The organism is Pseudomonas sp. GW822-FHT01E03 (assembly GCF_058802985.1).
This window is the reverse complement of the sequence record NZ_JBXAOQ010000003.1, coordinates 287,494-344,743: the sequence shown is the minus strand read 5'-3', so window position 1 is coordinate 344,743 and position 57,250 is coordinate 287,494. Positions and strand designations below refer to the sequence as shown.

At 61.5% G+C, this 57,250-nt stretch carries 53 protein-coding genes and 2 pseudogenes (2 of these 55 running past the window's edge); 29 read left to right on the top strand and 26 right to left on the bottom strand.

Annotated features, from left to right (window positions below):
• On the top strand, positions 1-163 hold the 3' end of the coding sequence (gene putA / locus AC1RP7_RS07690; protein WP_493181560.1) for a trifunctional transcriptional regulator/proline dehydrogenase/L-glutamate gamma-semialdehyde dehydrogenase. It extends 3,788 nt beyond the left edge of the window; only the last 163 of its 3,951 coding nucleotides appear in the window; its start codon lies off the left edge, out of view; its stop codon occupies positions 161-163.
• A 257-nt stretch (positions 164-420) separates the two neighbouring features.
• Positions 421-2,223 (top strand): acyl-CoA dehydrogenase, encoded by a 1,803-nt coding sequence (locus tag AC1RP7_RS07685; RefSeq protein ID WP_493181559.1) that lies wholly within the window; start codon positions 421-423, stop codon positions 2,221-2,223.
• 142 nt (positions 2,224-2,365) lie between these two features.
• On the opposite strand, the gene AC1RP7_RS07680 is transcribed toward AC1RP7_RS07685, so the two are convergent.
• From AC1RP7_RS07680 to AC1RP7_RS07665, 4 genes and pseudogenes are all read right to left on the bottom strand, one after another.
• Positions 2,366-3,097, bottom strand: a complete 732-nt coding sequence (locus AC1RP7_RS07680; protein ID WP_493183970.1) for a methyl-accepting chemotaxis protein — start codon at positions 3,095-3,097, stop codon at positions 2,366-2,368.
• Positions 3,098-3,229: 132 nt separating this feature from the next.
• A pseudogene (locus AC1RP7_RS07675) lies at positions 3,230-4,258 on the bottom strand (HAMP domain-containing protein); the annotation flags it as partial.
• A 145-nt stretch (positions 4,259-4,403) separates the two neighbouring features.
• Complete coding sequence (locus AC1RP7_RS07670) at positions 4,404-4,706, bottom strand: cell division protein ZapA (RefSeq protein ID WP_057712304.1); 303 nt, start codon at positions 4,704-4,706, stop codon at positions 4,404-4,406.
• Positions 4,703-4,933: a hypothetical protein gene (locus tag AC1RP7_RS07665; protein ID WP_218495216.1), complete on the bottom strand. Its 231-nt coding sequence runs from the start codon at positions 4,931-4,933 to the stop codon at positions 4,703-4,705. Before AC1RP7_RS07665 ends, AC1RP7_RS07670 begins: the two co-directional genes overlap by 4 nt.
• Positions 4,934-5,319: 386 nt before the next feature.
• On the opposite strand from AC1RP7_RS07665, the pseudogene AC1RP7_RS07660 reads away from it, so the two are divergent.
• From AC1RP7_RS07660 to trxC, 6 genes and pseudogenes are all read left to right on the top strand, one after another.
• Positions 5,320-6,090 (top strand): annotated as a pseudogene (locus AC1RP7_RS07660) (MCP four helix bundle domain-containing protein); the annotation flags it as partial.
• Positions 6,073-6,945, top strand: a complete 873-nt coding sequence (locus tag AC1RP7_RS07655; RefSeq protein ID WP_371319461.1) for a methyl-accepting chemotaxis protein — start codon at positions 6,073-6,075, stop codon at positions 6,943-6,945. The pseudogene AC1RP7_RS07660 and the gene AC1RP7_RS07655, both read left to right, overlap by 18 nt.
• Positions 6,946-7,227: 282 nt before the next feature.
• Positions 7,228-8,970, top strand: coding sequence for a potassium/proton antiporter (locus AC1RP7_RS07650; RefSeq protein WP_057712307.1), 1,743 nt, complete (start codon positions 7,228-7,230; stop codon positions 8,968-8,970).
• 34 nt (positions 8,971-9,004) lie between these two features.
• Complete coding sequence (gene mscK, locus AC1RP7_RS07645) at positions 9,005-12,373, top strand: mechanosensitive channel MscK (protein WP_493181557.1); 3,369 nt, start codon at positions 9,005-9,007, stop codon at positions 12,371-12,373.
• A 48-nt stretch (positions 12,374-12,421) separates the two neighbouring features.
• Positions 12,422-13,885, top strand: a complete 1,464-nt coding sequence (gene selO / locus AC1RP7_RS07640; RefSeq protein WP_493181556.1) for a protein adenylyltransferase SelO — start codon at positions 12,422-12,424, stop codon at positions 13,883-13,885.
• Positions 13,886-13,958: 73 nt separating this feature from the next.
• Positions 13,959-14,393, top strand: coding sequence for a thioredoxin TrxC (trxC, locus tag AC1RP7_RS07635; protein ID WP_489339624.1), 435 nt, complete (start codon positions 13,959-13,961; stop codon positions 14,391-14,393).
• A gap of 129 nt (positions 14,394-14,522) precedes the next feature.
• Here trxC and AC1RP7_RS07630 read toward each other — a convergent pair whose 3' ends face one another.
• Positions 14,523-15,293, bottom strand: coding sequence for a ParA family protein (locus tag AC1RP7_RS07630; protein ID WP_015093167.1), 771 nt, complete (start codon positions 15,291-15,293; stop codon positions 14,523-14,525).
• 355 nt (positions 15,294-15,648) lie between these two features.
• Between AC1RP7_RS07630 and AC1RP7_RS07625 the strand changes: the two genes are divergently transcribed.
• The 20 genes from AC1RP7_RS07625 to AC1RP7_RS07530 are packed head-to-tail and all read left to right on the top strand — an operon-like array spanning position 15,649 to position 33,861.
• A complete protein-coding gene (locus AC1RP7_RS07625) occupies positions 15,649-16,374 on the top strand; it encodes a beta-ketoacyl synthase chain length factor (RefSeq protein ID WP_090452742.1) in 726 nt (241 codons plus the stop codon).
• Positions 16,350-17,162 (top strand): lysophospholipid acyltransferase family protein, encoded by an 813-nt coding sequence (locus AC1RP7_RS07620; protein ID WP_057712312.1) that lies wholly within the window; start codon positions 16,350-16,352, stop codon positions 17,160-17,162. Before AC1RP7_RS07625 ends, AC1RP7_RS07620 begins: the two co-directional genes overlap by 25 nt.
• Entirely contained in the window at positions 17,140-17,415 is a 276-nt protein-coding gene (locus tag AC1RP7_RS07615) for a phosphopantetheine-binding protein (protein ID WP_057712313.1), read from the top strand. The genes AC1RP7_RS07620 and AC1RP7_RS07615 overlap by 23 nt, the downstream gene beginning before the upstream one ends.
• A 9-nt stretch (positions 17,416-17,424) precedes the next feature.
• The gene (locus tag AC1RP7_RS07610) at positions 17,425-17,679 is read left to right on the top strand and encodes an acyl carrier protein (protein ID WP_007992314.1); all 255 of its coding nucleotides are present in this window, start codon (positions 17,425-17,427) and stop codon (positions 17,677-17,679) included.
• A complete protein-coding gene (locus AC1RP7_RS07605; protein WP_057712314.1) occupies positions 17,676-18,221 on the top strand; it encodes a COG4648 family protein in 546 nt (181 codons plus the stop codon). The genes AC1RP7_RS07610 and AC1RP7_RS07605 overlap by 4 nt, the downstream gene beginning before the upstream one ends.
• Positions 18,218-19,897: an ApeI family dehydratase gene (locus tag AC1RP7_RS07600; RefSeq protein WP_493181555.1), complete on the top strand. Its 1,680-nt coding sequence runs from the start codon at positions 18,218-18,220 to the stop codon at positions 19,895-19,897. The genes AC1RP7_RS07605 and AC1RP7_RS07600 overlap by 4 nt, the downstream gene beginning before the upstream one ends.
• Positions 19,890-20,624 (top strand): glycosyltransferase family 2 protein, encoded by a 735-nt coding sequence (locus AC1RP7_RS07595; protein ID WP_349734608.1) that lies wholly within the window; start codon positions 19,890-19,892, stop codon positions 20,622-20,624. The genes AC1RP7_RS07600 and AC1RP7_RS07595 overlap by 8 nt, the downstream gene beginning before the upstream one ends.
• Positions 20,621-21,562, top strand: a complete 942-nt coding sequence (locus AC1RP7_RS07590; protein ID WP_493181554.1) for a lysophospholipid acyltransferase family protein — start codon at positions 20,621-20,623, stop codon at positions 21,560-21,562. Before AC1RP7_RS07595 ends, AC1RP7_RS07590 begins: the two co-directional genes overlap by 4 nt.
• The gene (locus AC1RP7_RS07585; protein WP_493181553.1) at positions 21,543-23,087 is read left to right on the top strand and encodes an HAL/PAL/TAL family ammonia-lyase; all 1,545 of its coding nucleotides are present in this window, start codon (positions 21,543-21,545) and stop codon (positions 23,085-23,087) included. Before AC1RP7_RS07590 ends, AC1RP7_RS07585 begins: the two co-directional genes overlap by 20 nt.
• The gene (locus AC1RP7_RS07580; protein WP_057712319.1) at positions 23,080-23,505 is read left to right on the top strand and encodes an acyl-CoA thioesterase; all 426 of its coding nucleotides are present in this window, start codon (positions 23,080-23,082) and stop codon (positions 23,503-23,505) included. Before AC1RP7_RS07585 ends, AC1RP7_RS07580 begins: the two co-directional genes overlap by 8 nt.
• On the top strand, positions 23,502-24,206 hold the full coding sequence (locus AC1RP7_RS07575) for an outer membrane lipoprotein carrier protein LolA (RefSeq protein WP_493181552.1): 705 nt from the start codon (positions 23,502-23,504) through the stop codon (positions 24,204-24,206). Before AC1RP7_RS07580 ends, AC1RP7_RS07575 begins: the two co-directional genes overlap by 4 nt.
• Complete coding sequence (locus tag AC1RP7_RS07570; protein ID WP_057712321.1) at positions 24,190-26,529, top strand: MMPL family transporter; 2,340 nt, start codon at positions 24,190-24,192, stop codon at positions 26,527-26,529. Before AC1RP7_RS07575 ends, AC1RP7_RS07570 begins: the two co-directional genes overlap by 17 nt.
• Positions 26,526-27,686 (top strand): sodium:proton antiporter, encoded by a 1,161-nt coding sequence (locus tag AC1RP7_RS07565; RefSeq protein WP_493181551.1) that lies wholly within the window; start codon positions 26,526-26,528, stop codon positions 27,684-27,686. The genes AC1RP7_RS07570 and AC1RP7_RS07565 overlap by 4 nt, the downstream gene beginning before the upstream one ends.
• On the top strand, positions 27,673-28,920 hold the full coding sequence (locus AC1RP7_RS07560; RefSeq protein WP_493181550.1) for an NAD(P)/FAD-dependent oxidoreductase: 1,248 nt from the start codon (positions 27,673-27,675) through the stop codon (positions 28,918-28,920). Before AC1RP7_RS07565 ends, AC1RP7_RS07560 begins: the two co-directional genes overlap by 14 nt.
• Positions 28,917-29,642, top strand: coding sequence for a class I SAM-dependent methyltransferase (locus tag AC1RP7_RS07555; protein WP_493181549.1), 726 nt, complete (start codon positions 28,917-28,919; stop codon positions 29,640-29,642). The genes AC1RP7_RS07560 and AC1RP7_RS07555 overlap by 4 nt, the downstream gene beginning before the upstream one ends.
• A complete protein-coding gene (locus tag AC1RP7_RS07550; RefSeq protein WP_493181548.1) occupies positions 29,642-30,259 on the top strand; it encodes a hypothetical protein in 618 nt (205 codons plus the stop codon). The genes AC1RP7_RS07555 and AC1RP7_RS07550 overlap by 1 nt, the downstream gene beginning before the upstream one ends.
• Positions 30,256-31,452 (top strand): beta-ketoacyl-[acyl-carrier-protein] synthase family protein, encoded by a 1,197-nt coding sequence (locus AC1RP7_RS07545; protein ID WP_493181547.1) that lies wholly within the window; start codon positions 30,256-30,258, stop codon positions 31,450-31,452. The genes AC1RP7_RS07550 and AC1RP7_RS07545 overlap by 4 nt, the downstream gene beginning before the upstream one ends.
• A complete protein-coding gene (locus AC1RP7_RS07540) occupies positions 31,449-31,907 on the top strand; it encodes a hotdog family protein (protein ID WP_057712326.1) in 459 nt (152 codons plus the stop codon). Before AC1RP7_RS07545 ends, AC1RP7_RS07540 begins: the two co-directional genes overlap by 4 nt.
• Positions 31,907-32,635 carry a 3-oxoacyl-ACP reductase FabG gene (fabG, locus tag AC1RP7_RS07535; RefSeq protein ID WP_102671137.1) on the top strand — a complete coding sequence of 243 codons (729 nt, stop codon included), beginning with the start codon at positions 31,907-31,909 and terminating at the stop codon, positions 32,633-32,635. The genes AC1RP7_RS07540 and fabG overlap by 1 nt, the downstream gene beginning before the upstream one ends.
• On the top strand, positions 32,635-33,861 hold the full coding sequence (locus tag AC1RP7_RS07530) for a beta-ketoacyl-ACP synthase (RefSeq protein WP_150811943.1): 1,227 nt from the start codon (positions 32,635-32,637) through the stop codon (positions 33,859-33,861). Before fabG ends, AC1RP7_RS07530 begins: the two co-directional genes overlap by 1 nt.
• Before the next feature lie 121 nt (positions 33,862-33,982).
• On the opposite strand, the gene AC1RP7_RS07525 is transcribed toward AC1RP7_RS07530, so the two are convergent.
• The 4 genes from AC1RP7_RS07525 to AC1RP7_RS07510 all read right to left on the bottom strand — a co-directional run bounded on the left by AC1RP7_RS07525 (position 33,983) and on the right by AC1RP7_RS07510 (position 36,418).
• Entirely contained in the window at positions 33,983-34,246 is a 264-nt protein-coding gene (locus AC1RP7_RS07525; RefSeq protein WP_090452716.1) for a DUF6124 family protein, read from the bottom strand.
• A gap of 589 nt (positions 34,247-34,835) precedes the next feature.
• On the bottom strand, positions 34,836-35,123 hold the full coding sequence (locus AC1RP7_RS07520) for an addiction module antidote protein (protein WP_007943750.1): 288 nt from the start codon (positions 35,121-35,123) through the stop codon (positions 34,836-34,838).
• On the bottom strand, positions 35,120-35,425 hold the full coding sequence (locus tag AC1RP7_RS07515) for a type II toxin-antitoxin system RelE/ParE family toxin (RefSeq protein ID WP_090452714.1): 306 nt from the start codon (positions 35,423-35,425) through the stop codon (positions 35,120-35,122). Before AC1RP7_RS07515 ends, AC1RP7_RS07520 begins: the two co-directional genes overlap by 4 nt.
• A 90-nt stretch (positions 35,426-35,515) precedes the next feature.
• Entirely contained in the window at positions 35,516-36,418 is a 903-nt protein-coding gene (locus AC1RP7_RS07510) for a LysR family transcriptional regulator (protein WP_090452712.1), read from the bottom strand.
• A gap of 118 nt (positions 36,419-36,536) precedes the next feature.
• Between AC1RP7_RS07510 and AC1RP7_RS07505 the strand changes: the two genes are divergently transcribed.
• The gene (locus AC1RP7_RS07505; protein WP_057712332.1) at positions 36,537-37,817 is read left to right on the top strand and encodes an MFS transporter; all 1,281 of its coding nucleotides are present in this window, start codon (positions 36,537-36,539) and stop codon (positions 37,815-37,817) included.
• Here the strand turns inward: AC1RP7_RS07505 and AC1RP7_RS07500 are convergent.
• The 17 genes from AC1RP7_RS07500 to AC1RP7_RS07420 all read right to left on the bottom strand — a co-directional run.
• Complete coding sequence (locus tag AC1RP7_RS07500) at positions 37,810-38,241, bottom strand: type II secretion system protein M (RefSeq protein ID WP_493181546.1); 432 nt, start codon at positions 38,239-38,241, stop codon at positions 37,810-37,812. The two genes, AC1RP7_RS07505 and AC1RP7_RS07500, sit on opposite strands and share 8 nt — an antisense overlap.
• Positions 38,238-39,344 (bottom strand): type II secretion system protein GspL, encoded by a 1,107-nt coding sequence (gspL, locus tag AC1RP7_RS07495; RefSeq protein WP_493181545.1) that lies wholly within the window; start codon positions 39,342-39,344, stop codon positions 38,238-38,240. Before gspL ends, AC1RP7_RS07500 begins: the two co-directional genes overlap by 4 nt.
• Positions 39,341-40,192, bottom strand: a complete 852-nt coding sequence (locus tag AC1RP7_RS07490) for a type II secretion system protein GspK (RefSeq protein WP_493181544.1) — start codon at positions 40,190-40,192, stop codon at positions 39,341-39,343. Before AC1RP7_RS07490 ends, gspL begins: the two co-directional genes overlap by 4 nt.
• Positions 40,189-40,731: a type II secretion system protein GspJ gene (locus tag AC1RP7_RS07485; RefSeq protein WP_493181543.1), complete on the bottom strand. Its 543-nt coding sequence runs from the start codon at positions 40,729-40,731 to the stop codon at positions 40,189-40,191. Before AC1RP7_RS07485 ends, AC1RP7_RS07490 begins: the two co-directional genes overlap by 4 nt.
• On the bottom strand, positions 40,724-41,107 hold the full coding sequence (gene gspI / locus AC1RP7_RS07480; protein WP_493181542.1) for a type II secretion system minor pseudopilin GspI: 384 nt from the start codon (positions 41,105-41,107) through the stop codon (positions 40,724-40,726). The genes AC1RP7_RS07485 and gspI overlap by 8 nt, the downstream gene beginning before the upstream one ends.
• Positions 41,100-41,567: a type II secretion system minor pseudopilin GspH gene (gspH, locus tag AC1RP7_RS07475; RefSeq protein WP_340312405.1), complete on the bottom strand. Its 468-nt coding sequence runs from the start codon at positions 41,565-41,567 to the stop codon at positions 41,100-41,102. Before gspH ends, gspI begins: the two co-directional genes overlap by 8 nt.
• Before the next feature lie 3 nt (positions 41,568-41,570).
• The gene (gene gspG / locus AC1RP7_RS07470; protein ID WP_493181541.1) at positions 41,571-42,026 is read right to left on the bottom strand and encodes a type II secretion system major pseudopilin GspG; all 456 of its coding nucleotides are present in this window, start codon (positions 42,024-42,026) and stop codon (positions 41,571-41,573) included.
• Positions 42,027-42,029: 3 nt separating this feature from the next.
• Entirely contained in the window at positions 42,030-43,235 is a 1,206-nt protein-coding gene (gene gspF, locus AC1RP7_RS07465) for a type II secretion system inner membrane protein GspF (RefSeq protein ID WP_493181540.1), read from the bottom strand.
• Positions 43,236-43,238: 3 nt separating this feature from the next.
• Positions 43,239-44,711 carry a type II secretion system ATPase GspE gene (gspE, locus tag AC1RP7_RS07460; RefSeq protein ID WP_492587309.1) on the bottom strand — a complete coding sequence of 491 codons (1,473 nt, stop codon included), beginning with the start codon at positions 44,709-44,711 and terminating at the stop codon, positions 43,239-43,241.
• Between the two features lie 4 nt (positions 44,712-44,715).
• A complete protein-coding gene (gene gspD / locus AC1RP7_RS07455; protein WP_493181539.1) occupies positions 44,716-46,635 on the bottom strand; it encodes a type II secretion system secretin GspD in 1,920 nt (639 codons plus the stop codon).
• A gap of 8 nt (positions 46,636-46,643) precedes the next feature.
• On the bottom strand, positions 46,644-47,186 hold the full coding sequence (locus tag AC1RP7_RS07450; RefSeq protein WP_090452688.1) for a hypothetical protein: 543 nt from the start codon (positions 47,184-47,186) through the stop codon (positions 46,644-46,646).
• Between the two features lie 4 nt (positions 47,187-47,190).
• Positions 47,191-47,739, bottom strand: coding sequence for a cytochrome b (locus AC1RP7_RS07445; protein WP_493181538.1), 549 nt, complete (start codon positions 47,737-47,739; stop codon positions 47,191-47,193).
• Between the two features lie 77 nt (positions 47,740-47,816).
• A complete protein-coding gene (gene gbpA, locus AC1RP7_RS07440; protein WP_057712345.1) occupies positions 47,817-49,283 on the bottom strand; it encodes an N-acetylglucosamine-binding protein GbpA in 1,467 nt (488 codons plus the stop codon).
• A gap of 290 nt (positions 49,284-49,573) precedes the next feature.
• Complete coding sequence (gene hemE, locus AC1RP7_RS07435; protein WP_057712346.1) at positions 49,574-50,641, bottom strand: uroporphyrinogen decarboxylase; 1,068 nt, start codon at positions 50,639-50,641, stop codon at positions 49,574-49,576.
• A gap of 253 nt (positions 50,642-50,894) precedes the next feature.
• A complete protein-coding gene (locus AC1RP7_RS07430) occupies positions 50,895-52,313 on the bottom strand; it encodes an FAD-dependent oxidoreductase (protein WP_007997363.1) in 1,419 nt (472 codons plus the stop codon).
• Between the two features lie 32 nt (positions 52,314-52,345).
• The gene (gltB, locus tag AC1RP7_RS07425; protein ID WP_493181537.1) at positions 52,346-56,791 is read right to left on the bottom strand and encodes a glutamate synthase large subunit; all 4,446 of its coding nucleotides are present in this window, start codon (positions 56,789-56,791) and stop codon (positions 52,346-52,348) included.
• Between the two features lie 349 nt (positions 56,792-57,140).
• Positions 57,141-57,250, bottom strand: partial view of an AAA family ATPase gene (locus tag AC1RP7_RS07420; protein WP_493181536.1) — the 3' portion only. 1,492 nt of this gene lie beyond the right edge of the window; 110 of the gene's 1,602 nt are visible here — the last part of the coding sequence; its start codon lies off the right edge, out of view; its stop codon occupies positions 57,141-57,143.

The window sequence follows — 57,250 nt, the reverse complement described above, 5'->3', positions numbered from 1 at the left end:
GGTGTGCCAGCAGATTGCCAAGCGTGCCGGCGCCATCGTCGGTGTGCAGGGTCTGTCCCAAGGCGAAACCAACATTGCGCTGGAGCGCCTGGTGATTGAGCGTGCATTGAGCGTCAACACCGCTGCGGCGGGTGGTAATGCCAGTTTGATGACCATCGGCTAAAACCGATAAGCCGGGCTGCCGCATTGGCCGCCCGGTATGCAATCCCCCTGTGGGAGCGAGCTTGCTCGCGATAGCGATCCATCAGTCACCTTCCATATTGACTGATCTGCCGCCATCGCGAGCAAGCTCGCTCCCACAGTTGTTTTGTAGCTCCTGCTAAGGCTCTGCTCTGCCCCACCATCACGCTCATCAATCATGCTATTCAGCATAAATTCACAAGCCTAGACTCGGCCCATTCCAATAAAAGGTAGGCCGCCATGTCCGAGACGTTGCTCAGTTCCCGTAATCTGGCTTTCGAGCTGTATGAAGTCCTTGATGCCGAGGGCCTGACCCAGCGTGAGCGTTTCGCCGAGCACAACCGCGAAACCTTCGATGCCGCCATTGGCACCGCCCGCAACATCGCCGAGAAGTTCTTCGCCCCGCACAACCGCAAGGGCGACGAGAACGAGCCACGCTACGAGAACGGTCAGGCGATTCTGATTCCGGAAGTGAAACCGGCGGTAGATGCCTTCCTCGAAGCCGGTTTCCTCAACGCCGCGCGCAGTTTCGACGCTGGCGGCATGCAGCTTCCTACGCTGCTGTCCCAGGCCTGCTTCGCGCACTTTCAATCGGCCAACGCGGCTTCGACGTCGTACCCGTTCCTGACCATGGGCGCGGCGAACCTGATCGAGAGCTTCGGCACTGAAGAGCAGAAGCGCCGCTTCCTGCAACCAATGATCGATGGCCGCTTCTTCGGCACCATGGCCCTGACCGAACCCCACGCAGGCTCGTCGCTGTCGGATATTCGTACCCGCGCAGAACCTGCGTCTGACGGCACCTATCGCCTCAAGGGCAACAAGATTTTCATCTCTGGTGGCGATCATCCGCTGTCGGAAAACATCGTGCACATGGTGCTGGCCAAGCTGCCGGACGCACCGGCCGGGGTGAAGGGCATTTCGCTGTTTATCGTGCCCAAGTTCCTGGTCAACGACGATGGCAGCCTCGGCCAACGCAACGACGTGTTGCTGGCCGGGCTGTTCCACAAGATGGGCTGGCGCGGCACCACCTCTACCGCGCTGAATTTCGGCGATAACGGCGAGTGCGTCGGCTATCTGGTGGGCAAGCCGCACCATGGCTTGAGCTACATGTTCCAGATGATGAACGAGGCGCGGATCGGCGTCGGCATGGGTGCGGTGATGCTTGGCTACGCCGGTTATCTGTACTCGCTGGAATACGCCCGCGAGCGTCCGCAGGGACGCGTGCCAGACAGCAAGGACCCGAACACTGCACCAGTGGCGATCATTCAGCATGCCGACGTGAAACGCATGCTGTTGACGCAGAAGGCTTACGTCGAAGGCTCGTTTGACTTGGGTCTTTATGCGGCGCGACTGTTCGATGACACCACCACGCTTGCGACCGAAGCCGAACGCAAACAGGCCCATGAACTGCTGGATTTACTGACACCGATCGTCAAATCCTGGCCATCGGAGTTCTGCCTGAAGGCCAACGAACTGGCGATCCAGATCCTCGGCGGCCACGGCTATACCCGTGAGTATCCGGTGGAGCAGTACTACCGCGACAACCGCCTGAACCCGATCCACGAAGGCACCCACGGTATTCAGTCGCTGGACCTTTTGGGCCGCAAACTGGCGCAGAACGGCGGCGCGGGGCTCAAGCAACTGATCCGCCTGATCGCCGACACTGGCGAGCGAGCACAGGCGTTTGATTCATTGACGCCGCTGCGCGAGCCCTTGGAGAAACTGGTGGCACGCCTCCAAGCCGTGACCATCGGTCTGCTGACTGATCTGGCCCAAGGCAAGGTCAACAGCGGCCTGGCGAACTCGGCGCTGTACCTGAAAGTGTTTGGTCACACGGTGATCGGCTGGCGCTGGCTGGAACAGGCGATCCGCGCAGAAGAAGGCCTGGTGAAGGGGAATGCGGCGGATGTCAGCTTCTATAAAGGCAAGCTGCAGGCGGCGCGCTACTTCCTGACGTGGGAAGTGCCGGGTTGCCATCATGAGCTGGCAATTCTTGAGGCTCGGGATGATGTGTGCCTGGGCATGCAGAATGAGTGGTTCTGATCCAACCTTTGTGGTGTAGCTGAAAACCAATCGCGAGCAAGCTCGCTCCCACAGGAATCCCTGTTGGCCACAAATCTTGTGTTCAACACACAAACCCTGTGGGAGCGAGCTTGCTCGCGATGGCGTCAGCACTATCAATACATCAACTCAGCTTGAACCCACCCATCTGCCGCGCCAGATCATCCGCCAACCGCTGCAACGTCTGACAATCATCCCGACAGGCCCTGACCTCCCCCGCCGTCGCCCGCGCCAGGTCGGAAATCCCCTGTACGTTCCGGTTGATCTCCTCGGTCACCGCCGATTGCTCTTCCGTCGCCGTCGCCACCTGATGGTTCATGTCGCTGATGCGCTCCACTTGCCCGGTAATCGCGGTCAACGAAGCCCCGGTACGCTGGCTGGACTCGACACCCGTGCCGGTCGCGGCTTGCCCGGAATGCATCGACGACACCGCATTCTCCGCACCCTGCTTGAGACTGCCGATCATCTGCTGGATTTCATCGGTAGATGCCTGCGTACGCCGCGCCAAAGTCCGCACTTCATCGGCCACCACGGCAAACCCGCGCCCCATGTCCCCGGCTCGCGCAGCTTCGATAGCGGCGTTGAGCGCCAGCAGGTTGGTCTGCTCGGAAATCCCCCGAATCACCGCCAGCACCTGGTCGATCGACGCCACTTGATGGGCCAGTTCACCCACCGCTGTGGCCGCGACGCCGATTTCCCGGGACATGCTTTCAATGTGGCGGATCGAACCACCCACCACATCCCGCGCCTGCAGCGCTTCGTCACGGGCGGTTTGTGAAGCGAATGCCGCGTTGCCGGCGTTCTGCGCGATGTCCTGCACAGTCAGGCCCATTTCATGCACCGCGGTGGCGACCATGTCGGTCATTTCCTGCTGGCGCCCGGAGCGTTCGGCGGTGTTGTCCACCACCCGCGCCACCTGCCCGACAGCAGCGCGCAACTGTTCGCTGGTGGTAAGCACTTCACCGATCATGTCGCGCTGACTGTCGAGGAACCGATTGAAGCCACGCGCCAGATCGCCCAGCTCATCGGCGCGGCTGGAATCTAACCGCTGGGTCAAATCTCCACCACCGCTACCAATGGCAACCAATGCCGCTGTTACCTGACGAATCGGGCGTACCAACCCACGGGCCAGCACCACCACCAGCAACAGACACACAATCGCCACCGCCAGGCCGATACCGCTGCTCATCCACATGGCGCGCCGGGCTTCGGCGTAGATCTGCGATTGCGGCACTTCGGCCACCAGCGTCCAGCCGAGATCGCGCAAAGGCAGACTCAACGCGAGAAAGTCTTCGCCATCACGCTGGAAGCTGCTGTTGGTGGCAGTTTTTTGACCCATGACCGCTTGCGCAGCTGACTCGCCAATCTGCTCGACCAAGGTACGCTTACCGCTGAATTGCGCCTCGGGATGAACCTGGATCAAACCGTCGGAACGCACGAGATAGACCTTGCCGCGCTCTCCGAAGCTGAAATTGTGAATCAGCTCCGACAGCTCTTTCATGCTCAGGCCCAGCCCGGCAACGCCCACTACTTTGCCGGCCTGCTCGACCTTGAGGTCGATGAACAGCGCCAATTCTCCGGTGGCCGTGTCGATGTCGATATTGAGGGTGCGCGGCTGGTTGCTGTCGAGGAACGAGTAGAACCAGGCGTCTTTGGGATTGGAACGACTGAGGGTGCGGTCCAGGCCTTTTTCGGTAATGTAATGGCTGGACGCGGTACCGATGATCAGCGCGGTAAAGGCTTTGTGCTCGGCGCGAATGCCTTCCAGATACTGCGCGAAGCTGGCGGTCTTGGCGCTGTCCTCACCCCCGGCCAGCCAGTCGCGCACCATGCTGTTGCTGGCGATGTCCTTGGCGGCGGTAAGGGGTTGGACGAGGATCCGCTCGATGTCGTTGCGCATCGCTTCGATGCTCGACGGCAAGGCTTGCTCGACCAGATAGCTCTGGGCGAGGCGGTTGACCACCAGGGTATAAATGCCAACCACGATCAGGATACTGACCAGCAGGGCGGTGCCCATGCTCAGGATCAACTGCCATTGAATACTGCGTCGCCAGAACTGCATGGAGCACCCCCAAAGAATAAGAGGCTGAAACACTGCAACAGCCGTGCCGATTGTATACAAACCAACCGACAATCTATTCTTTGGTTGTGCGCAAAGCCGATCAGGCCTGATTGATCGTCTTGGAAATCACTTCAACCGTGGCGCTGACTTGCTCTTGGTAACGGTCGAGGTCGAGCTTGTGCTGTTTCTGCATTTCGATCTGCTGGGAGCACAGATTCATCGCCGCCAGCACCAGCAATCGGTCACCGATCAGCGTCGGGTACTTCCTCTTGGTTTCGGCCAGGGCTGCCTTCAACATCATCGCGGCGTCCAGCAGGGTCTGTTCTTCCCCGGCCGGTGCCTTGATCGAATAGTCCTCCCCCAGGATCGAGACGACTTTTACCCCTGCGGCGTTGTAACTCATGCGCTGACAGGGCCTGCGCTGACGCGCTCAACCAGGGCCTGGATGCGAGCCGCCGTGGCGCCTTGCTTCTCTTCCTGCTCCATCAGGTTCAGTTGCAGGCTTTCGTTTTCATCCTTGGCCTGGGCCAGTTCTGCGATCAGGGTCTGGTTGGTGCCGAGCAACGTCTGGTTCTGTTGCACCAGGTCACTGACCAGTTGTTCCAATTGGCTTAGGGATGCTTCCAACATTTTGATTTTCCGGGCTTTTTCAAAGGGCGCGTACGATAAAGAAAAGTCACCCTGGATGCCAGGGTTATACAGGCGCAAAGCCTTGATTTTGCTGACGAGTGACCTTTCTCGCGAACTGTAGAGACTGTGATACCCCGATCTGGTTCCTGCACTTCGTCGCCCGCCTATGCAGGAGCGAGCTTGTTCGCGATGGACGCGAACGATATCGCGCCCTGTCTGAATGATTGCGTTGTCCATGCGTTTTTCGCGAGCGGGTTCGCTCCTACAAGGTAACCACCCCGTCGCAGTAAAAACGCGCAAGGACTCAAGACTTCAGTCCGGCGACCGATAAGTCATCCATACAGCAGCCTCAGCCCCGCACGGATGCGCTCTTTTCGGTGATTGCCATGTCCCTTCGTAATATGAATATCGCCCCTCGGGCGTTCCTCAGCTTTGCCCTGATTGGCGGCTTGATGATGGTTCTGGGGGTGTTTGCCTTGAATCAGATGAGCAAGATCCGTGGCGCGGCCGAGAACATCACCAACAACAGTGTGCCGAGCATCAAGAGCCTGGACGACTTCACCCAGCTCACCTTGCGCCTGCGCGTGTTGTCCTATCGCTTGCTGGTGAACCGCGAGCCTGATGTGCAGCAGAAAACCATGGAATTGCTGGAGACGCGCAACCAGCAGATTCGCACCGCCCAGGCAACCTACGAAAAGCTGATCGCCAGCCCACAGGAACGCGCAACCTACGATCAATACGTACAGCTGCTGGGCCAATACCGCCAGATCGAAGACAGGATGAAGACCCTGTCGCGCAATAATCAGATCGATGAATTGCGCAGCCTGCTCAACACCGATTTGCTCAACAACTCCGAAGCGGTCAACACCGTGTTGAACCGCCTGCTGGAGATCAACACCCAGCAGAGCCACGACACCAACCAGCAGTCGGCGGATCAATACGATTCGGCGTTCAACCTGGTAATCACCCTGTTGGTGATCGCCACCGCCTTGACGCTGCTGCTCGCCTGGTTGCTGACCAACAGCATCACCCAACCGATCGCCAATGCCCTGGGCGCCGCCGAACAGATTGCCGAAGGCAACCTGACGCGCCCGATCACCGTTGACGGCCAGGATGAAGCCGGCCGTTTGCTGCTGGCCATGTCGAAGATGCAGGAAAAACTGCGCGACACACTGCAGCGCATTTCCGGCTCGGCCACGCAACTTGCATCCGCTGCCGAAGAACTCAACAGTGTCACCGACGAAAGCGCCCGTGGCCTGACCCGGCAGAACAACGAAATCGAACAGGCTGCCACCGCAGTCAACGAAATGACCAGCGCCGTGGAAGAAGTCGCGCGCAACGCGGTCAGCACATCCGAGGCCTCGAAGAACGCCACCACATCTGCCGGTGACGGCCGTGACCTGGTGCAGGAAACCGTCAGCGCCATCGAACGCATGAGCGCCGACGTGCAGAGCACCGCGACCCTGATCGGCGACCTGGCCAACGAGTCCCGTGATATCGGCAAGGTGCTGGATGTAATCCGTGGCCTGGCCGACCAGACCAACCTGCTGGCCTTGAACGCCGCCATCGAGGCCGCGCGCGCCGGTGAGGCCGGTCGTGGTTTTGCGGTGGTGGCCGACGAGGTACGTGCCCTGGCTCACCGCACCCAGCAGTCGACCAGCGAGATCGAACGCATGATCGGCAGCATCCAGAGCGGCACCGAGCACGCGGTGGATTCGATGCGCAACAGCACCGAACGCGCCGAATCGACCCTGAACATCGCCCGCGGCGCCGGGATGTCGCTGGACACCATCAACAGCGCCATCGTCGAAATCAACGAGCGCAACCTGGTGATCGCCAGCGCCGCTGAAGAACAGGCGCAGGTGGCCCGTGAAGTGGATCGCAACCTGGTTAACATCCGTGACCTGTCGGTGCAGTCGGCCACCGGGGCGAATCAGACGAGTGCGGCGAGCAATGAACTGTCGCGCCTGGCGGTAGACCTGAACACCCTGGTTGGGCGGTTTAGCCTTTAACGAGCACCGCTGACTCTGTGGCGAGGGGGCTTGCCCCCGTTGGGCTGCGCAGCGGCCCCTTCCCTGTTAACCGCGTACATCCATTAAATAGCATCTACCGGATTTACGACTGCTTCGCAGCCGAACGGGGGCAAGCCCCCTCGCCACAATGATTTCACCTGGCGTGAAGAATCGCCTGCAAAAAGCTTTTTGACAGCATCACATTTCAACAGGTTAGAATCGCTGGCACGCAGACTGCATGGTCAGTTTGCGCCCGCCTTTCAGCTTTCTGGAGTACTGCCTTTGAATGCGACGACCATCAACAGCCTGTTCTTGATCGGCGCGTTGCTGGTAGGTGCGAGCATTCTGGTGAGCTCACTTTCGTCCCGTCTCGGCATCCCGATTCTGGTGATCATCCTGGCCGTCGGCATGGCGGCCGGTGTCGATGGCGCCGGCATTCTTTTTGATAACTACCCCACGGCTTATCTGGTGGGCAACCTCGCGTTGGCGGTGATCCTGCTCGACGGCGGCCTGCGCACCCGGGTGTCGAGTTTCCGCGTGGCGTTATGGCCGGCGCTGTCGCTGGCGACGGTCGGGGTGTTGATTACCACCGGGCTGACCGGCATGGCGGCCGCGTGGCTGTTCGACTTGAACCTGATTCAAGGCCTGCTGATCGGCGCCATCGTCGGTTCTACCGACGCCGCCGCGGTGTTCTCGCTGCTTGGCGGCAAGGGCCTGAACGAACGGGTAACCGCCAGCCTCGAGATCGAATCCGGCAGCAACGACCCGATGGCAGTGTTTCTCACCGTCACCCTGATCGACATGCTTGCCAGCGGCCAGACCGGCCTGCACTGGAGCCTGCTGACCCACTTGCTGCGCGAATTCGGCATCGGCGGAGTCATCGGCCTGGGCGGTGGCTGGCTCATGCTGCAACTGGTCAATCGCATCAACCTGGCCACCGGCCTGTATCCGATCCTGGTGATTGCCGGCGGCCTGGTGGTGTTTGCGCTGACCAACGCCCTGCACGGCAGTGGCTTCCTGGCGGTATACATCTGCGGCCTGGTGATCGGCAACCGTCCGGTGCGCAGCCGCCACGGCATCCTGCACATGCTCGACGGCATGGCCTGGCTGGCGCAGATCGGCATGTTCCTGGTGCTGGGGCTGCTGGTGACGCCCCACGACCTGCTGCCTATCGCCTTGCCGGCACTGGCCCTGGCGCTGTGGATGATTCTGTTTGCCCGGCCACTGTCGGTGATAGTTGGCCTGCTGCCGTTCAAGGCATTCCATGGTCGCGAGAAGGCATTCATCTCCTGGGTCGGCTTGCGCGGCGCGGTTCCGATCATTCTCGCGGTGTTCCCGCTGATGGCCGGCCTGCCCAACGCTCAGCTCTACTTCAACCTCGCGTTCTTTATCGTGCTGGTGTCGCTGCTGGTTCAGGGTACGAGCCTGCCGTGGGTCGCCAAGCTGCTGAAGGTGACGGTGCCCCCGGAGCCTGCCCCCATCTCCCGCTCGGCCCTGGAAGTGCACGTCACCAGCGAGTGGGAACTGTTCGTCTATCGCCTGGGCGCGGAAAAATGGTGCATCGGTTCGCCCCTTCGCGAGCTGAATATGCCCGAAGGCACCCGTATCGCCGCCCTGTTTCGTGGCCAGCAATTGCTCCATCCGTCGGGTAGTACAGTGCTGGAAGTCGATGATTTGTTGTGTGTTATCGGCCATGAACACAACCTGCCGGCCCTCGGAAAACTCTTCAGCCAGGCGCCACAACGGGGCCTCGATCTGCGCTTCTTCGGCGACTTCGTACTTGAAGGAGACGCCCAGCTGGCTGCGGTTGCGGCCCTTTATGGCCTGAAGGTCGAAGGCATCGATCCGGACATGTCCCTGGGCCACTTCATTGCCCAGAAGGTTGGCGGCGCGCCGGTGGTGGGTGACCAGGTGGAATGGAACAACACCATTTGGACCGTGGCCGTCATGGACGGGAACAAGATCGGTAAAGTGGGCGTCAGATTCCCCGAAGGAAGTCGCCCGGGTCCCGGACTCTTCCTCTAAACTGCTTCCACTATCACTTGCTTGACCGGTCTTTATGCCTAATCTGCGCTCCATTTTCGCCGTCGCCCTGCTGGGCTTGAGTCTCTCTGTCAGCACCCTTGGTTTATCGCAAGCGGCGCAAGCGGCCGAACCGCCTTCCAGCGAAGCCGTGCAAGCGAGCCTGGACAAGATCGCCGACCGCAAACTGCCGGAAGCCGATCTGAAGGCCCTGCAATCGGTCCTGCAAGGTACGCTGAGCCAGCTCAACAACAAGCGTGACTACGAGCAGAAGCTGGTCGCGCTCAAGCAGCAATTGAGCAATGCGCCCAAACAGACCATCGAGAACCAGCGTGAACTGACCCGCCTCAAGGCCAGTGCCGTGGTGCCGGTGGCGCAGCGTTTCGCCAAGGAACCGATCCAGCAGCTTGAACAATTGCTCACCGAGCGCTCCACCCAGCAAAGCGACCTGCAAAAGGCCCTGGCCGATGCCAACAGCCTGATCATCACCGCCCAGACCCGCCCCGAACGCGCCCAGGCGGAGATATCCAGCAGCCAGACGCGCATTCAGCAGATCAACACCATCCTCAAGAACGGCAAGGACGCTGGCAAGACCCTGAGCGCCGAGCAGCGCGACCAGCTCAATGCCGAGTTGGCGGCGCTGAACGCCCTGATCCCGCTGCGGCGACAGGAACTGGCCGGCAATACCCAATTGCAAGACCTCGGCAACAGCCAGCATGACTTGTTGTCGGAGCGATCCGACCGCCTGGATAAGGAAATCCAGGAACTGCAAACCCTGATCAACCAGAAGCGTCTGGCGCTGTCCCAGGAAACGGTCACCCAGCAATCCATCGAAGCACAGAAGGCCGGCGGCAGCAGCCTTTTGGCCACCGAAAGCGCGGCCAACCTGAAGCTCTCGGACTACCTGCTCAAAAGCACCGACCGCCTCAACGAAGTCACCCAGCAGAACCTGCAGACCAAGCAGCAGCTGGACAGCCTGACCCAGAGCGATGCGGCCCTGGACGAGCAAATCAACGTGCTCAAAGGCAGCCTGCTGCTCTCGAAGATTCTCTACAAACAGAAACAGGCGCTGCCGCGCCTGCGGCTCGACCGCAACCTGGCCGATCAGATCGCCGACATTCGCCTGTATCAGTTCGAAGTCAGCCAGCAACGGGAATTGCTGAGCAATCCGACCACCTACGTCGAAAACCTGCTGTCGACCCAACCCCCCGAGCAAGTCACGTCGCAGCTGCGCAAAAGCCTGATGGAACTGGCCACCACCCGCGCCGACCTGCTGGAGCGACTGAACCGCGAACTGAGCGCGGTGCTCAATGAATCCATCACCCTGCAACTGAACCAGAAGCAATTGCTCAGCACCGCGCAAAGCCTGCGGGCGACCCTCGATGAACAGATGTTCTGGATTCCCAGCAACAAGCCGCTGGACCTGGAGTGGATTCACAGTGTGCCGGATCGCCTCCAGCGGCAAGTCGATACACTGCCGGTACTTTCAAGCCTGAGCGAACTGACCGACGGCCTGACCCAGCGCCCGCTGCTGTTCCTGCCACTGGCCTTGCTGATCGGCGCACTGCTGTGGCGGCGCAAGAGTCTATACGCGCGACTGAACAAGGTTCACCAGGACATCGGTCACTTCAAACGCGACAGCCAGTGGCATACGCCGCAGGCAATTCTGATCAACATTCTGCTGGCGATGCCGGTTTCACTGGGCCTCGCATTGTGCGGGCTGGCCCTGCAAATCGACGCCCGTGGGCAGAACGCCAATATGGGCGCGGCGCTGCTGCAAATGGCCGGGGCCTGGCTGGTGTTCTACACCGCCTACCGGATCCTCGCGCCGGGTGGCGTGGCAGAACTGCATTTCCGCTGGGAAAAGCCCCAGGTGGAATTCCTGCGCAGATGGATCCGCCGCCTCGGCATCGTGGTCATGGCACTGGTGACCGTAGTCGCCGTTGCCGAACTGCAACCGGCGGCACTGGCCGATGACGTGCTCGGCATGCCGGTGGTGCTGATCTGCTACGCCTTGATGACCTTGCTGCTCAGCCGCCTGCTCATCAGCAGCCCGACCCACGAAAACGCTTCGCTGTTCCGCAAACTGGTGGGGATCCTGTTCACCGCCCTGCCCGTCGCGTTGTTCGTGGCAGTGTGCTTCGGCTACTACTACACCGCGCTGAAGCTCAGCGACCGCTTGATCAACACCCTGTACCTGCTGATGTTCTGGCTGGTGATCGAAGCCACCTTCGTGCGCGGCCTCAGTGTGGCGGCCCGGCGCCTGGCCTACCAGCGCGCCCTGGCCAAGCGGCTGGCCGCCAAAGAGGCCGGCGATGGTGAAGCCGTGATCGAAGAACCGACGATGGACATCGAGAAGGTCAACGAACAGTCCCTGCGCCTGATCCGCCTGGCGCTGCTCGGCGGCTTCATGGCGGCACTGTATTGGGTCTGGGCCGACCTGATCACGGTGTTCTCGTATCTGGACAACGTCACCCTCTACGAATACACCAGCGGTACCGGCGCCAACATGAGCATGGTGCCGATCAGCATCGGCGACATGCTCGGCGCACTGATCATCATCGGCATCACCTTCGCCCTGGCGCGCAACCTGCCGGGCTTGCTCGAAGTGTTCGTGCTGTCGAAGCTCAACCTTGCCCAGGGCAGCGCCTACGCGACCACCACGTTGCTGTCCTACGTGATCGCCGGCGTCGGTTTCGTCTCGACGCTGTCGACCCTCGGCGTGAGCTGGGACAAGTTGCAATGGCTGGTGGCAGCGTTGTCGGTCGGCCTCGGTTTCGGCATGCAGGAGATCTTCGCCAACTTCATTTCCGGCATCATGATCCTGTTCGAACGTCCGGTGCGGATCGGTGACACCATCACCATCGGCAACCTGTCGGGCACCGTGAGCAAAATCCGCATCCGCGCCACGACCATCACCGACTTCGATCGCAAGGACATCATCGTCCCGAACAAGACGTTCATTACCGGGCAACTGATCAACTGGTCGCTGACCGACACCATCACCCGGGTGACCCTCAAGCTCGGCGTCGACTACGGCTCGGACCTGGACCTGGTGAAAGAGTTGTTGCTCAAGGCCGCACGCGAAAACCCGCGCGTGCTGAAAGACCCGGAGCCCCACGTGTACTTCCTGAATTTCGGCGAAAGTACCCTCGACCACGAGTTGCGCATGCACGTGCGCGACCTCGGCGACCGCAACCCGGTGCTCGACGAGGTCAACCGCTTCATCAACCGCGAGTTCAAGAAGCAGCACATCAACATCTCGTTCCGGCAGATGGAGGTCTACCTCAAGAACCTGCACGGCCAGGAATACAAGATGGTGCCGATCGAGCCGGAAGCGAAAACCATCGTGCCGATCGTCGACGGCAGGCCCGCGCAAGAACCGCCCGCCGCCAAACTCGACTAACCGGCCTTTCCCCAGCAGAATGCTCGGACATTCTGCTGGAGCCGGCCCTTGAAAGCCCTCGACGAACTCACCTTCGATAACCGCTTCGACCGCCTGGGCGATGCGTTTTCCGCCCATGTGCTGCCCGAGCCCATCGATAATCCGCGCCTGGTCGTGGCCAGCCCCGCCGCCATGGCGCTGCTGGACCTCGACCCGAGCGTGGCCGAAACCCCGGAGTTCGCCGAACTGTTCAGCGGCCACAAGCTCTGGGCCGACGCAATCCCAAGGGCGATGGTCTATTCCGGGCATCAGTTCGGTTCCTACAATCCGCAATTGGGCGACGGTCGCGGCCTGTTGCTCGGCGAGGTGTACAACGAGGCCGGCGAACACTGGGACCTGCACCTCAAGGGCGCCGGCCAGACGCCATTTTCACGCATGGGTGATGGCCGGGCGGTACTGCGCTCGTCGATCCGCGAATTCCTCGCCTCCGAAGCCCTGAACGCACTGAATATCCCGACCACCCGCGCCTTGTGCGTAATCGGCTCCGACACCCCGGTGTGGCGCGAAAAGCAGGAACGCGCAGCCATGGTCCTGCGCCTGGCCCCGAGCCATGTGCGCTTCGGCCACTTCGAATATTTCTACTACACCAAGCGCCCCGAGCAACAGAAAGAGCTGGGTGATCACGTGCTGGCCATGCACTTCCCGCAGTGCCTGGAACAACCGGAGCCGTACCTGGCGATGTTCCGCGAAGTGGTGGAGCGCAACGCCGAACTGATCGCCAAATGGCAGGCCTATGGTTTCTGCCACGGGGTGATGAACACCGACAACATGTCGATCCTGGGCATCACCTTCGATTTCGGCCCATTCGCGTTCCTCGATGACTTCGACGCCAACTTCATCTGCAATCACTCAGACGACCAGGGCCGTTATTCCTTCAGCAACCAGGTGCCGATTGGCCAGTGGAACCTCAGCGCCCTGGCCCAGGCCCTGACACCGTTCATCAGCGTCGAGGCCCTGCGCGAAACCCTCGGCCTGTACCTGCCACTGTTCCAGGCCCATTACCTGGACCTGATGCGCCGCCGCCTCGGCCTGACCACCGCCGAGGATGACGACCAGAAACTGCTGGAGAACCTGCTACAACTGATGCAAAACAGCGGCGTCGACTACAGCCTGTTTTTCCGCCGTTTGGGTGATCAAACGCCGGAACAGGCCATCACCCGCTTGCGTGATGACTTCGTCGACCTCAAGGGCTTTGACGCCTGGGGCGAGCTCTACGTCGCCAGGGTTTCCCGTGAAGGCACGCTTGATCAAGAGCAGCGCCGCCAGCGGATGCACACGGTCAACCCGTTGTACATCCTGCGCAACTACCTGGCGCAAAACGCCATCGATGCAGCGCAGAACGGCGACTACTCGGAAGTCCGTCGACTGCACGCGGTGCTGAGCAATCCGTTCGAGGAACAACCGGGGATGGAAAGCTACGCCGAGCGGCCGCCGGAATGGGGCAAGCATCTGGAGATCAGTTGTTCGTCGTGAGGCACTGCACGATTGAAAATCTGGAGTCATGTCTCCAGATATGGATCATTCGCTTTCGATTGGACGATTTGTCATGACCGACCCACTCCTCATCCCCTGCCCTCTCTGCAACGGCCTCAACCGCATCCCGGCCGAGCGCCTCAACGACCACCCGAAATGCGGGCGCTGCAAGGCCGAAGTCCTGTTGAGCAAACCGTTTGAATTGAAGCAAGGCGACTACGCCAGCCAGATCAAGGGCGATCTGCCGCTGCTGGTGGATGTGTGGGCGGACTGGTGCGGGCCGTGCAAGTCGTTCGCACCGGTGTTCGAGCAGGCAGCCGGGCAACTGGCGGGCAAGTGTCGCCTGGCCAAGCTGGACAGCGAGGCGAACCAGCAGTTGTCGGCGCAGTTGGGGATTCGCTCGATTCCGAGCCTGATCCTGTTCAAGAACGGCCGGGAAGTCGCCCGGCAGAGCGGGGCGTTCCCGTTACAGCAACTGATGAGCTGGTTGCGTAGTCAAGGCATCTGAAACAACACGGAACCATGTGGGAGCGAGCTTGCTCGCGAAGGCGGGCTGACATTCAAAAGAGGTGTCGCCTGATACACCGCTTTCGCGAGCAAGCCCGCTCCCACAGGGGTTCTGTGTTAGCAGCCAGAATCAGGCGTTTTCCAGCAGGTTGTGCAGCTCGACAAACTGCTGGGTCAGCTTGTGCCGCGGGTCGAGATGGATCAGCGGCGTATTGGCCTGGTGGGATTCACGCATGCGTACCGAGCTGGCCAGGTACACCGGCAGCACCGGCAGGCCTTCGGCGATCAGCTCATCGAGAATTTGCTGGGGCAGGCTGGCGCGGGCCTGGAACTGGTTGACGACGATGCCTTCGACTTCCAGACCTTCGTTATGGTCGTCCTTCAACTCTTCGATTTCCGCCATCAGGCCGTACAGTGCCTGGCGTGAAAAACTGTCGCAATCGAAGGGAATCAGCACACGATCGGCGGCAATCAACGCTGAAACCGCATAAAAATTCAGTGCTGGCGGGGTATCGAGGTAAATCCGGTCGTAGTCTTCGCTCAGCTCTTCAAGCAACTTACGCAGCTTGTTGATCTTGTGCTTGGCTTCAAGCTTTGGCTGCAAGTCCGCCAGCTCGGCGGTGGCGGTAATGACATGGAGGTTATCGAACGGGGTTTCGTAGATGTCGACCTGATTCTTTTTGGAGAACGGCCCGGAAGACAGCGTCTGCTTGAAGAAATCGGCGATGCCCATCGGGATATCGCTACCGGTGAGCCCCGTCAGGTACTGAGTGGAGTTGGCCTGGGCATCGAGGTCCACCAACAAGGTGCGAAAACCCTCGCTGGCACTGACCGCCGCCAGATTGCAGGCAATGCTGGATTTGCCAACGCCACCTTTCTGATTGAACACCACGCGCCGCATGTCAAAACCTCCGTGTATCAAAGAATGACCGAGTGTAGTGGTCCACGGTATGGCTACGCTACCTCACCAGTGCAAGGACTACACAGTCAGTTGCCTTCTCTTGCATGAAAAGCCCTGAGCGGCCCGGCGGTTCGACGCCAGAACCGACAGACGGGGTAATAATTCTGTGAATAGTTGCCAATCATTCAATTTTTGCGAACCAGCCGCTTCATCTTCTGAGCAAAATGTAACCAGCATTTGCTACACGTTCCCGGCACCGGGATAATGCGCGCCACTCGGCGCCAAACGCCACGCAGGGTAAGTCTCGGCCCTCGGCCACTCCCCCGCGTCAAGTAAGCCCGTGAGGGTGGGATGAATGTCTGTGATCAACTTCAACATCGCCCAATGGCGCGCCTGGGCCCCGGGGCTTGATAGCGTGTCCGATTGGCAGGCCTGGTGCCGACAACCGGTCGTGCTGCCGGACAGCGATGCCGCTCCCGACGTTTCCTTTCTGCCGGCCATGCAGCGTCGACGGCTCAGCCGTCTGGCGCGCATGGCATTCAGTGTCGGCTGGCCTTTGGCCGAAGGTCGGCAGGATCTGCCATTGGTCTTTGTTTCCCGTCACGGCGAAACGCCCCGCACCGTCGATATTCTCAGTGATCTGGCCGCCGACCAGCCGCTGTCGCCGACCCGGTTCAGCTTGTCGGTGCATAACGCGATCATTGGCTTGTGGTCGATCATGCGGGGTGAAACCAGCGAAATGACCGCCCTGGCCGCCGCAGGCGATGGCCTGGAACACGGCATGCTTGAAGCTGCCGCGCTGCTGGCTGAAGGCGCTCGCGCGGTACTGCTGGTGGTCACCGAAGAGAAGCCACCCGAGGCTTACTCGACCTGGATCGACGACGTGCCGTTCCCTTATGCCGTCGGCTTGCTGATCACACCCGGTACCGACTGGCAGTTGTCCCTGAACAGCCCCTCGGATGCGTTGTCCAAACCCCGCTGGCCTCACGCGCTGAATCTGCTGTGTGCGCTGCTCGGCCAGCAAACCACCTGCCAACATGCCTGGAAAAATCGTGTATGGACCTGGCAACGCAACCCATGACCGAGAAAAACCGCGACGCCTATTACTGGCGTTTGCTGGCCACCGCCGCGAGCTTCGCCCTGTTCGGGCTGGGCGGGCTGTGCCTGCGCCTGGTGATTTTCCCTGTACTGAACTGGCTGCCGGGCGACGCCCGGACCCATCGGCTGCGGGCCCGGCAAACGGTCAGCCGCTGTTTCTGGATTTTTGTGCGTTTCATGGCCCGTACCGGGGTACTGACCTATAACATTGAGGGTGCGGAGAAACTCGGTCGCCCCGGGCAAATGATCATTGCCAATCACCCATCGCTGATCGACGTGGTGTTTCTGATCGGCCTGGTGCGTCACGCCAACTGCGTGGTCAAGCAAAGCCTCTGGGAAAACCCTTTCACCCGCGGGCCGCTGCGCTGCACCGAATACATCAGCAACGACGGCAGCATGGACATGCTCGACGCGGCTGCCGACGCGCTGAAAGACGGTCAGACCCTGATCATTTTCCCGGAAGGTACGCGCACTCAGCCCGGCCAGCCGCCGGCCTTTCATCGGGGCGGCGCGGCAATCGCCCTGCGTGGTGCGAAAATCCTCACCCCGGTCATTATCAAGGTCAGCCCGACCACATTGACCAAGGCCGAACCCTGGTATCGCATCCCCAAGCGGCGCGTGCACTTCAGTTTCCGGGTCGGGGCCGATATAGACCCAAAGACCTTCGCCACGCAGGGGCCGGCTCCGCAGGCCTCGCGCAAGCTCAACGATTATTTGCATTCTTACTTCATCAAGGAGCTCGCCGAAGATGAGCGATCTGAACACCCCTAGCCTGGTGCTGGAAATCAAAGAACTGATCATCGACGCCCTGGGCCTCGAAGACATCAGCGCCCAAGACATCGGCAACGAGCAGACGCTGTTCGGCGAAGGCCTGGGCCTGGACTCGGTGGACGCCCTGGAACTGGGCCTGGCCATCCAGAAAAAGTACGGCATCAAAATCGACGCCGATGCCAAGGACACACGCAACCACTTCAGTAACGTGGCGAGCCTTGCGGCGTTCGTCAGCGCAAAACAGGCAGCTTGAGACCGGACCATGCAAACTCGTGACGACATTTTCAACACCCTGCGCGATGCCTTGGTCGAGCTTTTCGAACTGGACCCTGAGCGTGTGAGCCTGGAATCCAACCTGTATCAGGACCTGGAAATCGACAGCATCGACGCGGTCGACCTGATTGATCACATCAAACGTCAGACCGGCAAGAAAATCGCCGCCGAAGAATTCAAATCGGTGCGTACCGTCAGTGACGTGGTCGAGGCGGTCTACCGTCTGGTTCAACCCGCCGCATGAATCGACTGATTGGCCTCGGCCTGCTGCTGGTAGGCCTTTTGTATCCCTTTGCGGTGTATTTCGGCATGGAGCATTTCGCCCCGTGGCAGTTCGGGCTGTTGCTGGGCGGGCTGTGGCTGGCCCGGGCGCTGACCGGCAAACGACGGCCTGGCAGCCTGTGGATGGCCACGGTGGCCATTGTGTTCTGCCTGTTGCTGGCACTGTTCGACAGCCCGGCGCTGTTGCGCTGGTATCCGGTGTTGATCAGCAGCTTCATGTTGGTGCTGTTCGGATCGAGCCTGACATTCGGCCCACCGATCGTTGAACGCCTGGCCCGGGTACGCGAGCCGCAATTGCCGGCCGAGGGCATTCGCTATACCCGTCAGGTGACCATCGCCTGGAGCGTTTTTTTTCTTTGCAACGGTTTGTGTGCCGCCGCCCTGACCCTCTGGGCGCCGTTGAGCTGGTGGACGTTGTACACCGGCCTGATTTCCTACGGATTGATAGGCCTGATGTTTGCCATTGAATGGCTCATACGAATAAGGGTACGAGGCCACCCATGAATTGGATAAAACTTGAGCACCTGCTGCTCAAGGCTCAGCCGGAGCGCGCCGTAACCACTGCTCCGGCACTGGATCACGCCCGACTGTGCGAACAGGCGCTGCGCCTGGCCGCCGGCCTGCAAGCCCGGGGTGTCCGGCAGATGGCCGTGCACCTTGAGGATGCCGCCGACCTGGCGATTGCCCTGTTCGGCGCCTGGCGTGCCGGGGTCAGTGTGCTGCTGCCGTCCGACCTGCAACCGCAGACCCGCCAACGCTGGTCGGGTGATGTTGATCTGTGGCTGAGCGATCAGCCCGACGATGCGCACCTTGGCGACCTCCAACAGCCGCCGCTTAGTGCCGCCGCGCTGGACCTGGATAACTGCCGACTCAGCCTGTGCACATCCGGCTCCAGCGGCGAACCCAAGCGCATCGAAAAAAACCTGCGCCAACTGGCCAATGAAGTCGAAGCCCTGGAACAGCTGTGGGGCGCTGACCTGGGCCCGGCGTGCATCATTGGCAGCGTCGCCACCCAGCACATCTACGGCCTGCTGTTTCGGGTGCTTTGGCCACTGTGCGCCGGGCGCCCGTTCCTGCGTCGGCAGTTGGCCTTTCCGGAAGACCTGCAACGCGCCAGCCGCGAATACCCGGCCTTCACCTGGGTGGCCAGCCCGGCGCTGCTCAAGCGCATGGGCGACAACCTCGACTGGCCGGCCTTGAGCGCCGTGCGCCGGGTTTTTTCCTCCGGCGGCGCATTGCCGGTCGAGGCCGCACAGAGCCTGCATGAGCGTCTGGGGCAATGGCCAACGGAAATCTTCGGCAGCTCGGAAACCGGCGGCATCGCCTGGCGTCAGGGCGCAGAACTGTGGCGCCCCTTTGCCGATGTCACGCTGACACAGGACAGTGAAGGTGCGCTGCTGATCGCTTCGCCCTACTTACCCGTCGGTCAAATCGAACACACGGCCGATTCAGCGCGCATCGCCATCGATGGTCGCTTCGAATTGCTCGGGAGACTGGACCGGATCGTCAAACTGGAAGAAAAACGCATCTCGCTGCCGATGCTGGAACAGGCGCTGGCGGCCCATGAATGGGTCATCGAAGCTCGGCTCGGCGTCGTTCAGGAAAACCGTGCCTCCCTGGGGGCGTTGCTGGTGCTGAGCGAGGCCGGTTTGCATGTGCTGCGCAATCACGGTCGACGCAGCCTCACCGAGCAACTGCGCCAGCACCTGAGCCAACACTGCGAAGCCCTGGCCCTGCCAAGACGCTGGCGCCTGCTGCGACAACTGCCACTGAACGCTCAGGGCAAACTGCCCCAGGCCGACGTCGACGCCCTGCTGTTGGCGCCGCGCCCCAAAGCGCCCGAGGTGCTGGAGCAAGTCGAAAGCAATGGCGAGTGGAGCCTGCAACTGGCCGTGCCACCGGACCTGGCCTATTTCAGCGGTCATTTCCCCAAGGCGCCGGTGTTGCCTGGCGTGGTGCAGGTGGACTGGGCGCTGAGCCTGGGCCGGCAACTGATGAACCTGCCGAAAAAATTCGCCGGCATGGAAGTCTTGAAGTTCCAGCAACTGGTGCGCCCGGGAGACGAAATCCAGCTGCATCTGCGCTACGACCCGGCGCGCGGCAAATTGTATTTCGCCTATCGCAACGAAACCGCCACCTGCTCAAGCGGGCGGATCTTGCTGGAGGCGGAGCATGCATAGCCCCTGCGCCGTCGTCCCCGTGTACAACCACGAAAGCGCCATCACCACGGTGGTCGATGCCCTGATCGCCAGCAACCTGCCGTGCATTCTGGTGGACGATGCCAGCAGCCCGAGCTGCGCCCGGGTGCTGGATCGCCTGGCCCAGCGTGAAATGGTTTACCTGATCCGGCTGGCCGAAAACCAGGGCAAGGGTGGCGCGGTCATGACCGGTTTGCGCGAAGCTTCGCGCCTGGGTTTCAGCCATGCCTTGCAGGTGGATGCCGATGGCCAGCACGATTTGCAGGACGTCAGGCGTTTCATCGAACAATCACGCCGCTACCCACGAGCGTTGATTTGCGGCTATCCGCAATATGACGCCAGCGTGCCGAAAGGCCGTTTGTATGCGCGCTACCTGACGCACGTCATGGTCTGGATCAACACCCTGTCATTGCAGATTCGCGACTCCATGTGCGGTTTCCGGGTTTACCCATTGCCGCCGGTCCTGGCGGTGATCGAGTCAGCGAAAATCGGCAAGCGCATGGACTTCGACTCGGACATCCTGGTGCGCCTGACCTGGCGCAATCAGCCGATGCAATGGCTGCAAACCAAAGTCCATTACCCGCTGGACGGCGTTTCGCATTTTCGGATGATCCACGACAACGTCCTGATTTCCAGCATGCACACGCGGCTGTTCTTCGGCATGTTGCTGCGTGCGCCAGTGATCCTCTGGCGACGGTGGCGGGCATGAGTTCAGACAAGCAGCATTGGGCCGACCGCGAAGAACGGGGCAGTTTCTGGCTGATGAAGCTCACCGCGTTCGGTGCCAATGTGCTGGGCCGTCGAGTACTGAGCCCAGTGTTGTACGGCATCGTGTTGTACTTTTTCCTGTTCGGCCGCAGCGCCCGACACAGCGCCTGGCAATACCAGCAACGCCTGGCCGACTGGAGCGGTCGCAGCGAACTGCGCCCGAGCCACTGGCGAGTGTTCGGCCAGTTCATGGCTTTCGCCGATTCCATGCTCGACAAACTCGACGTATGGAACGGCAAGCTGAGCATCGAACAGATCGAAATCATCGACCCGGCGCTGCTGCGCGACCAGTTGCGCGGCGCCCGCGGGCAAATGCTGGTGGGCGCGCACCTGGGTAATCTGGAAGTCTGCCGCGCACTGGCGGAGCTCGGCGAGAAAGTCACGATGAACGTGCTGGTGCACACCAAGCACGCCGAACAGTTCAACCGTTTGCTGGGCGAAGCCGGGGCGACCAATTTGCGCCTGATCCAGGTCAGCGAACTGGACCCCGGGATCATGCTGCAACTGAGCGAGCGCCTGGAACGCGGCGAGTGGCTGGCGATTGCCGGCGACCGAGTGCCGCTGCATGGCGGGCGCTGCGTGACCGTGGACTTTCTCGGTCATCCGGCCAGGTTCCCCCAGGGCCCGTGGCTGCTGGCCGGCCTGCTGAAATGCCCGGTCAACCTGCTGCTGTGCCTGAAAAAGCCCGACGGCGACTATCGACTGACCATTGAACCCTTCGCTGACGCAATCACCTGGAAGCGCAGCGACCGTGAACAGGTCATTCATCAGTGGGCCTCCCGCTACGCCGAACGCTTGGGTCACTATTGCCTCGAAGCGCCCCAACAATGGTTCAACTTTTACCCTTTCTGGAAGACCGATGACGACGCCAACGCTTGAGCCGGTAACCTTCGGCGAACGCCCTTTGCGCATTGAAGATGTGCTGGCACTGGCCAACCGCAAGGTGCCGACGCAGTTGCAAAGCGACCCTGCCTACCGCGAGCGCATCGCCAAGGGCGCGCGTTTTCTGGACTCTCTGCTGGACAAGGAAGGCGTGATCTACGGCGTAACCACCGGCTATGGCGATTCCTGCGTGGTCGCGGTGCCGCTGCATCACGTCGAGGCGCTGCCCCGTCACCTGTACACCTTCCACGGCTGCGGCCTGGGCAAACTGCTCGACGCCCAGGCCACCCGCGCGGTACTGGCGGCGCGTTTGCAGTCGTTGTGCCACGGTGTTTCCGGGGTGCGCGTGGAGCTGCTGGAGCGCCTGCAGGCGTTCCTTGAACACGACATCCTGCCGCTGATTCCGGAGGAAGGTTCGGTGGGCGCCAGTGGTGACCTGACGCCGCTTTCGTACGTTGCCGCCACGCTGTCCGGCGAACGCGAAGTGATGTTCCGCGGCGAGCGCCGGCAGGCTGCCGATGTGCACCACGAACTCGGCTGGCAGCCACTGGTGTTGCGTCCGAAAGAAGCCCTGGCGCTGATGAACGGCACCGCGGTGATGACCGGTCTGGCCTGCCTGGCGTACGCCCGCGCCGATTACCTGCTGCATCTGGCCACGCGCATCACCGCGCTGAACGTGGTCGCCCTGCAAGGAAACCCGGAGCACTTCGACGAGCGCCTGTTCGCGACCAAGCCACACCCGGGGCAGATGCAGGTCGCCGCGTGGTTGCGCAAAGACCTGGCCATCGACGCACCGACCGCGCCACTGCATCGCCTGCAAGACCGTTATTCCCTGCGCTGCGCGCCCCATGTGCTGGGCGTACTGGCCGACAGCCTGAACTGGCTGCGTTCGTTCATCGAGATCGAGCTCAACAGCGCCAACGACAACCCGATCATCGACGCCGAGGCCGAGCGCGTGCTGCACGGTGGGCACTTCTACGGCGGGCACATCGCGTTCGCCATGGACAGCCTGAAAAACCTCGTGGCCAACGTCGCCGACCTGCTGGATCGGCAACTCGCGCTGCTGGTGGACGAGCGCTACAACCATGGCTTGCCGAGCAACCTGTCGGGCGCCACGGCCGACCGCGCCATGCTCAACCACGGCTTCAAGGCGGTGCAAATCGGCACCAGCGCCTGGACCGCCGAAGCGCTGAAGAACACCATGCCGGCCAGCGTCTTCTCGCGTTCCACCGAATGCCATAACCAGGACAAAGTGAGCATGGGCACCATCGCCGCCCGGGATGCAATCCGCGTGCTGGAACTCACCGAACAAGTGGCGGCCGCTACGCTGCTGGCGGCCAATCAGGGCGTCTGGCTGCGCGGCCAGGCCGAAGATGCACGCCCCCTGCCACCCGCGTTGGCCACCATGCATGAAGCCTTGTCCAACGACTTCCCACCGGTCATCGAAGACCGCGCACTGGAAGGCGAATTGCGCCTGTGCCTGCAACGCATCGCCGAACAACACTGGAGGCTGCATGCGTAGCAAGGGATTTCTCTACACCGACACGGAAATCGTCGTACCGTTCTTTGACGTCGACAGCATGCACGTGGTCTGGCACGGCCATTACGTCAAATACCTGGAAGTCGCCCGCTGTGCGCTGCTGGACAAGATCGGCCACAACTACACGGCGATGAACGAATCCGGCTATGCGTGGCCGGTGATCGACCTGCAACTGCGCTACGTGCGCGGGGCGGTGTTCGGCCAGAAACTCAACGTGCGCGCCAACCTGGTGGAGTGGGAGAACCGCTTGAAGATCAACTACCTGATCAGCGACCTGCAAACCGGTGAGCGCCTGACCCGGGCCATGTCGGTACAGGTCGCCGTCGACATTGCCAGCCGCGAGATGCAACTGGCCTCGCCGAAGGTCTTCACCGATGCTGTTGAGAAGGCCCTGCCATGATGTTCTGCCATCCCCGTTCCCCTGTAGGAGCGAGCCTGCTCGCGATGGTCGTTAACGATAACGCTGGGTATCTGACACCCCGTGGCGCTCTCAGTTTTTTCGCGAGCAAGCTCGTTCCTGCAGTGTTCTGCGTGCTACTGGGTATTCCTGGACTGGCCCATGCCTTCGATCTGCAACAGCTCAGCGATCAACTGGCCAGACCCGAGGTGATCCACGGCAAGTTCATCCAGGAAAAACACCTGCGCGCCCTGCCCCAGCCGCTGACCAGCAAGGGCACGTTCGTGCTGGCAAAAAACCACGGCCTGTTATGGCTGTTGAAAACGCCCTTGCAACAGGACTACCGCATCACCGCCAAAGGCATTGCCCGACGTGACGGCAGTGTTTGGCAAATGCTGCCGGGCAAAAGCGCCGGTGCCGAGCAGAACCGTTTGTTCCTCGCCGTGCTGCAAGGCGATAGCAGTGGCCTGCAACGGGATTTCGAGCTGTCCCTGAGCGGCGACGCGCAGAACTGGAAGCTCACGCTGCTGCCACGCTCGATGCTGCTCAAGCAGGTGTTCAACCAGATCAACATTACCGGCGCGGAACTGGTACACAGCATCGAACTGCTCGAGACTCAGGGCGACAGCACGTTGTTGCGCATGCAGGACAGCACCAGCACCCAACCGTTGAGCGACGCGGAGCAGCATGACTTTGCCGAGTGAACGGTGGTTGCCACGGCTGTTTCTGATCCTGCTGCTGGCAGTACTGGCGCTCGCCGGTTGGCAATGGCGTGACGGCGCGCCGCTGTCGGCCAACCTGATGGATCTGGTGCCCGGCACAGCGCCCGATGCCCTGGAACTGCGCGCCGAACAACGCATGCAAGAACCGCTGAACCGCGAAATGCTGGTGCTGGTCGGCCACAGCGATCGCCAGCAGGCCGTCGCCATGGCGCAGACACTCGGCGAGCAATGGCAGGCCAGCGGCTTGTTCGAAAAGGTCCAGTGGACCCTGCAAGCCGACTTGCCGGCGCTGCGCACGCAGTTGCTGCAAGGTCGCCTGGCGATGCTCCAGGCGGCGGACCGACAACTTCTGATCGAGCACCCCGACACTTTTATCCAGCAGCGGGTGCAGGCGTTGTTCGACCCGTTCAACGGTTACAGCCTGGTGCCGAGCCAGGACGACTGGTTGGGCCTGACCGGACGAATCCAGAACAGCCAGCCGCAACGTGGTTCGGTGCAACTGGACATCGGCAGCGGCGCCCTGGTCGCCGATGCCGATGGCAAGAGCTGGGTGCTGCTGCGCGCGCGCACCACCGGCAACGCCTTCGACATGAACCTGCCGCTGCAAGTGGCCGATCTGCTCAAGCACAGCCGCGAAGAAGCCGCCCGGCACGACGTGCAACTGCTCGCCGCCAGCGGCCTGTTGTACGCAGCCAGCGGGCAGCAGCAGGCCGCCCGGGAGATGACCTGGGTCGGCGGCGGTGCCACCGTGGGGATTTTGTTGCTGCTGCTGTTGGCCTTCCGGCGCTGGCGCGTTTTGCTGGCCTTCGTGCCGGTGCTGGTGGGCATGCTCTTCGGTGCGGTGGCCTGCGTGGCGTTGTTCGGCCATATGCACGTGATGACCCTGGTGCTGGGTTCGAGCCTGATTGGTGTCGCGGTCGACTACCCCCTGCATTACCTGTCCAAGAGCTGGAGCCTGAAACCCTGGCGCAGCTGGCCAGCCCTGCGCCTGACCCTGCCGGGCTTGACCCTGAGCCTGATCACCAGCGGCATCGGTTACCTGGCCCTGGCCTGGACACCCTTCCCGGCGCTGACCCAGATTGCCGCGTTCTCTGCCGCAGGGTTGCTCGGCGCCTATTTGTCCGCCGTGTGCCTGCTGCCGGCATTGCTCAAGGGCGTAGACCTGCGCCCGGCGCACTGGCCATTGCGCGTTTGCGAGTTTTTGCTGGGTTGCCGTGAAGCGCTGCTCAAACAGCTGAAAACGCCAGTCTTGCTGGCGCTGCTGGTCGCCTTTTGCGTGGGCGGCCTGTTGCAGCTGAGCAGCAAAAACGACATCCGCCAGTGGATCAGCGCACCGCAACAATTGACCGACGAAGCCCAGGCCATTGCCCGAATCACCGGCTATCAACCCACCAGCCAGTTCTTCCTGATACGCGCCGCCAATCAGCAGCAACTGCTCGAACGCCAGACCGCTCTGAGAGAACGACTGGATCAATTGACAGGCCTGGAAAAGCTCCAGGGTTATCTGTCGCTCAATCAACTGGTCAGCCCGCCGAACGAACAGCAACAGGTGCGCGCAGCGTTGAGCAAACTGTCTTCGTTCTGGCAACCCTTGCTCGAAGTCGGCGTACCGGTCGAGGCGCTGCAAGCCGAGCTGACGAAGCTTCAGGCATTGCCGACCGTGGACATCGAAGCAGCGCTGAGCGGCCCGTTGGCAGAACCCTACCGGGCCCTGTGGCTGGGGCCGACCGAAGACGGCGTGGCGGCAATGGTCAGCCTGCAAGGCATCAACAACACGGCCCTGCTGCGGCTCCAGGGCGAGGATCTGCCCGGCGTGACACTGGTGGATCGACTGGGTGAGTTGAACAACGTCTTCGCGGCCACCCAAATCAGTGCCGCGGAACTGAAACTCGCCTCCTGCGTGTTGATCGTGCTGGTGCTTATCCTGCCATTCGGCCTGGGCGGTGCGTTGCGCATCGTGTCCCTGCCCCTGCTGGCGGCGTTGTGCAGCCTGGCCAGCCTCGGCTGGCTGGGGCAGCCGTTGACCCTGTTCAGCCTGTTCGGCCTGCTGCTGGTGACGGCGATCAGCGTCGATTACGCGATCCTGATGCGCGAACAGGTCGGCGGCGCAGCCGTGAGCCTGCTGGGCACCCTGCTGGCGGCATTGACCACCTGGCTGTCGTTCGGCCTGCTGGCGGTATCGAGCACCCCGGCGGTGAGCAACTTCGGACTGTCGGTGAGCCTGGGCCTGATCTTCAGCTTCCTGCTCGCACCGTGGGCCGGTCGCCAGGTGCATGAGCCCACGGCCGTGGAGCGGGCAACATGATGGTCGTTCTGTTCTGGGCGATGGCACTGGTGTTGTTCGCCTTGGCGACCCGTGTCGGCCGGCATTTCGGCCTGATCCCCATCGTCAGCCAGTTGTTGCTGGCGACCCTCGGCTTGCCGCTGTTGATGTATTTCTGGATCGAGCCCCAATGGCAATTGAGCGGTGCGCAGCTGGTGTCGCCGGGCTGGCTGAAGAACCTCTACAGCCTGAGCTTTGCCCTGTTGCTGGGCTACATCCTCAGCGATGTGATCGACCTGCAACTGGATCGCCAAAGCCTGAAAATCGCCCTTCCCAGCTTTTGCATTCCGTTTGCCTGCGGTCTGGCCACGGCCATCTGGCTGTTGCCGCCGCAACCGTGGATCAGCTCGCTGGCCGTCGGCCTGTTGTTCGCCATCACCGCGATTCCGGTGTTGTACCTGTACCTGCGGCACATCGATTACCCGCCCGCCGCCACCCGGCGACTGGTGCAAACCGCGATCCTCATCGACCTCGCCTGCTGGACCCTGTTCGGTATCGCCCAGGGCAGCCTGCACCTGAGCAGCCTGTTGCTGCCCCTGGCCGGCGCGTGCCTCCCGGTGCTGCTGCGGCTGCTGGGCCTGCGCCAGACGTGGCTCTACAGCCTGAGCTTTTTCGCCCTGCTGGTCGTCGCCGAACACTTCAAGCTCAATGCGCTGATTTTCGGCATCGGCTATGTGTTGATCATGGCCGCGCTGAAAGCCCCACTGGTCCTGCCGTTGCCGGCCATCTGGATGAGCCGCTTGCAGACGTACATCGCCATCCCGCTGATCCTCACGTTCGGCATCGTGCAGATCAACGTGCACAGCGCGATGGACAGCCTCGGCTGGATGCAACTGGTCGCCCTGCTGCTGTTGCCGATGCTGAGCAAACTGCTGGGCAACTGGCTCGGCCTCGGCTGGGCCGGGGCCTCGTTCCAGGGTGCCAGCCGCTGGCGGGAAAGTGTGCTGCTGAACATCCGTGGCTTGAGCGAGATCGTTTTTCTCAACCTGCTGCTGCAACAGCAACTCATCAGCCCGCCGCTGTACTTTGCCCTGATGCTGATGGGCCTGATCGCTACACTGCTGCCAGCCCTGACCGGCATGCACCGTATCCCCCTGAAAGCCGCTGTCCCCGCAAGGAGCCCCCATGCCAACCGTTGAGATGGAATGCCGCCAGGTCGTGATCATCGGCGCCGGACCTTCCGGCGCCATCGCCGCCGCGTTGCTCAAGCGCAAGGGACACGATGTGCTGGTGATCGAGCGGCAGCATTTTCCACGGTTTTCCATCGGCGAAAGCCTGTTGGCCCATTGCCTGGATTTCGTCGAAGAAGCGGGCATGCTCGACGCCGTCAACGCCGCCGGCTTCCAGCTGAAAACCGGTGCCGCGTTTGCCTGGGGCGAGCGCTACAGCGCCTTCGATTTCGGCGAGACGTTCAGCCACGGCAAATCGACGACCTTTCAGGTCCAGCGCGCCGATTTCGATAAGCTGCTGGCCGATCAGGCCGCGCTGCAAGGCGTGGAGATCCGCTATGGCGAAACCATCGTCAGCGTCGACATGGCCCCGGGGAAACCGCAGCTCGGCGTGCGCCGCGAAGACGGTAGCGAGTACCGCATCGAGGCTGACTTCCTGCTCGATGCGAGCGGTTACGGCCGAGTGCTGCCGCGCTTGCTCGACCTCGAGGCGCCGTCGAACTTCCCGGTGCGTCAGGCCGTGTTCACTCACGTCGAAGACCGTATCGACCTCCCGGCCTTCGACCGCAGCAAGATCCTGGTGACCACTCATCCGACTCAGCGCGACGTGTGGTTCTGGACCATCCCGTTCAGCAACGGGCGCTGCTCGGTCGGCGTGGTCGCCGCAGAGGAGCGTTTCGCAGGCCGTAGCGACAATCTGGACGAGTGCCTGCGCGGCTTTATCGCCGAGACGCCAAGCCTGGCCCGCGTGTTGCAAAATGCGCAGTGGGACACCGAGGCCCGAACCATCGGCGGTTACTCGGCCAACGTCAAAACCCTGCACGGCCCGGGCTTCGCGCTGCTGGGCAATGCCGCGGAATTCCTCGACCCGGTGTTTTCCTCCGGCGTGACCATCGCCATGCGTTCGGCGAGCATGGCCGCTGGGGTATTGCACCGTCAGCTGCAAGGCGAAGCCGTCGACTGGCAAACCGAGTTCGCCGAACCGCTCAAGCGCGGCGTCGACACGTTCCGCTGCTATGTCGAAGGCTGGTACGCGGGGACATTCCAGGACGTGATTTTCCATGAGAGCAGCTCACCGGAAATCCGCGGGATGATCAGTTCCATTCTTGCCGGATATGCCTGGGACCGACGCAATCCGTTCGTCAGCGCAGCCAGGCGCCGGTTGAAGGCGATTTCGGAGTTCTGTGCAAGGGATGCGTCATGAACTACTTGAGCGACAACTACGTCGAAGAAACCCGTTTCGGTTTGTGGTTCCTGCGCAGCCAGATCTGGCAACACTATGTGCTGCGGTTGGCGATCAACGACTTGCACAACCTGTTCAGCGAAGCGCTGCCTGTCAACCCGGTGCTGCTGGATGCCGGTTGCGGCCAGGGCAAGTCATTCCCGCTGCTGCGCCAGGCCTTTGCGCCCGGTCGTCTGATTGGCGTCGATGCTGATCCACAAAGCCTGATCCAGAGCCGCGAAGAAGCGGCCCGCCAGGGCATGGAAGTGGAGTTGATCGGCGGCGACTGCGCCAGCCTGAACCTGCCGGACGCCAGTATCGACCTGCTGTTCTGTCACCAGACCTTCCATCACCTGGTGGAGCAGGAACAGGCACTGGCCGAGTTCTACCGCGTACTCAAACCCGGCGGTTATCTGCTGTTCGCCGAATCCACCGAGGCTTACATTGATACCTGGGTGATCCGCTGGTTGTTTCGCCACCCCATGCACGTGCAGAAAAGCGCTGCGCAGTACCTGCAAATGATTCGCCGGCAGGGCTTCGAATTTACCGCGCAAAACGTGTCTTATCCGTACCTGTGGTGGAGTCGCGCCAAGGATTTCGGCCTGCTCGAATACTTGGGTGTGTGCAAGCCAAAACCCTTTGGCCAACGGGAAGAAACCCTGGTCAATGTGGTGGCGCGCAAACCTTTTGAAGGAACTGAGTGATGTTCATTGCCAACCGCTTGAAACACCAAACCTGTGGGAGCGAGCTCGCTCGCGATAGCGGTGGGTCAGTCAATATCAATGTTGAATGTATCGCCGCCATCGCGAGCAAGCTCGCTCCCACAGGGGTAACCGGCGTTATGCGATTTCTGTTACTTGCCGTAGCCCTGCTTTTGAGCGCCTGCGCCGGCCGGGCGCCGCTGCCCGAGCACAATCCGGATCTGCCGTTGCCGCTGCAACTGCACATCCAGCTCTTGCAGCCCGACGACCGCCAGGACTGGGTGCTGGTGATCCAGCGTGAAGAGACGGGTATTCGCTGGTCGATGATGGACCTGTTGGGCATTCCCCAGGCCCGCCAGAAATTGATCGATAAAACCTGGGAGTCCGATGGTTTCCTGCCGCCCAATCCGCAAGCCCGGGAACTGTTCGCGGCGCTACTGTTTGCGCTGACGCCGCAAGAAGAACTGGCGGCCAACTATCCCGGTGCCTGGCAGTACGGCAGACAACGGTCCCTGCCCGAGCGCTGGGACATTCGCTACGCACAACCGCAGAATTTTGAATTGAAGCTACCGCATGGTCCGAGCTATCAAGTCACGCCCCTGAGCGGTGAAACGCCATGACGGCTTACCTCAATGCCCTCGGACTGGTCTGCGCGCTGGGCCGCGACAAGCAGGAAGTCGCCCGCAACCTGTTTGCCGGCGACTGCGGCGGCATGCGCGAACAAACCGGGTGGGTGCCGCAACGCACGCTGCCGGTCGGTGCGGTCCTGGGCAAACTGGCAAGCATTCCGGCCGACATGTCGCGCCATCACAGTCGCAACAATCAGTTGTTGCTGGAGGCCACGCTGCAAATCCGCGCGGACATCGACAGCGCGATCCAGACCTACGGCCGCGACCGCATCGGTGTCGTGCTGGGCACCAGCACCTCGGGCATCGACGAGGCCAGCCAGGGACTGGCGCATTACCTGCGTGAAAAGCAGTTCCCTGCCGAGTACGACTATCAGCAACAGGAACTCGGGGCGCCGGCGAACTTCCTCGCCGAGTGGCTGCAATTGAGCGGGCCGACCTATGTCATTTCCACGGCCTGCACCTCCAGCGCCCGGGCCTTGATGAGCGCCCAGCGCCTGTTGGACCTGGGCATGTGCGACGCGGTGCTGTGTGGCGGTGTCGACACCTTGTGCAAGCTGACACTCAACGGTTTCTCGGCGCTCGAAGCGGTCTCGGAACAACGCTGCAATCCGTTTTCGGTGAACCGCAATGGCATCAACATTGGCGAAGCGGCGGTGCTGTTCCTGATGACCAGACGTGCAGCCGACAGCCAGGCGATTGCCTTGCTCGGCAGCGGCGCCAGTTCCGATGCGCATCACATCTCCGCCCCGGAGCCGACTGGTCGTGGCGCCCTGCAAGCGATGCGCAAAGCCCTGGGCCGCGCCAACCTGCAACCGGAGCAGATCGCTTATCTGAACCTGCACGGCACCGCCACCCAGCACAACGACGCCATGGAAAGCCAGGCCGTGGCGACCCTGTTCCCGACTGGCGTACCCTGTTCGTCGAGCAAACCCATGACCGGCCACACCCTCGGTGCCGCCGGGGCGCTGGAGGCGGCGTTCTGCTGGTTGAGCCTGAGCCCGGACAATCACGAGCATGCCCTGCCGCCTCACGTCTGGGACGGACAGCCCGATCCCGAATTGCCGCCGCTGCAATGGGTGACCCCGGCCACTCGCCTGACGTCCATTGCACCCCGCTACCTGATGAGCAATTCCTTTGCCTTCGGTGGCAACAACGTCAGCCTGATTATCGGAGACGCCCCATGATTGACTGGCCGATCGCCGAACTGTTGCCCCACGCGGGTGACATGATTCTTATCGATCAGATCCTGGCGTTCGATGAAGAGCAGATTCACACGCGCCTGACCGTCAAGCCCGATGGCCTGTTCAATCTCCCCGACGGCAGCCTGCCGGCCTGGGTCGGCATCGAACTGATGGCCCAGAGCGTGGCCGCCTTCGCCGGTTGCCATGCGCGCCAGCGCGGTGATGAGGTGGAATTGGGATTCCTGCTCGGCAGCCGAAAATTCGAATGCAACGTCGAAAGTTTTCCGGCCGGCACCGAGTTGACCATCCACGGTATTCGCTCCCTGGAAGACGATAACGGCATGGGCGTGTTCGAATGCCACATCAACGCCCCCGGCATTCACGTTACCGCCCGTCTGAATGTGTTCCGCCCACCCCAGGCCGCTCAATATCTCCATGAACCCGAAGGAGTCCAGTGATGACTGAATCCGTACTGGTCACCGGTTCCAGCCGTGGCATCGGCCGCGCCATCGCCTTGCGCCTGGCCCAGGCCGGGCACGACATCGTGTTGCATTGCCGCAGCGGCCTGGCGGACGCCGAAGCCGTCAAGGCCGAAGTCGAGGCCTTGGGCCGTCGTGCGCGCATCCTGCAGTTCGACGTGGCCGACCGCGCCCGCTGCAAGGAAATTCTCGAAGCCGACGTGGAAACCCATGGCGCCTATTACGGTGTGGTACTCAATGCCGGCTTGACCCGCGACGGTGCCTTTCCCGCCCTTAGCGAGGAGGATTGGGATGTAGTGATGCGCACCAATCTCGACGGTTTCTATAACGTGCTGCACCCGGTGATGATGCCGATGATCCGTCGTCGCGCCGCCGGGCGGATTGTCTGCATCACCTCGGTGTCGGGTTTGATCGGCAACCGTGGCCAGGTCAACTACAGTGCTTCCAAGGCCGGCTTGATCGGCGCGGCCAAGGCATTGGCGATCGAGTTGGGCAAGCGCAAAATCACCGTTAACTGTGTCGCACCCGGCCTGATCGACACAGCCATGCTCGACGAGAATGTGCCGGTGGAAGAACTGATGAAAATGATCCCCGCACAACGCATGGGCACCCCTGAAGAGGTGGCCGGCGCGGTGAATTTCCTGATGTCGGCGGAAGCCTCGTACATCACCCGGCAGGTTCTGGCCGTCAACGGAGGCCTGTGCTGATGAAGCGCGTCGTCGTCACCGGCATGGCCGGTATCACCTCACTGGGCAGCGACTGGGACACCATCGCCGGCAACTTCGCGGCCAACCGCAGCGGCATCCGCCGGATGGACGAGTGGGATCGTTTTACCGAACTCAACACGCGCCTGGCTGGCCCCATCGATGACTTCAAGGTGCCAAGCCACTGGACCCGCAAGCAACTGCGCAGCATGGGCCGGGTCTCGCGGCTTGCCGTGGGTGCGGCGGAGATGGCGCTGGCCGATGCCGGCCTGCTGGGCGACGAATCGATCAAGGACGGGCGCATGGGCGTCGCCTGCGGCTCCTCCACCGGCAGTACCGACGAGATCAAGGCGTTCGGCAACATGCTGCTCAACTCAGTGGCCGAAGGCCTGAACGCCAACTCCTACGTGCGGATGATGCCGCACACCACCGCGGCCAATATCAGCATCTTCTTCGGCCTCACCGGTCGCTTGATCCCGACGTCCAGCGCCTGCACCAGCGGCAGCCAGGGCATTGGCTATGCCTACGAGGCGATCAAGTTCGGGCGCCTGCCGCTGATGCTCGCCGGCGGTGCCGAGGAACTGTGCCCGACCGAAGCCATGGTCTTCGACGCGCTCTACGCCACCAGCCTGAAAAACGACACCCCGCAACGCAGCCCGCGCCCTTACGACACCGCACGCGACGGCCTGGTGATCGGCGAAGGCGGCGGTATGCTGGTGCTCGAGGAACTGGAACACGCCCTGGCCCGTGGCGCTCGCATCCATGCCGAGATTGTCGGTTTCGGCAGCAACGCCGACGGCCAGCACACCACCCGTCCGGAACAAATCACCATGCGCCGCGCCATGGAACTGGCCCTGGAGGACGCCGGGCTGAAACCTTCGGACATCGGCTACGTCAACGGCCACGGCACTGCCACCGAACAGGGCGACATCGCCGAAACCCTGGCCACCAGCAGCCTGTTCGGCGAACACATGCCGATCAGCTCGCAGAAAAGCTTTCTCGGCCACACCCTCGGCGCCTGTGGTGCGCTGGAATCGTGGTTCAGCATCGAAATGATGAACCGCGACCTGTACGCCCACACCTTCAACCTCGACGAAGTCGACCCGCATTGCGGCAAGCTCGATTACCTGCGCGGCGAGTTTCGGCAGATGAGCAACCAGTACGTGATGAACAATAACTTTGCGTTTGGCGGGGTTAATACGTCACTGATTTTCAAGCGCTGGCCATAACCTGAAATATTTCCCCTGTAGGAGCGAGCCTGCTCGCGAAAAACGTCCGGGCACCGCGTTCATTCAGGCTGCCCGCGTTATCGTTGACGTCCATCGCGAGCAGGCTCGCTCCTACAGAGGTTTACGGTGGGTCGAGGTTATCCAGCACCCGATTCACCGCCAGCTCCCCCAACATGATCGACTGCTGAATCCCCAACAGTGTGTGGCCCTGTGATCCCTTCAGGCCTCTGGCGAAGTCACTGGCCATGACATTGGCTGATGCCAGCGACATACAGGCGTATTCCAGCAAGGTGTGGTTGTCGATGTCGGGGGCAATGAGGAAGATCGTGCCGGGTTGGCGTGGCGCGTCTGGATCGGTATCCGGTGGCTTTGGCGTATGGGTCATGATTCAGCGTCCTGAAAAAGAAGGGTGGCAGCTGTACGCAGGTTAGTAGACCGGTCCACATCAATCCGGCGCACCCGAAGGCGCCCTGCGCACAGCTACCGTCAAGGGCAGGTATAGAGATACCTGCCTATCAGGAGCGCCAATGCGCTAGATATGGAAAGCGAGCTACTAAACCCGACCACTGACAATCAGTGACGCGAATCAAGTTAGCGATGCCCCTCAAAGCGCACAAGCCGGCGGATTCTGGAGTAGTTGTAGGTAACGCCGCAAGGCGCTGTAGCCTGTCGGAAGCACTTCAGAAAAGTCCCACAAACAGTGGTGAAGCTTCTGATCTTCTGTAGGAGCGAGCCTGCTCGCGATGGTCGTTAACGATGACGCGTGTTTCCTGGATTAACGCGGCGTTCTTTAGTTCATCGCGAGCAGGCTCGCTCCTACAGTCAAAAACCCAGAAACGACAAAGGGCGCCTTTCGGCGCCCCTTCACAGACAGGTCGGCTTGTCATCGCCCTGTACCTGCCTGGCTCTGCGATAGCTGGTTGCCCAGGATCCTCAGAGTCTCACAAGCCCCGTTCGGGGACATTGGCAGTATTTCAGGTGCTGGCGTGTAATTTCAAGCCCAATGCCTTAACGACTTTCAGGATGGTGCCGAACTCCGGATTCCCCTCACCTGACAATGCACGATAAAGACTTTCCCGAGAAAGCCCCGCATCCCGTGCGACCTGAGTCATGCCGCGAGCACGTGCAATAGTCCCTAGTGCTTTGGCGATGAACGCAGGGTCATCTCCCGCCTCTTCCATGCAAGCATCCAGGTAATTAGCCATGTCCTCTTCGGTCTTGAGGTACTCGGCAGAGTCCCAGCGAGTGAATTGTTCGGTCATGGGTTTTGCTCCTGCCAGGATTTCGCAATGAGCCTGGCTTGTTTGATGTCACGGGGTTGGCTGCTTTTGTCTCCGCCACAAAGGAGAATGACCAACTGGCTGCCTTGCTGCATGAAATAGATCCGATAACCGGGACCATAGTCGATACGTGCTTCACTCAACCCTTCTCCGATGGCTTTTACATCACCGAAATTCCCATCGGCCATGCGGTCAATTCGCACCTGAATACGCATCCTGGCGCGACTATCGGCCAGCTTTAACAGCCAGCCAGAGAATGTTGAACTTCGAAGGATCTCCGTCATGCACCGAGTGTAGCCGTTGAGCTACACCCGCTCAACCAGTCTTTCTGATGTGTCGACGCCCGGCAGACAAATCAATTCACTGCAAAGCAGTCACACCTCCAACGGCTCAACCTTACGCGTCAGCAACTCCACAAACGCCTTGGCCATCGGCGACTTCTGATCCTTGCGCTGCACCAGCCACACCGCCGACACCGCCGCCGGATCGAGCAAGGGCCGATAGACCACGCCATCAATGCGCATCCGCTGATAAGACGCCGGCAGCACCGACACACCAAGCCCCGCCGCCACCAGCCCGATGATGGTCATCGCCTCGCCGGCCTCCTGGGCGAAGTGCGGGCTGAAGCCGGAGTCCCGGGCCAGGCTGAGCAGCTGCGCATACAGGCCACTGCCGTAGCTGCGTGGAAAAAACACAAAGGGCTCAAGCGCCAGGGCTGACAGGAACAAGCCCTCCTCACTGCCCTCTACCAAGGGGTGCTTGGAACTGAGCACCGCGACCAGTGGCTCGCGCATCAGTTCGACCACGCTGAGGCAGTCCGGCAGCCCGAGTGGGCGCATGATCCCGACTTCAATCGACTCGTCCACCAGCGCATCGGCCACCTGGGTGCTGCTCATTTCCCGCAGGTTCAGGTGCACCGCCGGGAAGCGCTGGCGGAAAGAGAAAATCGCCTGGGGAATGGTCGAGTTGAACGGCGCCGACGAGGTGAAGCCGATTTTCAGCTCACCCAACTCGCCCAGTTGCGCCCGTCGCGCGACATCCGCCGCTTTGTCGACCTGCGCCAGCACCAGCCGCGCCTCCTCCAGGAACAGCCGACCGGCCTCGCTCAGCTCGACCCGACGATTGGTACGTTCGAACAACCGGGCGCCGACTTCCTGTTCCAGCGCCTGAATTTGCTGGCTCAGCGGTGGCTGGGAGATACCCAGCACTTGTGCGGCGCGGCCGAAATGCAGTTCTTCGGCGACGGCGATGAAGTAGCGCAGATGACGCAATTCCATGGAAACCCCATTAGGTCGTAAAAGCTATCAAACAGGTCGAACAATATATTGGATTGAATCATTAGCCAGCTATATGCTTTTTTCACTGCCTGACCGGCTGCGCCCTCCGAGGTCCCACGTGAAAACTGCTGTCGCCCCACTCGCCCATGAAGTTTCACCTTCAGCGCCGGACGCTATCGCCGCTGAGCTGGCGGAGATCTACATCGAAAAAGGCACCCCGGCGTTCATGCGCACGGTGCTGGCGTTGTTCTGCGGCGGTTTTGCGACTTTCGCCCTGCTCTACTGCGTGCAGCCGATGATGCCGCTGCTGTCCGACGAGTATTCCATCAACGCGGCGCAAAGCAGCCTGATCCTGTCTATCGCCACCGGCATGCTTGCCATCGGCCTGCTGATCACTGGCCCGATTTCCGACCGTATCGGGCGTAAACCGGTGATGGTGGCAGCCCTGTTCGCCGCTGCGCTGTGCACCATGGCCAGTGCGATGATGCCGAGCTGGCACGGTGTGCTGCTGATGCGTGCGCTGATCGGATTGTCGTTGAGCGGTCTGGCGGCGGTCGCCATGACCTACCTGAGCGAAGAGATCCACCCACAGCACATCGGCCTCGCCATGGGTTTGTACATCGGTGGCAACGCGATTGGCGGGATGAGCGGACGCTTGATCACCGGGGTATTGATCGACTTCGTCAGCTGGCACACGGCGATGCTGGTGATCGGTGGCCTGGCGCTGATTGCCGCGGCGGTGTTCTGGAAAATCCTCCCCGAATCGCGCAACTTTCGCGCCCGCTCGCTGCACCCGCGCAGCCTGCTCGACGGTTTCACCATGCACTTTCGCGACGCCGGCCTGCCGCTGCTGTTTCTAGAAGCCTTTGTGCTGATGGGCGCGTTCGTCACGCTGTTCAACTACATCGGCTACCGTCTGCTGGCCGCGCCGTACCACATGGAACAGGCCTTCGTCGGGTTGCTGTCGGTGGTGTACCTGTCGGGCATCTACAGCTCGGCGAAAATCGGCTCGCTGGCCGACCAACTCGGCCGCCGCAAAGTGCTCTGGAGCACCATCGCGCTGATGATCGGTGGTCTCGCCCTGACGATGTTTACGCCATTGCCGCTGGTGATCATCGGCATGCTGATCTTTACCTTCGGCTTCTTCGGCGCCCACTCGGTGGCCAGCAGCTGGATCGGCCGCCGCGCCACCAGGGCCAAGGGGCAAGCATCGTCCTTGTACCTGTTCAGCTACTACGCCGGGGGAAGCATCGCCGGTACGGTGGGTGGCGTGTTCTGGCACCTGGGCGGCTGGAACGGGATCGGGTTGTTCATCGGCACGCTGCTGGTGATTGCGCTGCTGATCGCGTTGAAGCTGGCGAAGTTGCCGTTGTTGCCGCAGAACACCTCGGCTACTTGAGCGCCACCCGCGCCTCCAGGGCATCGTCACGCTTCTCCAGCGTCAGGGTTTGTAGCGCGACGCCATCGCGCTCGATCCCATCGAGCCACTGCATCAAGGGTTGCGCGTTGCCATTGAGGGTCACGCGCAGCAGATCGATTTCACTCTCCATCTGACGGATTTCCAGCCCCGCCGCCGTGGCGCTTTCGCTGATGCGCAGCGATAGCGGTTTTTCGCTGTCGACGGGGACATGGCTGCGCGGTAACGCCCGTTGCAGTTGCGCGGCCAGCCCCGCCTGCTGTTGATACTGTCGCTCGACTGTTTCCAACCGCTGCCGGGTCGGTTGCCAGATCAGGCTGAAAGCCACAACCGCCAACAAAAAAGCCCCCGATACCTGCAGCAGCCGCTGTTCGCGCACGGAAATGCGCCGCCATGCCTGCTTCATGCCTCGTCCTCCACGGTGAGGGTGGCGTGCACCCGGTCAGCGGCTTTGTTCGCGCTGTCGAGCCTCACGGGCATGCCTTGTTGTCGCCCGCGTTCCCGCAACTGCTCCAGCTCGGTAAAGCCGCTGGCGGTCAGCTGGATTTTCCAGCCTTCGCCTGCTCGAAACTCGATGCGCTGGACCTCGACCGGGCTGGCGCCAATCACCTGTTCTATCAACCGGACCAGCCCGGCAATGCGGGTGTTTTGCGATTCGACAGGCTGGCTTTGCAGGGCCTTGAGTTGCGCGGCCATGTCGACGATGCGGCTCTGTTCAGGGTAGAGCGCCTTGAATCGCAGTTCATTCTGGATTGCGAGGCGGCTGGCTTCGCTGTCGAGGAAGCGGATCCGCGTCTCGCTGGCACCCCAGGTCAACAGCGCCAGCATCAACAGCGCCCACCCGCCGGCACGCCAGGGCAGACGGTTGCCCCGTGGGGCGAATGCGCCTTGCAGCAGGTTGATGGCCCGGGTCGGGCGCTGAGCCAGGCATTGGTCGATGACGGCGGGGGACTCACGCTCATCCAGCCATTGCATATCCTTGGGCAATGACGGAGTGAGCAGCGCCAGGTCGTCTTGCGACATCGCCAGGCGCGCGGACAGGCCTGCACCCAACAACCAGCGCCCGAACCACCAGGCGCCGCACGGCTGATCGCCGGACAACAGATCGGCATCGACGAACACCCCGCGCACCTCAATACCCGCTTCGCGCAGCAAGTCGAGCACGGCGGCCAACCGTTCGCGGCCAATGACCATGACCGGGTAGCAGCCGTCACGATCACGAGCGCCAACGCTCAGATGCACAACTTCCAGCGCTTCACTCAGTTGATCTTCCACGGCGTAGGCCATGGCCTGGGCTTCGGGCCTGCGTCGCGAAGGCCATGGCTCGCTGCGAACCCAACTGCACAGTTCCATGGGCAGCAGCACATCAACCGCCTGCCCCTGCAATGCCGAGGCCGCCTGATTCAGTGGCATCGGCTGACGTTGACAGGTTGGCGACCACAGGACGCAGGGCCAAAGGCCGGATGGCGCGTCCTGCCCCTCGGCGGTCAGGTAAAGCCAAGTGTTCATCGCGGTCTCTCGTGGCTACTCATGGGAAGAAAACGTCGTTGCAGCACCGTCAGTTGTCGAGCCTTGGGGTCGTGCCCGACATCCGTGGCCAGGTGCAGTTCGCGCCCGTCCCGGGTCACCTGCACCTTTATCCGATACCAGCGGCTTTGGGTACCAAGTCCGTGATTGCTCAGGCCCTGCCCGGAGAGCAGCGGGTCCTGGGTAAACGCCTGAACGCTCGCCCAGGGCGTGGTTGCCGCCTGACGCGCCAGCGCATCGGCGGTCGCGGCGTCCACCTCGCCGAGTGTTCTCAACAGCAGCGCCGGCGCGGTGTTGATGTTCAAGGCGGTGTCGGTTGGCAGCAGCGCCACCCAGGGCTCCAGTCGCTGCAGCAGGCGAGCGTCAATGTCAGGCAGCAAGCGCAGTTGGCTCAGTTCCCCCAGCGGCCCGACCTGGCTCAGTAGCAGAGGAGGCAGTTCAAGCAATTCGAGCAGGCGCGCCCAACGGTTGAGGGTGACCTGATCCACCTGCCCCTGGCGTAACAACGCATTGAGATTGAAGCGCCCGGCGAGGTCATCGATATCGATTCGGATCTGCGCATCTTCAACGTCGAAACCTGGCGCCATGGCCGTCCAGCCTTGAAACCGCTCGACGGGTTTTTCCGCGTCCTGTAACGCGTCGCGCAACAGCAACAACGCCCAGGTTTCCCCGTCCGATGCGAGCTGCCGCAGCTGCATCTGCAGCAACTGTTGCCCACTGCTTTGCAGCGAAAGGTGATGGCTGCGCAACAAGCCGCCGGTGATCAGCAGCGCCAGGCTCATGACCAGCAATACACTGATCAACGCAATGCCGCGTTGGCGCCCGTTCATGGCAATGCACCCGGCATCGGCAACACCCGACGAATCGATTTGAAGCGCCCGGCCGAGATTTGCACCTCCAGCGCCATGAGCGTCTTCGTATCCTGCCCGGCCGACCAATGAGCGACCCAGCCGGACTGGCTGTCGAACAGACGCCAGCGCAACTCACGAACACCTTCGAGCAGTCTTTGCCGTTGCACGAACTCCGTACCTTCGCCCTGGCTTTCGCGCCACAGCACGCTGCCTTCGAGTCGATAGGTCAGTATCTGGCGCTCACTGCGCGGTTGGTCCAGAGGATTGCGCCAGTGACTGCGCTGGAACTGAAAAAGCGGCGGTGCGAGCACCATCGGCTGCGCAGCGACGTGCAGCAGATCCCGCTCGATCACCGCCATCGCTCGTTGCAGGTTCCTCAGCTCTCGCTCGTGGGCCGCCGTGCCCTGTTGCACTCGCAGCACGCTATCGAACAAGCCCCAACTGGCCAGCCCCAGCACGGCGAAGATGGCCATGGCGATGACCAGCTCCAGCAAGGTGAACCCCCGCTGCCTACTCATGGCTCGCGGGTATCCAGCCGCTGGCACGATACAACGCGTGCGCACTGTTCGCCGGGCTGACCTGAATGTCGACCTGGAGTAAACGCAGATCGCGGGCGGCGCTGATGTGCTGTTGCAGCACCCAGTCGCGCTGATCCATGGACACGACCTGTTGTTGCTGGCCGGCCGTCAGGCCGGATTGCAGGCGTAGCTCGTTCAACCGGTTATCCGCCAGCCACGCCGCGAACAGCCGTGTCTCGACGGCGTTGCGCTGCTTCACCGCATATTGACTGGCCGACAGCACGGCTGCCGCCAGTGTCGCGAAGACCGCCAGGGCCACCATGATTTCCAGCAGCGTGAAGCCGCCCATGGACGACAAGGATGACCGGCTAGCCATCGATCGCCACCTCGCCGATGCCATCGCCGGACAGGCTCAACCAGGTCCTGTTGCCGGACTCGAATGTCAGCGTGAAGGCACTGGTTTCATCGTTGCTGAGCAACAGCAACTGCGGCGGGCCTTCTTCGGCGTCCAGCCCTACCGCATAGCCGTCCTGCTGCAAACGTACCCGCACGCTCAGAGGCCAGTCAGTCAGTTCCTTCACCGGCTCCCACCCACGAACTCCCAGATGCATCAGCCGGTAGCCACGGGCACTCAGCCGCAGGCCATATTCCCGGCCTTCGAACACCGCACGCTCACGCAACTGATGAATCACCTGAACCATCGCTTCGGCTTCCTGCCTGACCTCGCGCGCGGGACTGCCCCCACCGACAAAGCTCACCATGCCCAGCAAGACGCCAACCACGACAATCACGATCATCAGTTCCAATAACGTAAACCCCCGACAGCGGTAACCCACGGATCAATGGCCCCAATTGCCGATTTCGGCGGCAAACCCTTCGCCGCCCGCTACGCCATCGGCACCCAGGGAATACAGGTCGTAAGTGCCGTCTACCGACCGTACACCCGGGTTGAGGTACTGATAAGGCGTGTTCCACGGGTCGACCGGCATGCTCTTGAGGTAGCCCTGAGGGTTCCAGCCACGCGCCACGGGCAGTCCGGAGGGACGCTTGACCAGCGCTTCCAGGCCTTGCTGGGTCGATGGGTAATGGGCGTTGTCGAGGCGATACATTTCCAGGGCTGTGGCGATGGCCTGGATATCGATTCTGGCGGCAGTGACCTTGGCTTGATCGGGGCGGCTCATGAACTGTGGCACCACGATAGCCCCCAACACGCCGATGATGACTACCACCACCATGATTTCGATCAGGGTAAAACCGCGTTGCGCGCGGGAAAGTTTTTTGCAGACAGGTTGCATGGATCAATTCACCAATTGGTTGAGGCTGAGAATCGGGAGCAGGATGGCCATGACGATCAGCAGCACGACGCCGCCCATCAACACCAGCATGGCCGGCTCGAAGAGGCCCACCACCAGCGCAATGCGCGCGGCGAGGCTGTTTTCCTGTTGTTCGGCGGCCCGGGCCAGCATGCGGTCGAGTTCGCCGGCACGTTCGCCGCTGGCGATCATGTGCAGCATCATCGGCGGGATGTCACCGCTCAGCTCCAGGCCACGGGTCAGCGTTGCGCCTTCGCGGACCGAGCGGGCGACATCGACCATCCGCGCGCGGATGGTCAGGTTGCCGATGACCGCGGCAGCAATTTCCAGGGCGTCCACCAACGGCACGGCACTTTTGCCGAGGATTGCCAGGGTGCTGGCAAACCGTGCGGCTTCCATGGCACGCAGCACTTCACCGAGGACTGGCGCATTCAGCACCCAACGATGCCAGCGCAGACGCCACTGCGGCTGCTGCCAGCTCCAGCGCCACAGGCCGAACAGCGTCGCCAGCAAGCCCATCAACAACAGGAAATGGTTGCGCAGGCCGTTGCTCACGCCAATCAGCGCCTGGGTCAACCAGGGCAGCGTCTGGCCGCTGTCGACGAAGATCTTCACCACATCCGGTACCACATAACCAAGCAGAAAACCGACGATTGCCAAGCTGGCCAACATCAGGATCAACGGGTACACCAGGGCCATCTGGATCTTTTGCCGCGAGGCCTGGCGGGCCTGGGTGTAGGCCGCCAGTTGCTCCAGCACATGGCCCAGATGCCCCGAGCGTTCCCCGGCGGCCACGGTGGCGCGGAACAACTCGGGGAAGGCCCTGGGAAACTGCCCCAGTGCCGAGGCCAGTGCGTGGCCTTCCATCACCCGGCCTCTGACCGCCCAGAGCAAGCTCGCAACCTTGCGCTTCGAGCTCTGCTTCGCCACCGCATCGAGCGCTTCCTCCAGGGGCAGTCCGGCCTGAACCAGCGTTGACAGTTGCAACGTCAACAAAGCCAGGTCCGCTGCACTCAGGCGTCCACCTCGCGACTGCTGACCCGCACCGCCGCCCCTGACCTCGGTCAAGACACGCGGCCACAAACCACGTTCACGCAACAACTGTCGCCCATGGCGGGGCCCATCGGCCTCCAGCCGTCCCTTGCAGGATCGTCCCTGGGCATCGCGGGCGCGGTAGTCGAAGGTCGGCACCGGTCAGTTCTCCTGGGTCACACGCAGCAACTCATCGAGACTGGTCAACCCTTCCAGCACCCGCTGGCGCCCGTCCTGGAACAGGCTGCGCGAGACCTTGCGCGTTTCGTCGACGAGGATTTGCTCGCTGGCGCCCTGATGGATCAGCGCCGAGACGGCGGGTGTGACGCTGATCAGCTCGTAAATGCCAATGCGGCCGCGATAGCCGTGCTGACACTGTTCGCAGCCCGAGGCCTTGAACAGGGTGTGCGGCGTGCTCGTGTCGAGCCCAAGACGCTGGCAGGCCGCCGCATCGGCGAGGTACGAAACCTTGCAATGAGGGCACAAGGTGCGCAACAGACGCTGGGCCAGAACGCCCACCAGCGAGGACGCCAGCAGATAGGCATCGACGCCCATGTCTACCAGCCGCGTGACCGCGCCGGCCGCGCTGTTGGTGTGCAAGGTCGAGAGCACCAGATGCCCGGTCAAGGACGCCTGGACAGCGATTTCGGCGGTTTCGCGGTCACGGATTTCGCCAACCATCACCACGTCCGGGTCCTGGCGCAAAATCGCCCGCAGGCCCCGGGCGAAGGTCATGTCGACCTTCGGATTGACCGGCATCTGGCCGACACCCGGCAGGTGGTATTCGATCGGGTCTTCGACCGTCAGGATGTTGCGGGTCTGGTCGTTCAGGCTGCTCAGGGCGGCGTACAGGCTGGTGGTCTTGCCGGAACCGGTCGGCCCGGTCACCAGCACAATACCGTGGGGCTTGCCCAACAGATGGCGCAGGGCCGCGAGGATATCGTCCGGCATGCCCAGCCGGTGCAGGTCCAGGCGCCCGGCCTGCTTGTCGAGCAAACGCAGTACCACCCGTTCGCCATGGGCCGAAGGCAGCGTCGAGACCCGCACATCGACTTCATGCCCGGCCAGGCGCAAGGCCATTCGCCCATCCTGGGGTACGCGTTTTTCCGCGATGTCCAGGCGTGCCATGACCTTGATCCGCGACACCAGCAGTGTCGCCAGTTCGCGCTTGGGCCTGAGCATTTCACGCAGTTGGCCATCCACCCGCATACGCACCGACAGGTACTGTTCGAAGGTTTCCAGGTGCACATCCGAGGCATGCTCACGCACCGCTTCACCGAGCAACGCGTTGATCAGGCGAATGATCGGCGCGTCGCCCTGTTGCTCCAGCAGGTCGGCGGTTTGCGGGACCTGATCGACCAGGCTGAGCAAGTCCAGTTCTTCGTCCAGCCCTTGGGCAACTTGCTCCACCGCACTGCGCCCCTCGCGATAGGCCGCCGCCAGGCGCGAGGCGTACTCATCGGCCCCGACGATTTGAAACGGCAACGCCCGTCCGCACACCCGGCGCGCTTCCGCCAATGCGGTGAGCGGCGCATCACTACGCAGGGCAAGGCGCAGGTCGTCGCCGTCATGCTCCAGCAACACACCAAAACGCCGGGCGAAGCCGAAAGGCAATTGCTCGCAGAGTTCGCTCATGGATTCACTGCGCCTTGCCGCGCAAATCGAACATTGGCGCGTCGGTGGCCGGTTCGAACAACCCGCGCGCCTCGGATGGCAGCAACAACGAGTTGTTTTCCCCCGCCCCTGATTTGCTCAAGTCACGCAGCGCGTTGTAACGCTGCTGGCTGACCTGGGACAGGTCTTCCTTGCTGCGCACGATGGTCGGGCGCAAGAACACCATCAGGTTGCTTTTGGTCTGGGTGTCACGATTCCAGCGGAAGATAGCGCCGAGGTAGGGAATGTCCCTCAACAGCGGCACGCCGCTTTTCTGGGTACGCACGCTGTCCCTGATCAGGCCGCCGATCACGATGATTTCGCCATCGTCGGCGAGGATGGTGCTCTTGAGCGCTCGCTTGTTGGTGATCAGGTCCGAGGAATCAATGCCCGACACCGAAGGCGCGATGTCCGACACTTCCTGCTCGACCTCCAGGCGTAACGTCGAGCCTTCGTTGATGTAAGGCTTGATCTTCAGGCTGATGCCGACGTCCTTGCGCTCGACGGTGGTGAACGGATTCTCCGCGCCGTTGCTGTTTGTGGCATAGGAGCCGGTCTTGAACGGCACGTTTTGGCCGACGATGATTTCGGCTTCCTGATTGTCCAGGGTCAACAGGCTTGGCGTGGACAGCAGGTTGCTGTGGGTGTTGCTGGCCAGGGCCGAAACCAGCGCACCGAAGCGGTCGCCGCCCAGTTGCAGGATCGCCCCTTCCGGCGCCGATCTTTTCTCGTCGAACTTCAGCCCGCCGATGATCGGAATGTCGGTGCCGGGAAAGTTGATGAAGCCCTTGGCGTCACCCGTGTTGAGGTTCCACTGCACACCGACGGCCTCGGCGATGTCGCCGGAGATTTCGACGATGGCGGCATGGATCAACACCTGGGCCCGTGGCTGGTCCAGCTGACGCACGATGTTTTCGATGGTCCGCACCTGCGCGGGTTCGGCGATCAGCACCAGCGCGTTCTGGCTTTCGTCGGCCTTGATCATGAAGGCTGCACCGCCAGACGTGTCCTTGGCGCTGCCGACGGCGGAAGTCTGCTTTCTGCCCTGCCCCATCGACTCCAGAATCTCGGCCAACTGCTTGGCATCGCTGTGACGCAGGCGAATCACCCGGGCATTGTCGAGGGTCGTGGTGGCCGGCGTATCGAGACCTCGGGCCAGCTCGATCAAGCGCTGGCGGACGACCGGCGGACCAATGAAAATCAGGCGATTGGTCCTGGTGTCGGCCAGCACCTGTATGGCTGACTCGGCATTGCGCTTGCCCATGGAGGCCTCGATCACCGGCGCGACATCGCCCGCCTGGGCATGCTTGAGCTGGACCACCGCGTGCCGGTTGTTCTGTCCGGAGTCCAGTTCACGGATCACCCGGGCGATGCGCTTAACATTGGCGGCCGTATCGGTCAGCACCAACGCGTTGGCCGACACCGAGGGGCCGACATAGCCATTGGCAGAGACCAATGGCCGCACCAACCCGGCAATATCGGTGGCGCTACCGGTGTTCAAGCCGATGACTTCGGTTACGAACTGCGACGCCGTGGTGGTTTTTACCGTGCCCTGGCCGGCCCGTGTCCTGGCCTCGGCAACCGGGGTGATGAGAATCCGGTCGCCCTCATCGATCACTGTGAAGTTATGGGCATCGAGTACCGAATAGAACAACCGGCGCACCCCTTCACGATCGAGGGCCTGCCGGGACATGACGGTGATTCGACCGGAGACTTTGGGGTCCAGTACCACGGTGGTCCCCAGAATGTTGGAGATCTCTTCGACGATGTCGCGCAGCTCTGCGTTGTTCATCGCCAGTTGCCATTTTTCTTCCTCGGCCTGAAGTGTGCCTTGGGAAAGCGTTAGCGCCATGGCGACGAAAAAAAGCACCGGCCGCAGTGCTTGTGCACCGAGAAAGCTATTCATGAAGTTGATCACTCTGTCGGCCCGGCAAGCGGGCTAAAAAAACGCGGAGAAACGTTCGGCACTTGCGGCTTGCCGTGGGGGGCGAGCCGTTGCAGGAAACCCGTGACGGGAGGCTGGAGCGTCAACAATTCCTCTCGGCCCTTGCTCCACAACACCGCGTGATCGGGCTCAACGCGACGCAAGATGCTGCCACCGGGCAGGCGCTCGCCGACCTGGTAGATGCGCGCGCCTTGCGAGTCTGCCAGCAACACCCGGGACAAGCCGTGAGTGACGACGAAGCTTGCCTTCAAGGTCAGCGGTTCCGCGCTCGGCAGCAATTCGGCACCCGTCGTCAGACCGAGCACCGTTGCAACCGCCGTTGCGTCGAGCGCTTGACGGGGTGCGGGAGCGGTTCGCGAGGTTTCGACCGGTGCCGGCAGCACCAACTGTTCGCGATAGCGCCACTCCTGCCAGCCCAGGAACGCCCCATAGGCCAGCGGCACAACCAGCAGGCTCGCCTTGCTCAAAAGCAAGGCAAGTCCGGTCAAGCGTTCGCGCGAAAACATCACCATGGCCTCACTCAAGTCGCCCGGACCCAGGCTTGCCACACAGGCGCAAAGACATCCGTTGCAGCACCCGGTGGTTGCAGGCCTCATGCACGATGACGGCGCCGATGTGCGCGACCAGCAGCAGCGACAGCACCACACATACCCACGTGTGAACCGTGACGAACAGAACGATCAGTTGTGGATCGCTTAACGGCTGATCGATCTCGATCACCCCGAATACATCGATCGGGCGATCCATCATCAACACGCCGGTCACCAGAACGGCACCGACGAAGAGGTAAATCAATGCGTGGGCAAACAATGCGAGCACTTCGACAAGCGACAACGACTTCATGCCCGAAAAACGGGTATGAGTGAAAAACAGAAACAGGCGCCACAGGTAAAACGGTATGAACACTGTCGTCAGCGAAACATTGAAGAACGCAACCGACTCCTTGATGTGCACTGACACCTCGAAACCAGCCACAAGAAAACCAGACAGCAAGGTCCACAGGATCACCGCGGCAGACAACCAATGCAGCAGCACGCGCTGTCTGGAATAACCCGAAACAGTCATTTTCAACTCGATCAACGTCAGAAGAATAAAGCTTCAGGCGATCGGCTACCGATCGCCTGAAGTGCTACAAGGGGGACTTACAACTTGTTCCACGCCATGTGCCAGTGGGCACCGACACCTGGTTCAAAACCGTTGGCAGTGGGGCTGTACTGCTTGCAGTAACCCGACTCGGGGAATGGCTTGCACTCAAAGACTTCGTTGGTCTTCGGTTGCAGAACCTTGGTACCGGCGGTGTAGTCGCCGAGGCCTTCAGGGAACACGAAATCGTATTCGACGCCGGCGCCTTCGCCAGTCAGTTGGGTGGTCTGAGTGTCCTGACGGGTGGTGCGGCCATCCAGGGTGGTGCCGACCAGGGTCAGGGTGTGCGCACCCGGGTTGCTGCGTACATCCATGGACAGCCAGGTGGAGCCACTGGCCACTTGTGCCGACGTGGTGCCTACCGGTTTGTTGTTCTGGTCGAGCAAGGTCGCTTCGACGTTCATCGGGCGGTTCGAGATCATGCTGAACTCGACCTTTGCCCGGCCTTTATCCAGAACGTATTCGGCTTGCTGCGAGGCCACCGACATGCGCGCTGCGGTGTCTTCCTTCATGTCCAGTTGCACTTCGTAGCGGGTTACACCGCTTTCTTTTTGTGCGTACAGCGTGTTGTTGCCCCGGATCGGCTCGATGTTGCCGTTTTCATCACGAATACCGGCGCGGATGAGCTTGTGGGTCGCGTTGATTTTTTCCGCCAGCTTGAAGGACCAGTCTTGCGGCGAGCCTTCCTCAGCGTTGTCGATGCTGATTTCGACGCTGTAATCCGGGTTCTCGCCATTGGCGGAGAATGCGCGGGCCTTGACCTTGTCGCCGACTAGCAGCTCGGTCGCGGCGGAAATACTGCCTACGGAAGACCAGCCACCCGGTAGCGCCGGTTCAGCGAGAATGTTCACGTCGGCGGCGTTATAAAACGCTGCATCGGTATCACCGACGGTCCAGATCGCCAGGATGACATGCTGGCCGGATTTATCTGCCGGGATAGTGCAGTTGTGCTTGTCGCTGTTAGACGGCATTTTATTGCCGCCATCGACGGTGCAGAACGGGGTACTTTCGAAGGTGGCGCGCTTGAGCGATTCGTTCGGATTCCAGCCGTTGCGGCTGATGAAGTACTCGTGTTTGGTGGCCGGATGAACTGCCTTGTAATGCCATTGGAAATCGATGTTGCGGTCCTTGATTTCCGTCAGGTGCCAACGGGTGGCGGACTGCGCATCCATGGCAGAGAACAGCGAGTGACCACCGCTGGCGATCTTGCCATCGACCGGTCCCTGCAAGGGAGCACCGCCGACGCCGGCCGGAAAGCCTTTGAAGGTTTCACCAACACTCTGCGGCTCGTACTGGGCGCCACCGCAGTTGGTGTTCAAGCCTTTCTGGCAAGCCAGCGCGCGCGAAGGCGGCACTTCCAGATAGCCATGGGCGGAAACGGTTTGAGAGGCCAGCATTGCCGATAACAGGATCATCGATGAAGTGCAGGCGGTTAAGGCACTTCTCTTTTCAAACTTGATTTTCATGATGTATTCCAGACTGCTTATCGAAAACAGGGCGCCTTGTGGGCGCCCCTGTTCGCTTCGTGATTGTTCGGCGATACGCCGGACAAGGGCCTGGAACCTTACGGGGATGGAAGAAAATTCTATGTAGGAGTAATCGCCGCACGAGGCAGGAACAGTCTCTCCATTCCTCGATCCGACAAAGAAAGAAAACATTCTTACAACAAGTGATGCTTTATCGATTGAGCTTTTGAACGGCACAAAAAAACCTGTCCGGCACGAGGCGGGACAGGCTTTGTCGAAACGGGCAATCGCTATTCGTGATACTGCGCCGACAGCTCATGTACCGCGCGCAGGAACGCGCCAGCATGTTCCGGATCGACTTCCGGCGTGATGCCATGGCCGAGGTTGAACACGTGGCCGCTGCCTTTGCCGTAGCTGGCCAGGATGCGCCCGACTTCCGCGCGAATCGCTTCCGGCTTGGCGTAGAGCACGGTCGGGTCCATGTTGCCTTGCAGGGCGACCTTGTCGCCGACACGGGCGCGGGCGCTGCCGATGTCGCAGGTCCAGTCCAGGCCCAGTGCATCAGCACCAGCGTCGGCGATGCTTTCCAGCCACAGACCGCCGCTCTTGGTGAACAGGATCACCGGCACCTTGCGGCCTTCGTGCTCGCGGATCAAGCCGCTGACGATTTTCTTCATGTAGGCCAGGGAGAACTCCTGGTACGCCGCCGCCGAGAGGGCGCCGCCCCAGCTGTCGAAGATCTGCACCGCTTGCGCACCGGCCATGATCTGGCCGTTGAGGTAGCTGGTGACCGTCTGCGCGAGCTTGTCCAGCAGCAGGTGCAGGGCTTGCGGATTGTCGTAGAGCATGGTTTTAGTCTTGCGGTAGTCTTTCGACGAACCGCCTTCGACCATGTAGGTGGCCAGTGTCCATGGGCTGCCGGAGAAGCCGATCAGCGGCACACGGCCGTTCAGTTCGCGGCGGATGGTGCTGACCGCGTCCATCACATAGCCCAGGTCTTTGTGCGGATCAGGAATCGGCAGGGCCTCGATGTCGGCCAGGGTGCTGACGACTTTCTTGAAGCGCGGACCTTCACCGGTTTCGAAGTACAGGCCTTGGCCCATGGCATCGGGGATGGTCAGGATATCGGAGAAGAGGATCGCCGCGTCCAGTTGTGGATAGCGGTCGAGCGGCTGCATCGTGACTTCGCAAGCGAACGCCGGGTTCATGCACAGGCTCATGAAATCACCGGCCTTGGCACGGCTGGCGCGGTATTCAGGCAGGTAGCGACCGGCCTGACGCATCATCCACACGGGGGTGACGTCTACGGGTTGCTTGAGCAGGGCGCGCAGGAAACGGTCGTTCTTCAGGGCAGTCATGTCGGCATCCGGAAAAAAAGTGAGGGCATTTTCTCAGAGCGCGACGCAAAAGGCACGGTTGCAGGTCAGCCTTTTGTCTATCGGGTCAATTTGTCGCAATGTAAACGCGGTATTCGTTACACCACGAAACAACTGTGGGAGCGAGCTTGCTCGCGATGGCGGTGTCACATTCAACATTTCTGTCGACTGATCCACCGCTATCGCGAGCAAGCTCGCTCCCACATTTGATCCCATTTCAAATTGAAATCGGGTTTTAGACGCCCAGGTAATCCAGGATCCCTTCAGCCGCATTACGGCCTTCGAAGATCGCCGTCACTACCAGGTCAGAACCGCGAACCATGTCGCCACCGGCGAAGATTTTCGGATTGCTGGTCTGGTGCTTGTACTGACCTTGCTCAGGCGCCACCACGCGGCCCTGGCTGTCGGTCTGGATTTCGAACTGTTCGAACCACGGCGCCGGGCTCGGACGGAAACCGAAGGCGATAACCACGGCGTCGGCCGGGATGATCTCTTCGGAGCCCGGGATCGGCTCGGGGCTGCGACGGCCACGGGCGTCCGGCTCGCCGAGACGGGTCTCGACCACCTTCACGCCTTCGACCTTGTCTTCACCGACAATGGCGATCGGCTGGCGGTTGTAGAGGAACTTCACGCCTTCTTCCTTGGCGTTCTTCACCTCTTTGCGCGAGCCCGGCATGTTCGCTTCGTCACGACGATAGGCGCAGGTCACCGACTTGGCGCCCTGGCGGATCGAAGTACGGTTGCAGTCCATCGCCGTGTCGCCACCGCCCAGTACCACGACCTTCTTGCCTTTCATGTCGACGAAATCTTCCGGCGACTTTTCAAAGCCCAGGTTGCGGTTGACGTTGGCGATCAGGAAGTCCAGTGCGTCATAAACGCCCGGCAGGTCCTCACCGGCAAAGCCGCCCTTCATGTAGGTGTAGGTGCCCATGCCCATGAATACGGCATCGTATTCTTCGAGCAGTTGCTCCATGGTCACGTCCTTGCCCACCTCGGTGTTGAGGCGGAACTCGATGCCCATGCCGCTGAAAACTTCGCGACGATTGCTCAGCACGGTCTTTTCCAGCTTGAACTCGGGGATACCGAAGGTCAGCAGACCGCCGATTTCCGGGTTCTTGTCGAACACCACCGGCGTCACGCCACCGCGCACCAGTACGTCGGCACAACCCAGGCCCGCCGGGCCCGCACCGATGATCGCGACACGCTTGCCGGTCGGCTTGACCTTGGACATGTCCGGACGCCAGCCCATGGCGAACGCGGTGTCGGTGATGTACTTCTCCACCGAACCGATGGTCACCGCGCCGAAGCCGTCGTTGAGGGTGCAGGCACCCTCGCACAGACGGTCCTGCGGGCACACCCGGCCGCAGACTTCCGGCAGGGTGTTGGTCTGGTGCGACAGTTCGGCGGCCTGGAGGATGTTGCCCTCGGCCACCAGTTTCAGCCAGTTGGGAATGAAGTTGTGCACCGGGCACTTCCATTCGCAATACGGGTTACCGCAACCCAGGCAGCGGTGGGCCTGGTCGGCCGACTGCTGGGGTTTGAAGGGTTCGTAGATTTCCACGAACTCTTTCTTGCGTTGACGCAACAGTTTCTTCTTCGGATCCTTGCGCCCGACCTCGATGAACTGGAAGTCATTATTCAGACGTTCAGCCATTTTAAAACCTCATCAAACTCTTCAGGCGCATATCACTGCGGGTTGGCACGGGTGCTGGAAAGCAACGTTTTCAAGCTGGCAGCCTTCGGCTTGACCAACCAGAAACGGCGCAGGTAATCATCGAGGTTCTCGGCGAGTTCACGACCCCACTCGCTGTCGGTTTCCTCGACGTACTCGTTCAGCACGCGTTGCAGGTGGCTACGGTAGGCTTCCATCGCCTCGCCGCTGATCCGCTGGATTTCCACCAGTTCGTGGTTGACCCGGTCAACGAAGGTGTTGTCCTGGTCGAGCACGTAGGCGAAACCGCCGGTCATGCCAGAGCCGAAGTTGTAACCGGTCTTGCCCAATACGCAGACGAAACCACCGGTCATGTACTCGCAGCAGTGATCGCCAGTGCCTTCCACGACGGTGTGGGCACCGGAGTTACGCACGGCGAAACGCTCGCCCGCGGTGCCAGCGGCAAACAGCTTGCCGCCAGTGGCGCCGTACAGGCAGGTGTTGCCAATGATGGCACTGTCCTGGGTGCGGTAGACGCTACCCTTCGGCGGCACGATCACCAGCTTGCCGCCGGTCATGCCCTTGCCGACGTAGTCGTTGGCATCGCCTTCAAGGTACATGTGCAGGCCGCCGGCGTTCCACACGCCGAAGCTCTGCCCGGCCGTGCCTTTGAAGCGGAACGTGACCGGCGCGTTGGCCATGCCCTGGTTGCCGTGCTTGCGCGCGATTTCGCCGGAGATCCGTGCGCCGATGGAACGGTCGCAGTTGCAGATATCCAGGTCGAATTCAGCGCCGCTCAAGTCGTTGATCGCCGAGGTGGCCATGTCGACCATTTTCTCGGCCAGCAGGCCCTTGTCGAACGGCGGGTTGCGTTCAACGCCACAGAACTGCGGCTTGTCCGCCGGCACGTGGTCGCTGCCCAGCAACGGGGTCAGGTCCAGGTGATGCTGCTTGGCGGTCTGGCCTTCGAGGACTTCCAGCAGATCGGTACGGCCGATCAGCTCTTCGAGGGAGCGCACGCCCAGCTTGGCCAGCCACTCACGGGTTTCTTCGGCGACGTAGGTGAAGAAATTCACCACCATGTCGACGGTACCGATGTAGTGATCCTTGCGCAGCTTCTCGTTCTGGGTCGCGACGCCGGTGGCGCAGTTGTTCAGGTGGCAGATGCGCAGGTATTTGCAGCCCAGGGCGATCATAGGCGCAGTGCCGAAGCCGAAGCTTTCAGCGCCGAGGATGGCCGCCTTGATCACGTCGAGGCCGGTTTTCAGGCCGCCGTCGGTCTGCACCCGCACTTTGCCGCGCAGGTCGTTGCCACGCAGGGTCTGGTGGGTTTCGGCCAGGCCGAGCTCCCACGGAGCGCCCGCATATTTGATCGAGGTCAGCGGCGATGCACCGGTACCGCCATCGTAACCGGAGATGGTGATCAAGTCCGCGTAGGCCTTGGCCACGCCGGCGGCGATGGTGCCGACGCCCGCTTCCGCTACCAGCTTCACCGAGACCAGCGCCTTCGGGTTGACCTGTTTCAGGTCGAAAATCAGCTGCGACAAGTCTTCGATCGAGTAGATGTCGTGGTGCGGCGGCGGCGAAATCAGGGTCACGCCCGGCACTGCGTAACGCAGCTTGGCGATCAGGCCGTTGACCTTGCCACCTGGCAGTTGACCGCCCTCGCCTGGCTTGGCGCCCTGGGCAACCTTGATCTGCAGCACTTCGGCATTGACCAGGTATTCCGGGGTTACACCGAAACGGCCGGTCGCCACCTGCTTGATTTTCGAGCTCTTGATGGTGCCGTAACGCGCCGGGTCTTCGCCGCCTTCACCGGAGTTGGAACGCGCACCGAGGCGGTTCATGGCTTCGGCCAGGGCTTCGTGAGCTTCCGGCGACAGGGCGCCCAGGGAGATACCGGCGGAGTCGAAGCGCTTGAGCACCGATTCCAGCGGTTCGATCTCGCTCATATCCAATGGAGTGTCGAGGGTTTTGACTTTCAGCAGGTCGCGGATCATCGACACCGGACGGTTGTCCACCAGCGACGTGTATTCCTTGAACTTGCTGTAGTCGCCCTGCTGCACAGCGGCTTGCAGGGTGTTGACCACGTCCGGGTTGTAGGCGTGGTACTCGCCACCGTGGACGAACTTCAGCAAACCACCCTGTTGGATCGGCTTGCGCGGGCTCCAGGCTTCGGTGGCCAGCGCTTTCTGCTCGGCTTCGATGTCGACGAAACGCGCACCCTTGATGCGGCTCGGCACGCCCTTGAAGCTCAGGTTGCAGACTTCCTCGGACAGGCCGATCGCTTCGAACAGTTGTGCTCCGCGATAGGAGGTGATGGTCGAGATGCCCATCTTCGACAGGATCTTGAGCAGGCCCTTGGTGATGCCTTTACGGTAGTTCTTGAACACCTCGTAGAGATCGCCCAGCACTTCACCGGTACGGATCAGGTCGCCCAGCACTTCGTAGGCCAGGAACGGATAAACGGCAGAGGCGCCGAAACCGATCAACACGGCGAAGTGGTGCGGATCGCGAGCGGTCGCAGTTTCCACCAGGATGTTGGAATCGCAACGCAGGCCTTTTTCGGTCAGACGGTGGTGCACCGCACCGGTGGCCAGGGAAGCGTGGATCGGCAACTTGCCCGGGGCGATGTGACGGTCACTCAGCACGACCTGGGTACGACCGGCGCGCACGGCTTCTTCAGCCTGATCGGCCACGTTGCGGATCGCCGCTTCCAGACCGACGCTTTCGTCGTAGTTGAGGTCGATGATCGCACGCTCGAAGCCCGGACGATCGAGGTTCATCAGCGAGCGCCACTTGGCCGGAGAAATGACCGGCGAGCTGAGGATCACGCGCGAAGCGTGTTCCGGCGACTCCTGGAAGATGTTGCGCTCGGCACCGAGGCAGATCTCCAGCGACATGACGATGGCTTCACGCAGCGGGTCGATCGGCGGGTTGGTGACCTGGGCGAACTGCTGGCGGAAATAGTCGTACGGCGTGCGCACGCGCTGGGACAGCACGGCCATCGGCGTATCGTCGCCCATCGAGCCCACGGCTTCGTAGCCCTGCTCGCCGAGCGGACGCAGCACCTGGTCGCGCTCTTCGAACGTGACCTGGTACATCTTCATGTATTGCTTGAGCTGATCGACGTCGTAGAACGCCGAACCGTGGTCGTTGTCTTCCATGGTCGCCTGGATGCGCAGGGCATTCTTGCGCAGCCATTGCTTGTACGGGTGACGGGACTTCAGACGGTTGTCGATCGCATCGGTGTCGAGGATCTGACCGGTTTCGGTGTCCACGGCAAAGATCTGGCCCGGGCCAACGCGGCCCTTGGCGATCACGTCTTCAGGCTGGTAGTTCCAGACGCCGATTTCCGAAGCCAGGGTGATGAAACCGTTCTTGGTGGTGACCCAACGCGCCGGACGCAGACCGTTACGGTCGAGCAGGCACACCGCGTAGCGACCGTCGGTCATTACCACGCCGGCCGGGCCGTCCCACGGTTCCATGTGCATCGAGTTGTATTCGTAGAACGCACGCAGATCCGGGTCCATGGTCTCGACGTTCTGCCACGCAGGCGGAATGATCATCCGCACGCCACGGAACAGGTCGATGCCACCGGTGACCATCAGCTCCAGCATGTTGTCCATGCTCGAGGAGTCGGAACCGACGCGGTTGACCAGCGGGCCGAGTTCTTCCAGGTCCATCAAGTCGTTGGTGAACTTGGTGCGACGAGCCACGGCCCAGTTGCGGTTGCCGGTGATGGTATTGATCTCGCCGTTGTGCGCCAGGAAGCGGAACGGTTGAGCCAGTGGCCATTTCGGCAAGGTGTTGGTGGAGAAGCGCTGGTGGAACACGCAAATCGAGGTTTGCAGGCGCTCATCGCTCAGGTCCGGATAGAAGGCGGTCAAGTCCGCCGGCATCATCAGGCCTTTGTAAATGATGGTCTTGTGGGAAAAGCTGCAGACGTAGTGGTCGGTGTCGGCGGCATTGGCCACGGACGAGCGACGACGGGAGGTGAACAGCTTGACGGCCATGTCCTGATCGCTCAGGCCTTCACCACCGATGAACACTTGCTCGATCTGCGGCAGGCGCTCAAGGGCGAGGCGACCGAGGACGCTGGTGTCGATCGGCACTTTGCGCCAGCCGACCAGTTGCAGACCGGCGGCCAGGATCTCGCGGTTCATGTTCTCGCGAGCGGCTTCGGCCTTGACCGGATCCTGGTTGAAGAAAACCATGCCCACAGCGTATTGCTTGGGCATTTCGACGCCGAAGGTTTCCTGGGCGATGGCTCGCAGGAACACGTCCGGCTTTTGAATCAGCAGACCGCAACCGTCACCGGTCTTGCCGTCGGCATTAATCCCACCGCGGTGGGTCATGCAGGTCAGGGCCTCGATGGCCGTTTGCAAAAGGGTATGACTGGGCTCGCCCTGCATATGGGCTATCAGGCCGAAACCGCAGTTATCCTTGAATTCATCTGGTTGGTACAGACCTGCTTTCATAGACACTTTCTCACCAGGCTGCTTCTCGCGAAGCAAATTTCTTTTCAATTCAACCACTTACCAACCGCGCCGAACGTACGCCAGCTTTGCGGGGGCAAAAGGGAGGTCATTGTACACACCGACACAGAGGCTCACAAATTTGACGACGAAATGTCGCAAATCTATGTCGCATTTGTGAAAGGTTTAAAGCGATCTGCTGTGCTAGTCAAAACTTTTTTTAATTCTGACCGCAACGACTCAAAGACTACTGTGACGCAGACACCACAAGGCACGCAGCCCGGAAGGTTGCGCGCACTTGTAGAAATTTTGAGGTGCTTGGAGAGGCGGCCTGGGTAAGGCCGCCGAATCTTCAGCGAGTTGTTGCCAGTTCCTGTTGGACGCTGGCGACAGTGCGAGGCCAAGGTTTACCAGCCTGAACCTTCGCTGGCAAGGCCTTGATGGCGGAAACGGCTGCATCAC

Coding starts and splice junctions, on each gene's coding strand:
- AC1RP7_RS07685 (WP_493181559.1), top strand. CDS start 421: ATGTCCGAGACGTTGCTCAGTTCCCGTAATCTGGCTTTCGAGCTGTAT.
- AC1RP7_RS07680 (WP_493183970.1), bottom strand. CDS start 3,097: ATGGTCGCCACCGCGGTGCATGAAATGGGCCTGACTGTGCAGGACATC.
- AC1RP7_RS07670 (WP_057712304.1), bottom strand. CDS start 4,706: ATGAGTTACAACGCCGCAGGGGTAAAAGTCGTCTCGATCCTGGGGGAG.
- AC1RP7_RS07665 (WP_218495216.1), bottom strand. CDS start 4,933: ATGTTGGAAGCATCCCTAAGCCAATTGGAACAACTGGTCAGTGACCTG.
- AC1RP7_RS07655 (WP_371319461.1), top strand. CDS start 6,073: ATGTCGAAGATGCAGGAAAAACTGCGCGACACACTGCAGCGCATTTCC.
- mscK (WP_493181557.1), top strand. CDS start 9,005: ATGCCTAATCTGCGCTCCATTTTCGCCGTCGCCCTGCTGGGCTTGAGT.
- trxC (WP_489339624.1), top strand. CDS start 13,959: ATGACCGACCCACTCCTCATCCCCTGCCCTCTCTGCAACGGCCTCAAC.
- AC1RP7_RS07630 (WP_015093167.1), bottom strand. CDS start 15,293: ATGCGGCGCGTGGTGTTCAATCAGAAAGGTGGCGTTGGCAAATCCAGC.
- AC1RP7_RS07625 (WP_090452742.1), top strand. CDS start 15,649: ATGTCTGTGATCAACTTCAACATCGCCCAATGGCGCGCCTGGGCCCCG.
- AC1RP7_RS07620 (WP_057712312.1), top strand. CDS start 16,350: ATGGACCTGGCAACGCAACCCATGACCGAGAAAAACCGCGACGCCTAT.
- AC1RP7_RS07615 (WP_057712313.1), top strand. CDS start 17,140: ATGAGCGATCTGAACACCCCTAGCCTGGTGCTGGAAATCAAAGAACTG.
- AC1RP7_RS07610 (WP_007992314.1), top strand. CDS start 17,425: ATGCAAACTCGTGACGACATTTTCAACACCCTGCGCGATGCCTTGGTC.
- AC1RP7_RS07605 (WP_057712314.1), top strand. CDS start 17,676: ATGAATCGACTGATTGGCCTCGGCCTGCTGCTGGTAGGCCTTTTGTAT.
- AC1RP7_RS07600 (WP_493181555.1), top strand. CDS start 18,218: ATGAATTGGATAAAACTTGAGCACCTGCTGCTCAAGGCTCAGCCGGAG.
- AC1RP7_RS07595 (WP_349734608.1), top strand. CDS start 19,890: ATGCATAGCCCCTGCGCCGTCGTCCCCGTGTACAACCACGAAAGCGCC.
- AC1RP7_RS07590 (WP_493181554.1), top strand. CDS start 20,621: ATGAGTTCAGACAAGCAGCATTGGGCCGACCGCGAAGAACGGGGCAGT.
- AC1RP7_RS07585 (WP_493181553.1), top strand. CDS start 21,543: ATGACGACGCCAACGCTTGAGCCGGTAACCTTCGGCGAACGCCCTTTG.
- AC1RP7_RS07580 (WP_057712319.1), top strand. CDS start 23,080: ATGCGTAGCAAGGGATTTCTCTACACCGACACGGAAATCGTCGTACCG.
- AC1RP7_RS07575 (WP_493181552.1), top strand. CDS start 23,502: ATGATGTTCTGCCATCCCCGTTCCCCTGTAGGAGCGAGCCTGCTCGCG.
- AC1RP7_RS07570 (WP_057712321.1), top strand. CDS start 24,190: ATGACTTTGCCGAGTGAACGGTGGTTGCCACGGCTGTTTCTGATCCTG.
- AC1RP7_RS07565 (WP_493181551.1), top strand. CDS start 26,526: ATGATGGTCGTTCTGTTCTGGGCGATGGCACTGGTGTTGTTCGCCTTG.
- AC1RP7_RS07560 (WP_493181550.1), top strand. CDS start 27,673: ATGCCAACCGTTGAGATGGAATGCCGCCAGGTCGTGATCATCGGCGCC.
- AC1RP7_RS07555 (WP_493181549.1), top strand. CDS start 28,917: ATGAACTACTTGAGCGACAACTACGTCGAAGAAACCCGTTTCGGTTTG.
- AC1RP7_RS07550 (WP_493181548.1), top strand. CDS start 29,642: ATGTTCATTGCCAACCGCTTGAAACACCAAACCTGTGGGAGCGAGCTC.
- AC1RP7_RS07545 (WP_493181547.1), top strand. CDS start 30,256: ATGACGGCTTACCTCAATGCCCTCGGACTGGTCTGCGCGCTGGGCCGC.
- AC1RP7_RS07540 (WP_057712326.1), top strand. CDS start 31,449: ATGATTGACTGGCCGATCGCCGAACTGTTGCCCCACGCGGGTGACATG.
- fabG (WP_102671137.1), top strand. CDS start 31,907: ATGACTGAATCCGTACTGGTCACCGGTTCCAGCCGTGGCATCGGCCGC.
- AC1RP7_RS07530 (WP_150811943.1), top strand. CDS start 32,635: ATGAAGCGCGTCGTCGTCACCGGCATGGCCGGTATCACCTCACTGGGC.
- AC1RP7_RS07525 (WP_090452716.1), bottom strand. CDS start 34,246: ATGACCCATACGCCAAAGCCACCGGATACCGATCCAGACGCGCCACGC.
- AC1RP7_RS07520 (WP_007943750.1), bottom strand. CDS start 35,123: ATGACCGAACAATTCACTCGCTGGGACTCTGCCGAGTACCTCAAGACC.
- AC1RP7_RS07515 (WP_090452714.1), bottom strand. CDS start 35,425: ATGACGGAGATCCTTCGAAGTTCAACATTCTCTGGCTGGCTGTTAAAG.
- AC1RP7_RS07510 (WP_090452712.1), bottom strand. CDS start 36,418: ATGGAATTGCGTCATCTGCGCTACTTCATCGCCGTCGCCGAAGAACTG.
- AC1RP7_RS07500 (WP_493181546.1), bottom strand. CDS start 38,241: ATGAAGCAGGCATGGCGGCGCATTTCCGTGCGCGAACAGCGGCTGCTG.
- gspL (WP_493181545.1), bottom strand. CDS start 39,344: ATGAACACTTGGCTTTACCTGACCGCCGAGGGGCAGGACGCGCCATCC.
- AC1RP7_RS07490 (WP_493181544.1), bottom strand. CDS start 40,192: ATGAACGGGCGCCAACGCGGCATTGCGTTGATCAGTGTATTGCTGGTC.
- AC1RP7_RS07485 (WP_493181543.1), bottom strand. CDS start 40,731: ATGAGTAGGCAGCGGGGGTTCACCTTGCTGGAGCTGGTCATCGCCATG.
- gspI (WP_493181542.1), bottom strand. CDS start 41,107: ATGGCTAGCCGGTCATCCTTGTCGTCCATGGGCGGCTTCACGCTGCTG.
- gspG (WP_493181541.1), bottom strand. CDS start 42,026: ATGCAACCTGTCTGCAAAAAACTTTCCCGCGCGCAACGCGGTTTTACC.
- gspE (WP_492587309.1), bottom strand. CDS start 44,711: ATGAGCGAACTCTGCGAGCAATTGCCTTTCGGCTTCGCCCGGCGTTTT.
- gspD (WP_493181539.1), bottom strand. CDS start 46,635: ATGAATAGCTTTCTCGGTGCACAAGCACTGCGGCCGGTGCTTTTTTTC.
- AC1RP7_RS07450 (WP_090452688.1), bottom strand. CDS start 47,186: ATGGTGATGTTTTCGCGCGAACGCTTGACCGGACTTGCCTTGCTTTTG.
- AC1RP7_RS07445 (WP_493181538.1), bottom strand. CDS start 47,739: ATGACTGTTTCGGGTTATTCCAGACAGCGCGTGCTGCTGCATTGGTTG.
- gbpA (WP_057712345.1), bottom strand. CDS start 49,283: ATGAAAATCAAGTTTGAAAAGAGAAGTGCCTTAACCGCCTGCACTTCA.
- hemE (WP_057712346.1), bottom strand. CDS start 50,641: ATGACTGCCCTGAAGAACGACCGTTTCCTGCGCGCCCTGCTCAAGCAA.
- AC1RP7_RS07430 (WP_007997363.1), bottom strand. CDS start 52,313: ATGGCTGAACGTCTGAATAATGACTTCCAGTTCATCGAGGTCGGGCGC.
- gltB (WP_493181537.1), bottom strand. CDS start 56,791: ATGAAAGCAGGTCTGTACCAACCAGATGAATTCAAGGATAACTGCGGT.